Source organism: Pseudomonas luteola NBRC 103146, assembly GCF_002091675.1.
GTDB lineage: Bacteria > Pseudomonadota > Gammaproteobacteria > Pseudomonadales > Pseudomonadaceae > Chryseomonas > Chryseomonas luteola.
This window is the reverse complement of sequence record NZ_BDAE01000015.1, coordinates 57,672-111,638: the sequence shown is the minus strand read 5'-3', so window position 1 is coordinate 111,638 and position 53,967 is coordinate 57,672. Positions and strand designations below refer to the sequence as shown.

The window sequence follows — 53,967 nt, the reverse complement described above, 5'->3', positions numbered from 1 at the left end:
CGATAACGGCCTGAATATCCGCCGCCTCGCGCTTGGCTCGGGCTGTGGCCGCCGGCGCGATGTCCCGCATGAAACTTAGCGCAGCCTCTGGCTTCTTGGCCATCTGATCCTGTAGCTTCCAGGTCGCATAATCCGGGAACCCCAGCAGCCTGGCCTGCTCGGCTCTCACCTTGGCCAGACGCGCGATAAGCGAGCGGGTATCGTTGGCATCGCCCTTCTCGGCCCGATTCCACGAGGCATCGAACAAGGCCTTACGCGTATCGCGGTTGGCAAGAGACGCTAGCCAAGGCTGTTGCGTGGTGTTCTGAAGAGTGAGCAGCCATTGCTGGTCCAGATGACGGTCCTGGGCTGCCTGTTCGGCTGCCTTGAGCTCAGGCTCAGAAAGTCCCTCAAGCTGATCCTTGTTGCTGACAGCCAGGGCCCCGTTCTTGGCTGCAGCCAGCAGCCGATTCACAAACTGGGTATTAAGCGTTGCCGCCTCCTGGTTGAGCGATTTGAGCTGGGCCTTATCAGTCTCAGACAGCCGAGCACCTGCCAATACGAAATGCTGATGGGTAATTTCGATAAGCCGCTTGTCCTCGGGTGTCAGACCAAGCATTTCGCGCTGGTCATAAACGGTCTGTAGACGGTCGAACAATGTGCTGTTGAGCGTGATCGCATCACCCAGTGCAGCCAGCTTGGGCGACTGCTCTTCATTGATCCGCTGAAGCGTGTCGGACGTATTGGCGCCAGTGAGCGCGCTAAAAACTGTCATGACCCTGTCCAACAGGGCTCCGGCTTTTTCCAGCGCAACGTAGGTATTCTCGAAAGTAGGCGGCTCGGGGTTGTTCGCAATGTGCTCGATTTCAGCCAACTTTTGCCGGATGCCTTCTGTAATGGCGGGCTCGAAGTCCGACTCCTTGATCAGGTCGAACCGAGGTGCCTGAAAGGGCAATGCACTCTCCTGGAAAAAGGGATTCGCCTGAAGGGCCGAGCCGTTCTTATCTGCCATGTTGACCTCCTGTGCAGTCGTTCCGGCTTCAGTAACAGACTGGGTTTCGTTAGCAAAGGCATAGCTGCCAAGGGATGTACTGATAGCCAGAAACAGCAAAGATAGACGCATTAATGCTTACTCTCCCTATTTTTCTTATTCCATGCAGCCACGACGCGCTCATACAAAATAGCGCGTCACATTGGGCACAGCGTAGTTTCAAATTGGCAGGCGAGTCTTGGCGATTGAACTCGAACAAAACGGTGTGAACCGCAGACCGCAATTTGTTATAAGCAAAGAAACCCGTCTGGGCCGGGCCTTGGGATAGTATCGCCTGCCCGAGGGATGCACTAGTCTTAAGAACTGCCCCTATCGTTTCAGCCTAATGGAAAGCCGCCATGCCTGTACGAGCAGCCACGTCTGAAGATGCCTCCGCAATCGCCATGATCCATATCGAATCCTGGCGCGCCGCCTATCAAGGCATCATGCCTCAGGCAGTGCTGGATAACCTCCAATACGAGTCCAGATATGCCCATTGGAAATCAAGACTGGAAGCGGAAAATGCTCCGATATGGGTTGCTGAGCGCAGCGGGTCAGTAGCCGGCTGGATGGCGTGCGGCCCTGACCGTGATTGGCCGGGAGAGGCCTCCAGGCGAGAAATTCATGCGATCTACATAGCCCCACGGCACTACCGTACCGGCCTTGGGACAGCGCTGTTACGGCATTATTTCTCTTCGCTGGAGTTGCCCGCTGTTAGTTGTGTATCCCTTTGGGTATTACAGGACAACCTTGCAGCAATGGCTTTTTATCGACAGCACGGCTTCGACCATACAGAAGCCCGTAAAACCCTATTAAGAGGTGGGGTCGACCTGACCGAAGTGAAACTGACCAAGCGGCTTATCTGACGTGACCCTTGAAATATCTGCTTTCATTTAAATCCTGCCGGTATTCCTGAGCCGCGGTAGCGTACGCGTTTCGCTGAACCTCACGCTTTAAGGAAACGGCTCATGTTCAAGACGCTTTTTACGGCGTTGGTCACGGCTGGCTGCGTGTTCAACGTTTTATCTGCCCAGGCTGCAAGCAACCTGGTCTACTGTTCGGAAGGCAGTCCAGCAGGATTTGACCCCGGCCTGTACACAGCGGGAACCGATCATGATGCTGCGGCCAGTACGTTGTTCAACCGACTGGCCGATTTCGAGCGAGGCGGCACCAAGGCCATTCCTTCCCTTGCAGAGCGTTGGGACATCAGCGAAGACGGCAAGACCTATACCTTCTTTCTACGGCAGGGCGTGAACTTCCATACGACGGACTATTTCAAACCGACCCGCGCCTTCAATGCCGATGACGTCCTGTTCACCTTTCAGCGCATGCTGGATAAAGAGCATCCGTTCCGCAAGGCCTATCCCAGCGAGTTCCCCTACTTTACCGGCATGAGTCTGGACAAGAATATCGCCCGGGTTGAAAAGGTGGACGAGCATACAGTTCGCTTCATGCTAAATGAGCGCGACGCTGCTTTTGTGCAGAATTTGGCGATGCGGTTTGCCGGTATCCATTCAGCCGAATATGCCGACCAGCTGCTCAAACAGGGCAAGGCTGAACAGATCAACCAGAAGCCTATCGGTACCGGCCCCTTCGTCTTCAGTCGCTACCAGAAAGACGCCATGATCCGTTTCAAGGGCAACAAGGATTACTGGCAACCGGGACAGGTCAAGCTCGACAACCTTATCTTCTCGATTAATACCGATTCTGCCGTGCGGGCTCAAAAGCTGCGCACAGGCGAATGCCACGTCAGCGTTTACCCTAATCCGGCGGATATTGCCTCGCTGGAGAAAGACCCCAACCTGAAGGTCATGAGTAGCCCTGGCTATAACATTGGCTACCTAGGCTATAACGTTCAGCATCCGCCACTGGACAAGCTGGAAGTCCGCCAGGCGCTCGACATGGCGATCAACAAGCAGAACATCATTGAAGCCGTTTTCCAGGGCGCAGGACAGCTTGCCGTTAACGGGATGCCGCCCAGCCAGTGGTCCTACAACGAAACGATAAAGGATCTGCCGCGCGACCCGGTCAAGGCCAAGGAGCTTCTCAAGCAAGCTGGCGTCAAAGAAGGCACAAAGATCACCCTATGGGCTATGCCGGTCCAGCGGCCGTATAACCCGAACGCGCGCCTGATGGCCCAGATGATCCAGAACGACTGGGCCAAGATTGGCATTAACGCCGAGATTGTGACGTACGAATGGGGCGAATACCTCAAGCGCGCCAAGAGCGGCCAGCAGGACACCATCCTGGTGGGCTGGACAGGCGACAATGGTGATCCAGACAACTGGCTGGGTACGCTGTATGGCTGCGATGCGATTGGCAGCAACAACTACTCCATGTGGTGCGACAAAACCTACGATGACCTCGTGAAGAACGGCAAGCGTGTCTCCGATCAGGCCGAGCGGACCGAGTTTTACCGTCAGGCTCAGGTGCGCATGAAGGAACAGATCCCCAATACCCCTATCGCCCACTCCACGGCGTTCATGCCCATGCGCAAGAATGTGCAAGGCTATGTAATGAGCCCGCTGGGCCATAACGCTTTCGTTGGGGTCAGCGTTGACTGATGTCGATACGGCGAGCCGCTAATCGCTCGCCGTGTCGCTCGCGGTAGATAAATACGTCGGTTCGGTTTTATCATGACGGGTTGCTGCAAGAGATCATCATGAGCCGAGCCGATTTTCATCAAGCACATGCCACACAAGCCGTTGCCGAGGCACAGCGCCTGCTCTCCAGACGAGACGAAATGGGCGCACGCTGGCTACCCTGGGTCGCTACTGAGCTCTATAGCCTCAGCCCTACTGAGTACGCCTCGATGGTGAGGCGTGCCTTGGAGCAGCTGGCCGGTAATACGCCCAATACCTGAATGCTATTTGTCCTCAAAGAGCTATGAGCGAACTGCAGTACGGCCTCCTCTCACCTGAACTCCGCCCGCTTATCGACAAGTTTTATCGCGCCCATGGCAGCACCATGCGAACCGCCAGAGGCGATAGCGTGCGCTATTGGATAGCCCGGCGACAAGGCATTCTCGGTGTCCTGAACCTTAGTCCCATCGAACAGGGCTTTTGGCTGACGGGCCTCTTCGTTTCACATGAGGAGCGCGGCCAGGGTATTGGTGGCAGATTGCTGGAGCATGCCGTAAACCATGCGGCATCGCCTGTCTGGCTGTTCTGCCACCCCGAACTCGTCCCTTTTTACCAATCCAATGGATTTCAGACACTAGCATCCTTGCCTGAGTCGCTTAGCGATAAACTCCGGCGCTATCAGCAAAGCAAACCCTTGATAGCCCTGGAATACAGCCCGTCGTGATTGCCTTCTGATTCATGTTTCGGTCACATGATGAAGCTATGTTGAAGAAGTATATTACGGCTGCGGCAGCCTCTTGCCCGCACAGTCGCCCTGCTATCCGTTTCGCGCAGATGGAAATTTCTTTGCCAGCCTTGAAGCAAAACGGTTGGCTTCGGGTCTTAAGACCATATAGTCCAGACGCGCGCCAGGAGGCCCCATGACTTCGCACCCCCAGCTCCACGGTACCGGTTTTCTCCTTTTGCTAAAGCGTCTGGTCTCCAAGCGCACCTTCGAGGATATTGATCGCCAGCTTGAGCAACTAGGTACCGAATTCCCCCTGTTCGACCACCCGCCACTGAACATCGACCAGGAAGGCGCAGAAAGCCTTGAAGGGCTTGGTATCCGGGCGTATCAGTTCCAGGTCATGAGTTGTCACCAAGGTAAAATGGGTTTGGGTGCCGCCTTGATGAAGCTGGGCTTTACTCCCGTTTCGAGCACTCCTGAACAGACGCTGTATCGCAACGAGGCGGGTGAAAAACTGATGCTGCGCATGCAGTCCGAATTTGGCGGTGTGCTGCTCAATCTGGTTACGGACTCCCCCGCCCTACTGGCCTCTATTCATGCACAAAAAATTGCACCGCCAGCTCCCTGGCAGGCATTTCCTACGGTCGATGTGGGTTGCATGGATACGCTACAAGGCGAGTTGGCGTTCTGGTGGAGCCAGCACTGGACGCCTTATTGGAGCCGCCTGGATGAAAACGAGCGTCTTCAGTACCTGCAACTCAACAACGTGCCCGCTGTCTGGAAAGATTTCCTTTCGCTACACGCCTAAGCCACCCTGCTTTGCTGCTTGACGAGAACCTTTTCGCTCAAGCAGCGCTTGCTCTGTTGGCAAAAACAACACGCCAATTGACGCCCTCTCGTGAAACGTCTACAACACATCATGTTGTACGACGACTTATGACCGCTGTGCCTCTTCCATACTCGAACGAGATCCACAGCCATCACGTACAACGATCCATTCCGCATCGCTTACAACAACAAGGAAATGCTCATGCGAAATATCAAGCTGATCGTTGGCTTTCTGTGCCTTTTCAGCGGCTATGCTATGGCCGCCACGTCTTCGGATGAAACGGCGGTAGCTGAGGCCGTGGACAAGCTTACCCAGGCCATGTGGCACAAGGATATTGCCAGTCTGAATGCCCTGACGGCCGAAAATCTTACCTATGGCCATTCCAGCGGCAACATCCAAGATAAGAAAGCATTCATTGCGGATATCGAAACAGGCAAAAGCGCATTCAAAGAGCTGAAAATGCTCAACCAGAAAATCACAATGTCGGGTGATGTGGCCCTGGTTCGCAATCATTTCTCTGCACAAGCCATCAATAGCGGCAAGTTGACGCCTACTGAAATTGAAAACTTTCAGATCTGGCAAAAACAGAACGGAGAATGGCTGTTGATTGGCCGTCAGGCTTTCCGCTTCTAACCAGGCACCTGCCGCTTCCCCGCTACGAAGCGGCAGGATCAATCACCTGATCCGTTAGTCAAACACAGATCAGACACGACTGGCTTAAAACTGATCTTGAATACACTTCCCTACATTGGATGTGCCGGCTGGAGCCTGCCGCGTTCACAGTGGCCCGACTTTCCGGCAGAGGGCACCCACTTGCAGCGCTACGCTGCCCGCTTCAATACCGTTGAAATCAACTCTTCGTTTTACCGCCCTCACCAACCGGCGACCTACGCCAAATGGGCTGACTCGACGCCAGAGGGTTTTCGGTTCGCAGTAAAGGTCCCCAAGCAAATCACTCACATTCAGCGCCTCGCTCACGGCGGAGCACTGTTGAACGGCTTTCTGTCGGAGTGCAGTCACTTGGGAGAGAAACTGGGCTGCCTGCTGATCCAGCTTCCTCCTTCACTGGCATTCAAGGCAGAACTTACCCGTGACTTTCTGGAGGATCTCAGGGCTCGCTACAACGGACACGCCGTTCTTGAACCCCGCCATGCCAGCTGGCAACGTGATGATGCCCAGTCCATGCTGATGGCTTATCGAATTGGCCAAGTAGCTGCCGATCCCTCTCCATTGGCGAACGGCAACATGCCCGGTGCATCGCCGGAGGTGGTCTACTACCGCCTTCACGGCTCGCCCCGGATCTATCACTCCTCCTATACCCATGATGCCCTTGCATCTCTGGCCCAGACCTTGGCACATCATCATGAACGGAGCGTTCCCACATGGTGCATTTTTGATAACACCGCCAGCGGCGCAGCCGTACCCAACGCACTGGACATGCAACGCCTGCTTGCAGGCTGATGGCGTATGCCGACCGCCGGACCTTTTGAAGGCGAACCCTTGGTTATCCACTTCCCTCTAAATCAGAAAGGTAGCGAGCCGCCCTGAGAATCGTAATGCCTTTGCAGGCCAACCATGAAAATTCGATTTATTTCCAGCAACACGCGAAAGATTGAAGAAGTCTCTCACCTGCTCGCCAAAACGCGAATCGAGATTGTCCCCTACCAGATCAAAATCGATGAACTGCAAACCGAGGATGTGTGCCAATTGATCAGCGACAAGCTGCTCAAAGCGTTCCGCCTCGTTGGGAAGCCTGTATTCGTTGAACACACTGGGCTTTACATCAAGAGCCTGAATGATTTCCCTGCCGGCCTTACACAGCTCTTCTGGGACAAGCTACTGGCAGAACGCTTCTCCTCCGTCATAGGCGGCCTTGAAGATCCCTCAGCCGTGGCCAAGACGCTGATCGGCTACTGTGACGGTCGCAAGAAATACTTCTTTGAGGGCGCCGTTCCTGGGCGAATCACAGAGCAGCCGGCCGGTGATAGCAGCTTTGAATGGGACTGTGTGTTTATGCCTGATGGCCTTGATCAAACCTTTGCCCAACTGGGGCCACGCAAGCATGAGTACTCCATGCGACGGCAGGCGCTGGAAAAATTCGTCAGCTTTATCGAGGAGTCCTGAAAATGGAAGGCCTTAAGGACGCTTACCGTAGCAATCGGCTGATCCTGTTCGTAGGGGCTGGAGTATCAGCCAACCTTGGCTTGCCGCCCTGGAAACAACTGATCGAAGAAGTTGCCGTCCAGCTGGATTATGACCCTGACGTCTTCAATACCTACGGCAATTTTCTTGCGCTAGCCGAGTATTACCGTATCAAGAAAGGCAACATCGGTGCGCTCAGAAGCTGGATGGACCGGGAGTGGCATAAAGATATCGATATCACGGCATCAGAAATACATCGGCTGATCGTACAAGGGCGGTTCTCAGCGATCTACACCACCAACTACGACCGCTGGCTGGAATATGCCCACGATGCCTATCAGCGAGAGTACATCAAGATCGCCAATGCCAGCGATTTGGCCAAGGCGCAGGACAACATCAGACAGATCATCAAATTCCATGGTGATTTCGATGATGACTCATCGATTGTCCTAGCCGAAACAAGCTATTACGAACGGCTTCAATTCGAGACGCCGCTCGACATCAAGCTGAGAGCCGACACACTGAGCAAGGCCGTTCTGTTCATTGGTTACAGCCTTTCGGATACCAATATCCGGCTGCTCTTCCATAAGCTCTCAAAGATGTGGAGCAAGTATGAGCCTTCCGGTGTCAGGCCCATCTCTTATGTCTTCTCCCATATGCCTAATCCTGTACAGGAAGAGATCCTGAGCCAGTGGGGCATCCGCATGATTTCATCAGACCATGACGATCCCGGCCATGCCCTGACGTGCTTTCTCAAGGAGCTGGTCGATTCCTGATGAAGCAGGCATCCATGCCCCTGCCCTTACAACGAGCGAGCGTACTGACCGCGGCCGAACATGCGGTCATAGTCATCCGGTGTGGCTTCTGAACGCGAGGCCACGCCTTCCGCCTGAATCTCCTTGGTCATCTCGACCAGTCGAATGGCAGCAGGTCGCTTTGAAATCGCGCCCAACCAGCGTGTCAGATGGGTATAACGCTCATGGGGTAAGCCAAGGAACTCGAGAATGGCCATCCAGGGATACGTCGCGATATCGGCAATCGAATAGGTATCGCCGCCCAGATAAGAGTGGGTAGCCAGACGCTGGTCGATAAGCTCAACCAGGCGCAGCGCCTCAGTGGTATAGCGCGAGCGCGCGTAGTTGGAGACTTCAGGCTCGAAGCGCGTAAAGTGAACATACTGGCCGAACATAGGGCCGACTCCAGTCAACTGGATCATCAACCACTGCATGACGTCATAACGTGCCGTACCGCTTGCAGGCAGAAACTTCCCCGTCTTCTCAGCAAGGTACTGCAGGATTGCACCCGACTCGAACACACGATATGGCTCCCCGCTCGGTCCGTCAGGATCGATCAACACAGGAACCTTGCTGTTCGGATTGAGTGCCTTGAAGGTATCGGTGAACTGTTCCCCCTTCCAGACATGTACATGCTTGAACCGGTAAGCCAGTTGCAGCTCCTCCAGCATCAGCACCACTTTCAGGACATTGGGACTACCCATGCCATAGAGTTCAATCATTATGTTTGCTCCTTATCAGGTCCGTTCGCTACAGCCTTGGACAATGCTGTACATCAGTCAGAAAAAGGGGGTATCGGACAGTTCTGCTCGCTCATCAGGAGAGTTGAAAAATGCCTCCTGTCGCTCACTCAGAACGTTAGCCATTCGGCAAACCTCTGAATAGATAGCGGATGACTACCTACAGAACCCTTTGTCCTATTTGCCGGAGAAACCTACATGGTTGATGTCGATAAAATCCCTGTTCAAGCGGACGTACTAGGCTCCGATGGTCAACACGTCGGCAAGGTCTATGACATTGTGGATCGCAATAAACTCAAGCTTGAGCGAAGTGATCCAGATGCTCAGGGGCAATATCACCTGATTCCTCTGGAATGGGTGGCCCGCGTAGACGGCGCTACCGTCCACTTGGCACGAACATGCGAAGAGGCACAGCGGGATTGGCAGACGGGATAAGCAGGAATCTGAAAAGCAAAACGGTGGGCCGAAACCCACCGTTTTATTACCTTCCAGGCCTACCATTCAGGTCGCTTGAAACGGCTTATTCTCGTGCAGCAATACGTTGAGTTCATCAACGATCGGCTCCCACTCGGCATCGTTCATGATTTCTTCTTTCAAAAACGCCGCCTGGCTGGGCGTCCAAAAAGGTGCTTCGGAAATCTTGACGTCATCGGGAAGCGGATAGTGCTTGGCGACAAACGCGTCAATACTGGCCTTATCTGAGTCCAGACCCAATTGATCGAATAAGGTCGTGAGATCTTTTACAGGAAGTTCCATAGTCATCTCTCCAGGCTTTCAAATCAGTTCGTAGCAAACTGGGACGTAATGCAGTGTCGTCACTTAATCGCTTACGAAGCATTTACCAATAGAGAGGCAGCTGAGCGCATCGGTTCAATCACAAGCCATCAGCAGATGCATTTGATCTGGAAGCAGCCGAGCGAGTGAGAAAGATCACAAAAACGTAGTCATACCGTCATAAGAGCTTAAAAAGGCGGCCTGCATATGCGCTATCAAAAACAAGCGGTTGCGCTCGTAGTGGCTTGGTTCATGGTAGGTGGTTTCGCCCACCTGTTCATGGCCGGCTTTTTCGTCAAACTTGTCCCCATCGACGTACCCTACCGGTTTGCCATCGTTTGCTTTGGCGGCATTCTGGAAATGGTGGTAGCGGTTGCGGTGCTCTTCAAAGAGCTTCGTCGTTACGCGGGCAGCGTTCTCTTTGTCTGTACGCTCCTTATGCTGCCTGTACACTTCTACACCTGGCAACATGCGGGCCTGTTTCCAGCGCTTCCTGAGTGGGTCCTGGCAGTACGTCTTGTACTGCATGCGCTTTTTCCAATCGTCATCTGGTATGGCTGTATTCATTACACCCCACCTGCCGAATTGGTAGAAAGCAAAAAAGGGGCTGATGAAGGTGTCCACGGCCAGCTCCAGACTGGCGTTGGCCAGCCTGTTATGCGCACCGTAGGCGTAACGCCGGCTTCCAATGCTACTCAGTGGAGCGAACAGAAGCGTTCTCCGACTCCCTGAACATGGACGAAAGATTCTTCTCGATGTTCGCGCAGAGATCGGTCATCTGTATCTGGTGCTGGCTTTCGGAAAACGGGCTTTGTAAATCAGTTCCGATTTTTTCGAGTGCGAGCAACATAAAGCCCACTACCGTAGAGGCCAGAGGTGTAAACCAGCCTAACGACTCTACCAACCCTACCGGGACGATCAAACAGAACAGCGAGATGAACAAGCGTGGAAAGTACACATAAGGATACGGCAACGGAGTATTAGCGATGCGCTCCATACCTCCCTGCCAGTTAGAAATATCCACCATCGTCGATTCAAGACGTGCCAAGCGTATGCTGTCCAGACGCCCTGCCTTGTACTCCTGGGCAATCAAAGCTGCCGAGCCGCTTAGGATGTCGTTGGGAAAATTATTGGTATCACCGCTTCGAGCCACTTCCTCAGCAGGCAATAACTCTGCAAGTCGCTCTGGAATCGGCGCCTTCTTGAGATGCGCGGCTAAAGCATTGACATAGGCCACATGGCGGCGAAACAGCACCTCCTTGATAGGGTTTAAAGCATCGCCCGGATCATCAACCAGAATCAGAACCTGACGGGCAAAATTGCGCGAGCTGTTAACCATCCCTCCCCATAACGTACGAGCTTCCCACCAGCGGTTGTAAGCGCTGGTGTTCCGAATACTCACCAGCATGGCCAGGGCCGAGCCCAGGAGCGTCAATGGCATCGAAGGAAGGCTCATTCGATCATCGACGAACAGCATGAAGTCAACGGTGACAACAATGTCCCAGATAAGCAGCCAAAACAGCGACCAACCTGTATAGGAAAGGGTTTTATGCAGGAATCGGTACTTACGGCGAATAAGGGTTGGCAATGCAGCGCTACTCCAAAATAAAAACTTACTAGCGCTATGACCAATGTGTTTGAAACCTAGCTCACGGAAACCATCTCAGGAAGTTGATTCAAGATCCTTCCGGGTCAGCCTAAGCCGAGACATGTCTCCTGATCGCAGCGGCAATGGAGACAGACCAACATGACTTATTGCGATCGTTTTTTGACGATTCACGGCCGAATTTCAAATATACGTAATAATTCAAACCATCTCTCACTTTCGCCTTTGCACAAATCCACAAAACACCTTTGCCTAACTTGAATATGCGCAGAGGGTGACAGACGGTATAAGATTGCTGTTATAAGAATTCCAACATCCTTCACCGTGCAACTCCCGGATGGCCCTTGTGGTCCAGTCCGGTGAATCCTATTTTAAGAATTTGGTATTGCCTTCATGAACGAAACGACTGGACCGTTTGCAAAAACGCGTCTTTTTTCTACGTTAGTCGGCATCGTCCTTGTGTTGATTGGTCTCGCCATGCTTGTAGGTGGCGTCAAACTGATCACTGTAGGAGGATCCTTCTATTACGCCCTCGCGGGTGCCGGTATTTTCATCACTGGTATCCTTCTCGTGCTTGCCCATCGTGCAGCACTCCCATTGTTTGCGCTCGTTCTGTTTGCCTCAACGCTGTGGGCGCTGTACGAAGTCGGTCTGGACTGGTGGCAACTGGTTCCACGTCTGGCACTGTGGTTTGTAGTAGGCATCGTTCTGCTTTTGCCATGGATACGTCGCCCCATGGCACGTAAGGCGGGTGTCAGCTCAGTAGGCGCCATGCCACTGACCGGCGCGGTCGTTCTGGCCGGTGCTGCTGCAGTCGCCAGTCAATTCACCAATCCACATAACATTGAGGGCAGTCTGGATCGTGCCAGTGCAGGTACAGTGAACGCTGCCCCCACCATGCCCGATGGCGATTGGCAGTCGTATGGGCGTACGTCATTTGGCGACAAATATTCCCCGCTGAATCAGATCACCCCGGAAAACGTGAATCAGCTGGAAGTCGCCTGGACCTATCGTACCGGCGACATTCCCGGGCCGAACGATCCGCAGGAAACCACGGCTGAAAATACGCCCCTCAAGGTCAATGGAAAGCTGTACGTCTGTACGCCGCACAGCCAGGTCATTGCCCTGGACCCCGACTCCGGCAAGGAGCTATGGCGCTTTGATCCCAAGCTGAGCACTCAGAGTGCCGACAGCTTCAAGGGCTGGGCACACATGACCTGCCGTGGCGTGGCCTACCATGATGATGCCCCCTATGCACAGGCGGATGCTCAGGACAATGCGCAGGCAGCGTCTGCCCCAGCAGAGGCTACACCGGTCAGCAACTCCTGCCCTCGCCGTCTGTTCCTGCCCACCGCCGATACTCGCCTGATCGCCATAAATGCCGACACTGGCAAAATGTGCGAAGACTTTGGCGGCAAAGGCTCCATCAACCTGGGCGCCAACATCGGCGGCTTCACTGCTGGTGGCTACTACTCCACCTCGCCGCCGTCAGTTACCCGTGACCTGGTCATCATTGGTGGCCATGTAACGGATAACGCCTCTACTGACGAGCCTTCCGGCGTTATTCGTGCCTATGACGTGCACGACGGCCACCTCGTCTGGAATTGGGACAGTGGCAACCCTGAAGCTACCGAGCCGATTCAGCCAGGCCAGACCTACACCCGCAACTCTGCGAACGTATGGTCCGTCATGTCAGTGGACGAAAAGCTGGGCCTGATCTACCTGCCAATGGGTAACCAAACGCCGGATCAGTACGGTGGCATGCGTACGCCAGAAGCCGAGAAATACAGCGCCGGCGTTGTCGCTCTGGATGTCAATACGGGTAAGGTACGCTGGAATTACCAGTTCACTCACCATGACCTATGGGACATGGACGTAGGTGGGCAGCCCACGCTGATGGATATCAAGACGGCTGACGGCATCAAGCCAGGCCTGATTGCATCCACCAAGCAAGGCAGCCTCTATGTGCTGGATCGCACCAATGGTCAGCCCATCGTTCCCATACACGAGACACCCGTTCCGCAGGGCGCAGTGGAAGGCGATCATACCTCCCCCACGCAGCCAATGTCCGAACTCAACATGATGCCGCAGACACTCAAGGAAGCGGACATGTGGGGTGTGACACCTCTGGATCAGATGCTGTGCCGTATCACGTTCAAATCGCATCGCTATGAAGGCATCTACACGCCGCCTTCCCTGCAGGGTTCGATCGTTTATCCGGGCAACTTCGGTGTATTCGACTGGGGTGGCGTCGCCGTGGATCCTATCCGTCAGGTGATGTTCCTTTCGCCTAGCTACATGGCCTTTACATCCAAGCTTGTCGCACGCGAGGATGTCGAGGGTGGTCCGGCTCGCAAAAGCGAGACAGAGGGCGTTCAGCCAAACAAAGGCGCACCGTATGGTGTGATCATGGGTGCACTGCTGTCTCCGATGGGCCTGCCTTGCCAGTCACCGCCATGGGGTTATGTGGCTGCTGTCGACATGACCACTAATCAAGTCATCTGGAAGCACAAGAACGGCACTGTTCGTGACAGTGCGCCTGTTCCAATGCCGCTCCCCATGGGTGTTCCAGCATTGGGTGGGGCTTTCATGACATCCAGCGGCTTGGCCTTCCTGAGCGGTACGCTAGACCAATACCTGCGTGCCTACGATGTTCGTAACGGTAAGCAGCTGTGGGAAGGTCGCCTGCCAGCAGGTGGCCAGACAACTCCCATGACCTACACCGGCAAGGATGGACGTCAGTACATCCTGGTTTATGCGGGTGGGCATGGCTCTTTGGGCACTCGTCAGGGCGACTATGTAATCGCCTTTGCACTGCCTCAGAAGTAAAAAGCTGATAGCAGGCGGGGCTTATCTGAGCCCCGCCTGCCTTCACCCTTCAAGCTGACATCTCTTCAAATTGCCCCGCCTTACGCCCTTCTCTCCCAACTGTCGTTTCGCTGTACCAGACGTCACATTTTCAAAAAAAATAGATCAATGTACTTTTCTTTGAATTTTTAGCCATTTCAAGGAAATAAATACGTTTTTTAGTGGTCTATATCGCTGACCGGACAGCCTGCAATCATGGGTTTGATCATTAGATGAACTTTTGGTCTTTTCAAATGCTCATATATGATCGTAATATGATCCTGCTGTGCCCGTGCATTACTGTGAATCGCAACATGGTGTTTAGATACAGATCCAACATCGTTACGACTCCGTTACACTCAGTGCTCAGTCTCGGTCAAGACTTCCCTTTACCGAAACTTAATTTTTGAAAAGGTAAAAAACACCATGGCTAATCGCGAAACCGGTACTGTTAAGTGGTTCAACGATGAGAAAGGTTTTGGCTTCATCACCCCGTCCTCCGGCGGTGCTGATCTGTTCGTTCACTTCCGCCAGATCAAGGCTGCCGGCTTCAAGAGCCTGAAAGAAGGTCAGGCTGTATCTTTCGTGGCTGCCAAAGGCCAGAAAGGTATGGAAGCACAAGAGGTTGAAGTGGTTTAATCCACTTCCCTTGAAAAAGCCCCGTCCATGACGGGGCTTTTTTTATGCCTGAATCAAATGCAAAGGCTTAGTCAAACAGGGGTTGGCTATCTGCGCTAATACCTGTCATTTTCTGCAGAATCTCATCCGCCGCACGCTCGGCCTCCATAAGGTCCGTAAAGGTACGGTCTGTCGCTACTCGGTGCAGAGCTTCCTCTTCCTTTCCATGCCCTTGTATGGCAATAAAGGCTTCGATGCCTGTTTCGCTTTCTACCGCACTTGCCCAGGCGCGGTGATCGCCAAAGATTCGCAATCCCATTAATCTCTCCTCTCGTCTAATCCGTGTTCATAAGATAGACACAGGCCAAAGCCATCCTATCCACAACGAGAGTAGATTGATCGATTCAGAGTAGACTCAGGCAGACCAACCTGATCAGAGGCATCAGTGTTGACCCGCCCTCGGATGTATCAGCCACAACGAGCCGTCTTGATCACAAGCGCCTCATCAGTGGTAACCGTCAGGCGCTCAGAGTTGAAATCCATCGTCATGGCATCATCCGGACGCACAAGACGTGTAATCCTTGCACCAGAACGCTCTTGAAGCTGCTTGAAGAGTTCAGGAGTAGCCGTCTTACCTACCGCATATTGTGCAGCATCGGAATTACAACCACTTCCAAGTGAGGATGATGATGCAGTTGCATCACTGCTTCGGGTACGTTCGTTACTGCCAGACTCTGGAGAGCTGCTACAGGCACTTACAAGAACCAAGGAAGAAATTAACGCTGCCAGGGAACTCAACTTCCAAGTCATTACACTGCCTTATCGTTTACATAAAGCTCTACCATACGGACTCGAAGCACCCGGCAACAAGGCCTACTTTGTAAATATGGCTTACCGTCTTCAAGAGGGAGCGTGCGTGCTCCACCGTACCAGAAAGAAACCGACCAGTAGCAAGAAGCCAACAACCAAGGTATTAAGCTCGAAAAAACTTTGAATACCTAGACGGGAAGCAATGCGGCGAGCTATGAAATAGCGCCACGTCATTTGAGGGCCAAAGATGGCCATCAGAAGACAGACAAAGAGAATCCCTTGAACTACCCATCGGCATGTATACATGCAGCATTAAACCCTCTCCTAAATTAGGGCGAGATTTTCAGTGCGCCTATCAATGCTCACAATTCACATCAGTCGAAAGTGTGACGTATTTACCTTAGCAAAATGCAAAACCCATGCGTTTACGCCTGGAAGCCATTCAGGCTGCCTTTGTAAGGAATGAATTCATTATTAGCCCGTCAAAAGAGATGGCTTCATCGAATTACACCATTAAGGGAGTACGATCATGAGCAATGCAGGCAACCTGGTTATTACCTATGAAGAGGCAGGAGAACCAAGAGAACTGGCAATAGCCGACGCGCCGGCTGATGTCGATGAAGGCACTGTCCTTTTGTACGTACTGAAACAGCATGGAGGCGAGAGTCTGGAACTGGATTTCCCCCCCTATAGTGACGAACTCAACAAGCGTCGTCTGCGTGCACAAAAGCTCAACCTGCTTAACATCGACTGGTCTTATCGCTAGGCATCCGCCTGCCCTGCTAGATGGGCCTTGCTACGCTTGACAGCCTGTCCTGCTTTTTCGAATCATGCACGACTCATTTATAAATCAGTTCGTTATAAATGAGTCGGCAACGTCTGGTTATTTGTTCTCTGCGTCCTCATCAGACTCCAGAGGAACAGGAGCCTCTTTAGGGTTAGGCTGAATCTCAGGGTCAACGTCGATCTGGTCAGGATTTATATGATCAGTTTCAGGCATGTTGGCATCTCCAAGAAGTAAGCAGCAATATTTTGGGCATTCATACCGGGTATTGGTTCTTACCTTTCTCTGCCCTTAAGCGCGTTATAATGAGAATAGAGGCAAGCCAATACGCATCGAGTCATGTCTTTCGTATCGCCTACTGCCTGATCAGCATTCATTCGCTTTACCTAGAGAGTCCATATGTTACGCACAGTATTGTTTTTGGCGTTGACTGCATTCATCGCCTGCGCCTTTGGGATGTTACTTCTGGGTAATGCCTACTGGTTTACAACAGGCGGCTGTCCTTCGCATGGCGGTGTTGCTGAAATATGTGATCAAACCAAAGCCAGAATTCAGCTGGGCTTCGGTATTGCAACGATGATTGTGGCTACTATCGCCATGATTGTCTGCATCGTTAGAGACACCCGAAAATAGAGATTCTTAACGTCTTCAACCTGCAAAATAGATATCTTTAACAATTAAAGGCTCAAACAGTGCTCCCTATCGAACTACTGTATAAACTTAATGTCAGTGTGCCATCCTAAATAGTCGTTCTAAGCATACTGACATGCAACCCTCTCGCTACGATGCTGCCCGCTCCAGAATACAAGCTGCCCTGGCACCCTTGGAATGCCATTTCACCAACCGTGATTCTCGCGGTACCTTTGCCTTTAAAGCGATAGATCCTCAGGGAGTTATCCACTTTGAATCCGGACGTATCCGTACCGCGATCTACTGCAATCCTACTTCCCTACACCACCTTCTGGTCGCCGCCCGTAAAAAACTGCTGGCTCAAAACATTGAGCTAGAATCCTGGGACGAGCGCCTTACTCTTGAGATGATTGGGCAGTGGGAAAAGGCAGCTAAGCGTACACGGCGCTAATCCTGTCGCTAGCGGGTTACATGACAGTAAGTCGCTAGCAATTACCTCTCCGCCAAACAGCTGTTTATCCATACAGTGAACCATTTCTCATTTTAGTCCTACTGCCTTCCTCAAACCCAACGCTGCCCGTTACCATCCGCGCCGATTTACTTATCGAGCACGGTCATGTTTCGTATTTTTTCTCTGATTTCTTTCTTCTTTTTTATCATTCCGGCTCATGCAGAAGCGCCTCGCACGTTTCGTGAAGCCAAAGTGATAGGCGCTAAAGTCTACAAGCAGCAACCTGTAGATTTTTATTGCGGCTGCCACTACTCCGGCAAGACGGTGGACCTGAAAAGCTGTGGCTATGTGCCCCGCAAAAATGCGACCAGAGCCTCTCGCATCGAATGGGAGCACATCGTGCCTGCCTGGGTTATCGGCCATCAGCGCCAGTGCTGGCAAAAAGGAGGAAGAAAAAACTGCACCTCAAGCGATCCGGTTTATCAGAAAGCCGAAGCTGATTTGTTCAACTTGGTACCGGTCATCGGTGAAGTGAATGGCGACCGCAGCAATTTTTCGTTCGGCTGGCTGCCACAGAAACCGACCCAGTATGGAGCCTGCCAAATGGTGGTCGACTTCAAGGCCAAAAAAGCCATGCCCCGCCCAGAAATCCGCGGCATGATTGCGCGCACCTACCTGTACATGAGCGAACGGTATGACTTGCGCTTATCCAAGCAGGACCAACAGCTGTATTCAGCCTGGAACAAGCAGTACCCGGCTGAGCGGTGGGAGCGCCAACGAAACCAGCGCTTGGCGTGCATTATGGGTCACGGCAATAAATACGTTGGAAATGTCGATCTCAAGGCCTGTCGTACCTAAGATCGCTAGTCATCCTGTAGCGCTGACTGCTAACCAACGCTACAGGACAGGCGACTTGAAAGAGTTCAGGCAGGTGGGGAAGAGGAAAGAATCTGAATAGTCATTGCTACCAGAAGTGTTACAAGACCAAACAGAAGCAGTACGACCCGCCCCCACCATGTATGGTTATTTTTGACACCCACGATCAGCGCTATTCCCAGAATAGCCAGCGTAGCCGGCAGGTAACGAACCGCCCAGAGCATTACCCAAAAAATCCTTTCCCACACGTGGATCAACACGTCCTGCATTCCTACTTCCCGCGAAGAGTTATTGTCAGGCTTTCATTTTACAGACCGGACACTCATGCACCCGGCCTGAACGCCTACCGATGCCGCGACCATTCATCTGCCATTGCAGCCGCCCTTACCTGCCCACTTCAAGTTTCGCCTGTTACGCCGATATGTCATGTAGCTCAGGCATCTTTCCGGCCTTAATGCCCCACTCATCACATAGCGAATTCATACAGGTAGTCACTCGCGATGATCAGTAAAAAGCCCTTCACGCCCACCGAAAAATTTCTCTACGTTTCCGTCCCGGTCGTTTGGGTCATTTTATTCGGCGCACTTTTCTCATACCTCTAGATGACTGAGAGCGTGCTCTCGAAACAACCTAAAGGGCACGCTGCTTAACCCGTTAGTCAATGCAATACTTAACCGCCTCGCGAACATCGCTGGGCCGAAGAGGATTGTTAGCCATGCGTTCGTGCAGTGTGATGTGACTGCCACGAGAGCTGTCGTCTACATGGATAACCGCAGCAGGAATAGAAGAAACCTTGGATGGCACAATAATTCTTTGCTCGCTAGCTGTTCCTGCCAGCGTTACAGGCGCTCGACTTTTAGCCAGTCGATCAACCAGGCATTGGGTATAGGCCTGAACGTCCTTACCTGATCTGACATCCATTGAAGGCGGACTTTGCTCCAGATCTTTTACGCTTGCACACCCGGCGAGTAGAAGCACGGCTCCTACACAAAACCATTTCATTACCCACTCCTGGCACCGTGACTCGTCAGTCAGAAGACCTGACGTTATACGTCAATTTGAGAACATTATTGAGCTGTGTTTGAGACGAAATGTTTTAACGACCCAAACAAAAAAGCCGATCCTTTCGGATCGGCTTCTTGCCCCGCCAGCAGTGCGGGAATATTTGGTAGGCACGATTGGACTCGAACCAACGACCCCCACCATGTCAAGGTGGTGCTCTAACCAGCTGAGCTACGTGCCTGCTGTGGGTGCGCATTTTACGGAATCAGACTGGGTCGTCAAGCCTTTTTTCTTCTAAATCACTGAAAAGACGAAAATTTATTTGCATAGCCTGAAATCCGGTAATTCCCTAGTGAGAGAACTGAACCTTAAATGGCTTGGCAACCGGATAAGCTAGATCTTCTCCCTTGCATACCGACAACCTCCGCTCAAACAGCCCCCCTCAGCCAACTTGATGACTACAGTAACTTTCGCCTACGGAGAAACCTGTTGCCTCGGCCAGAGGCCGCGCAAGTCTGCCATTCCACCATACCCCTGGGACGATGGCTTATCACCTCGCGCCCTGCCTTGCGCCCTTTTTCAGCGACTCGCTCAATCGACAGCGGACTTGTATCTTTCAAAGCCACTACCGGCTCATCTATGCACCTGACCAACGCATACAAAGCACCTGTGCCGTATCGGTCAAGAAGATGCTCGGCAGTGATACGGATATGGATCAGCGTCATGGTTATCACGAAGCGTGCTGAAATCAGGCCCACTAAAGCAGGCGACTGCCGGTCGATAGAGGCAGTTGTCCACATTGCAGGCTGAGCGACACAAAAAAGGCCGGAATTTTCCGGCCTTTCAATTTAGACGAGACGTCGGGCTGGCCTACGCCGCGGCATGATAAGTACAGCCAATGCCAAGGCGATGGCCTCGATGATCCAGGACAGTAAAAAGGCACAGGCCAGCCCCCAACCGATACATTCAGGCGTCAGGACAACCTGATAACGGTAGCCTTGCCACGTCTCTTCAAGTATTGCTGGGTTAGCCTTGGTAAAGACATGCCAGGCGCGCTCATACCAGCGGCCCTGCAATGTCTGCCATTGCGAATCGAGCATTTGCTCACGGCGCATCAGCATGCCAAGGCTATCGGCATCGCTCTGGAAGACCGGATCATCACTGGCACGATAATGGGCTACCAGACGATCCATATCACCGCCAAAAAACTCGCCTGCCGTTTTGCGATACCCTTCCAATGCCTGATGGGCTTCAAGGCGATGGGCCTCGATACGCTGGCTGTAATCAGTGATAAACCCTGGTATCTGCACACCAACCAGAAGGCCTAGCGCAAACAGGATTAGCCGGATGTAACTACGCAGCATTGTAACTCCTTGCGTATTGAATGGCAGGCTTCGCTACAACCGCTTAGACCCGCCCCTGGGTGACGATTTCGCCATCCCACCATAATTTCCACTCACCAGGCTGATGAAGCGCCCAGGTTTCGTTGGCCGTCAAAGGCTCTGTCGCAATCACTGTAACCACATCATCAGGCGTTGTTTCAGCCTTGAAATCTACCGTCAGGTCGGCGTCCTTCAAGTGCGCCGGACCAAACGGGGCCCGTCGCGTAATGTGGGCCAACTTGGTCGAACAAAACGTGAACAGCCAGTCACCGTCACTCAGTAGACAGTTGAACACACCAAAGCGGCGAAAGTGATCGCAAGTTCCGACCAGAACAGGCAGGAGCATTTCGACAGGCACCGGATCGGGAAAACGCCGCCTGACCTCATTAAGCAGATGACAGAATGCCGCCTCACTGTCCGTGTCCCCTACTGGCTGGAACAGACCGGGATCTGGTGCGAACTCGTTGAGTTGGCCATTATGGGCAAAACACCAGTAGCGCCCTCCCAGCTCCCGAACGAAAGGGTGTGTATTGGCAAGGTTTACCGAGCCGACATTAGCGTGGCGAATATGCGCGATAACCGTGCGACTCTTGAGCGGATAGCCCTGGATCATGCGAGCCACTTCAGAATCCGCTCCCGGCATGGAATCCTTGAACATGTGCAGTCCGCGTCCTTCGTACAGCGCCACGCCCCAGCCGTCCCGGTGGGGACCGGTACGTCCTCCTCGCTGCATCAGCCCCGTCAGGCTGAAGGTGATATCGGTAGGAACATTGGCACTCATGCCCAACAATTCACACATATCCAGACCTCATTCGATACGGCACGAGAGATGCTCTAATAGCAGGCCCTCTGCCAGACAATGAGTATGTCCAAGAAACAGTTTTGAATCAGCTGTTTGACGACGATACGGCAATAAAACGGCTACCTGACGGTACTCCCGGCGGCTTCCTATCATTCACTTGTCATATGAACATACATAGAGATGGACCCAGCCAGACGGAGAACATTCGCCCCAGCCTGCAAACAGACAAGGGCGGCGTGATAGCTACAGGCGCGGCTCGATGCGCGTACGACGCTCTGGGACTCGTGATGGTGGGGATGATGGCGAGGGGTTGTTCGCTGCCGTGGGAGCAGGCTGGTCGGCAGGCGGTGGTGTCTGGTTGGCAGCCTCATCATTGCGTCGGGAGCGTTGAAACAGCCAGCGGATCAGCGCGAAGATGAAGTATGCCGCGAATGCGATACACCCATACAACGCCATTTCCGCCACAGCCCGCCAGGCGCTGTTTCCTACATGGAAGCCGAGATCCATGACGACAATGGCGCTGGAGGGTGCGTAAAAGCTGTGCTCAGGGTCTGCTATCGTCGGAGAGAACAGTATCAGGGCAACAATCAAACGGATGGGCTCTCGCAGCCAACGCCACATCCAGCCGGTCGCTTTGAAACACACCCATAGACAGCCTAGTGCGGCAACACCATAGACAGCCCAGGCAATCAGGTAATCGTGCTCAGTCATTTCAATACATGGCGGGTCTATAAAAAGGATGCCTATGATAGCGACTTTTGCACGGTTGGGCGCCCCTACTCGAGCCCTGCCCATGCACAGGCACCTCAAAACCGGTCCACCGACACCTAAGGAGTCACCCATGACACAACCTCCTCTCGCTCAACGTACGCACGGCGCAGATCCCTACGTTTGGCTGGAGAAACGCGATGATCCTGAAGTGCTGGCCTATCTGAAAGCTGAAAATGCTTATCTGGACGAGGTATTGCAGCCGGAAGCCGCGCTGCGTGAGACACTTTTCCAGGAGATCAAGGGACGCATCCGGGAGACGGACCTGTCACTGCCGGTACCGTACAAAGATTATCTCTACTACCACCGAACCCGCGCCGGTGATGAATATGCGCGCCATTACCGCTGCCCTCGCCCCCAGGACGGCTCGCTGACCATTGATAAGTCCCAGGAGGAATTGCTACTCGACGCCAATGAACTGGCCGGTGGCGGATTTCTGTCAATTGGCCGTTTCACGCTCAGCCCTGATCAGACCAAGCTGGGTTACAGCCTGGACCAGACCGGTGACGAAACCTATCGTCTGTTTATAAAAGACTTGGCATCAGGAGATTTGACCGAACTTCCTTTCAATGACTGCGATGGCAGCATGACCTGGGCTGGCGATAGCCAAACCCTGTTTTTCGGAGAGCGTGACGAGGCTCATCGCCCTCACAAGCTCTATCGCTATCGCCTGGGTGACCAAGAGGCGCAAATGGTCTTCCACGAGACGGATGGCCGCTTCTTTATTGGATGCTACCGCTCAAGCTCCGAGCGCAAGCTGATTCTCCTTTCCCACAGCAAGACCACCAGTGAAGCCTGGGTCATGGACGCGGACCGGCCAAGCGAGGCTTTCGTCTGTGTAGCCCCTCGTCAGGAAGGTCATGAGTACTTCCCTGATCATGGAGCTGATGGCTGGATGATTCGAAGCAATCAGGCAGGTATCAACTATGCCCTGTATCAAGCGCCAGATGACATGCCCAGCCGTGAGCACTGGGAGCTGCTGGTTCCACATGATCCCGAGCGCATGCTTGAAGAGGTAAACCTCAATGCCAACGGCTATATCCTGAATCTGCGCGAGTCAGGCCTGCCGGTGCTCGAGGTACGCCCCAAAAACGCACCTGCCTATCGGGTACAGTTACCTGACGAGATTTACAACCTTGGGATGATCGACGTGCTGGAGTTTGACAGCCCGGTCATGCGTTTGCGTTATGAGTCACTCAATCGCCCTGCACAGGTACGCCAACTGGACCTTGCCACCGGCGAACAACAGGTCTTGAAGGAAGTCCCGGTAGAGGGGCCGTTCAATGCCGACGACTATGTCAGTCGACGTTTGTGGGCTACGGCGCCAGATGGCACGCAGATCCCGGTCAGCCTGGTCATGCGCAAGGATCGGATGGGCCAGCCTACCCCGCTGTACCTGTACGGTTATGGCGCCTATGGTCACAGCCTCGACCCTTGGTTCTCCCATGCACGCTTGAGTCTGCTGGACCGTGGCTTCACCTTTGCCATCGCACATGTGCGAGGCGGTGGCGAATTGGGTGAAGCCTGGTATCAGGCGGGCAAGCTGGAAAACAAGCAGAACACGTTTGATGACTTTATTGCCTGCGCCGAACACTTGATCGATCAAGGGCACACCACCGCCTCGCAGTTATGCATCAGTGGCGGCAGTGCTGGCGGCCTATTGATTGGTGCTGTGCTCAATCAGCGGCCTGATCTGTTTGCAGCGGCCATTGCAGAAGTCCCGTTCGTGGATGTGCTCAATACGATGCTCAAGCCCGACCTTCCCCTGACCGTCACCGAGTACGATGAATGGGGCAATCCAGGTGAGGCCGATGTATACGCCCGCATCGCTGCGTATGCGCCTTACGAAAATGTAAAGGCCCAGGCTTATCCGGCCTTGCTGGCCGTAGCAGGCTATCACGACACTCGCGTGCAGTACTGGGAAGCGGCCAAATGGGTAGCCAAACTCAGAGCCACGCGCACGAATGATGCCTTGCTGCTACTCAAGACCGAGTTTGGCGCAGGTCACGGCGGCATGAGCGGCCGTTATCAGGCGCTACGTGACGTAGCACTTGAGTACGCTTTCCTGCTCAAGGTTCTTGGACTGAGTCACTGATACGCTTCCGGCAGGCAGAGCATCAGACCCTGCCTGCCGGAAACGCTCCGATCTGTTAACCAGCTATCGATCCCACCGGAACAGCTTTGCCTTGGCGCGGTCTTTTTGTAATTGCCTGTCATCAAGGAGCTTGCCATGTTGGGCCGCCGTGCTACCCGGAACAGCCATCTTTCAGACCGCGTGCAAAATGTGGGGGGACTTGAGCGTGTTGCCTCCCTGACAGGGGGTGGCCTGCTATTGATCAAGGGACTACGACAGGGCGGCCTGCTCGGGGTTGCCAGGATGGCGGTCGGGGCGTTGGCGCTTTACCGAGGTTATTCAGGGCATTGTGCTGCCAAACAAGCGTTGAGCCATAGTGAGTTTGAACGCCAGCTGATGCGCGACTATCACTGGAAAAATGCCAAGACCGAGTCTTGCTGCGTGGTTATCAATCGACCCAAGGACGAGCTCTATCGGTTTTGGCGCGACTTCAAGAACCTGCCTGCATTCATGGAGCTGATCCAGCGCATCGACATCCTGGACGACAAACGCTCTCACTGGGTGATTCAAGGCCCAACCGGCCCGCTGGAGTGGGATTCAGTCATCACGGAGGACGAGCCTGGCAACTTGATTGGATGGCGCTCCATCGCCGGCGGCGATCTCAATACGATGGGCTGGGTAGCCTTCAATGAGCGTCCTGATGGTAGTACCGAAGTCGAAACCCTGATTGCCTATGATCCGCCAGGCGGCGTACTGGGGCACAGCCTCGCCAAGATCATGAAACGCGATCCGGCGTCACAGGCTTCCCGAGACCTGACTCATTTGAAACGCTTGATGGAAAGTGCGGCCAGCGCCACGCAGACGGTAACCGTTACCGGAAACGCATCGCTGACCGATCCGTCCCCAGTGGGCTGACTCAGCCCGCCCGAAAGATCATATAGTCTTCCCAGTCCTCTTCCGCTACCTGGGTTTCACTCAGCATGCGGCCCGACTGGGAGATTCCGGCATCATGTACGGCGCTTTCGTCTCCCGAGACCAAGGGATGCCAGAGCGGCAGGTCCTTGCCTTCTGACACCAGGCGATAGCCACAGGTGGGCGGCAGCCACTTGAATTCATCAGCCTGTCCTGGGGTGAGCTGAATACAATCAGCCACAAACTGCTTCCGTTCGGCGTAGCGGGTGCACTTGCAGGTTTTCAGATCCAGTAATTTGCAGGCGATACGCGTGTAATACACGCTGCCATCGTCCTCATCCTCCAGCTTTTGCAGACAGCACAAGCCACAGCCGTCGCATAAGGACTCCCACTCCCCCTGGTCGAGCTGGTCTAGGGTCTTGCGTTTCCAGAAAGGTCGAGTGATATCAGCCATGAACGTAGTCGGTTGCGAAAAGCGCGCAGTCTAGTCCTCATGCACGAATCGGCCAAGCACCGCTCGTGCAGCTTGTCGCCGCAGCCTTCTGGAGGTTAACGTTACAGGGCTTCTCCAGATGCGCAGCTCATGGGCCTGCCTGAGCGTAAAATGTGACGAACCCATGCGCAGGCGAAACAGCATCCGCGGCCAGAATGGCTGAAGTCAGGATGATGGCTTCTGCATGGCGTGCTTCATATCATTTCCTTCAGGCCGAACCAGGGCGACGCGTAACACTTTACCTGCATAGGACGTCACATGACCGCTAGCACTCGTGTTCCGCAGTATGAAGTCGACCCGCAATTCGTCCAACGGTGGTCTCCCCGCGCCTTCAGTGATGCCGCTATAGAAGAAAACCAGTTGATGAGTATCTTCGAGGCCGCTCGCTGGGCGCCCTCGGCCTACAATGCTCAGCCCTGGCGCTTCCTGTATGCTCGCCGTGGCTCTGCGCACTGGGATACCTTTCTCAAGCTGATCAGTGAATATAACCGTAGCTGGGCACAACATGCTGCGGCGTTGGTCATCGTCTTGTCCAAGACCACCTTCGTACCGCCCGGCGGTAGCGATGAGGTTCCGCTGGGTAGCCATAGTTTTGATACCGGCGCAGCCTGGGGCTTCATGTCGCTACAGGCTGGCAAGCTGGGCTTTCATACCCACGGGATGGCAGGTATCGAGTACGACCTAATTCGTCAGGAGCTGAAAGTACCCACCGATTTCAAGATCGAAATGGCAATTGCCATTGGCAAGCTGGGCGACAAGTCGTCTTTGTCTGAGAAATTACAGGCCCGTGAGCTGCCTAGCCCACGTCGGCCAGTCGAAGAGTTGGCTGCCGAAGGCCCTTACACTCTCGGTTAATGCCGACACAGAGCCGGCTTACGAATAGGCCGGCTCTGCACGCAATCAATACCCTTGCTTGAAATCCACCTGCCCTTTCAATGCCTCTCCGTTGCGGTAGCGGCTCAGGTTTTCAAGAAAGAGTCGGGCAATATAAGGGGGCGAAGACACTGCCGCGGTATGGCTGGTAATGATCAGTCCAGGCGCCGACCAGAACGCATGAGTCTTAGGCAGCGGCTCCTCTCGAAAAACATCGAGCACGGCGCCGGCCAGGTATTTCTGCTCCAATGCTGTTACCAGATCGGCATCCACAACGGCAGTGCCACGTCCTGCATTTACGAACAGTGCCGAAGGCTTCAGTTGTTTGAACAGGTCAAGCGTATAGAGATCACGCGTATGCGACGTGTCAGGTAAAAGGTTGATGAGGTAGTCAGCTTTCGAGGCCTCACGACTCAAGTCCTCAAGACCATGCACGTCAAGAAAGCCGGGCAGTGCGCGCGGGCTTCTGGCAATACCGTAGAGCTCAACTCCAAAAGGCGCTAGAAAGCGTGCTACATCCTGGCCAATGTCACCGGCCCCGACAATAAGAACACGTCGCCCTGCCAGCGAGCCGGGGGTACAGGCTTCCCAGAGTCGATCCGCCTGTTTTCGAGCGCGCTCCAAGAGACATCGCTCATGGGCAAGCAGATAGCCGAGCACATACTCGCTCATCAGCTGCCCGAACACGCCCACTGCGCGCGTGAGCACATAGTCCTGCGTTAACCCGGAGGCCAGTAGCGGCCGGATGCCCGCCCAGGTGGACTGAACCCATGAGGGCTTGAACCCCTGATCCAGAAGCTTTGCGACGAGATCTGGCTGCCCTAGCCAGATCTGGCACTCGGCAGCTACGCCTGCCACCTTTTCCGGATCATTACCTCCGACTATTTCCAGCGAAGCGTCCAACCCATGCAACGCGGTGAGATAGTCCTGATAACTGTCTTCCAACAACAAGAAACGCATGATCTGGTCTTTCCTTGACAAGCAGTGGTGATGACTGTCGCGTTACACGGGGTCGTTCATACGCAGCAAATGCTCAGGCAGATGCTCAATGTACTCCTCCTGAGGTGGTGGCATCTGCAGGTGATAACCCTGCTTCTCCAAATTTTCCAAAACCTTTGCAGTGTCTTCGCGCTCCAGCTGTCGTTCCGGCGTAAGAACGAATTCAAACGTAAGCTGAGGGGTACCAAAGGCTGCAATCAACCCTTCTGGTACGCGGGCAAGCCCGTCACGCTTGTCGACGTAGAGGTACATTTCGCTTTTGCGCGGGCTTTTGTAAATGGAACAGATTCGTTTCATGAGTACTCCGGATAACATCAGGTTCGCAAGGCAGCCAGGCGATCCAGCAAGGCCTGCCCCATCAACTCGCGGCGCCATCCGCGCAGCGTGTCGGGTAAAACATATTGACCATCCGGCCAGCCACTCTTGATCAAGGCTTCCAGTACTTTCTTTCGCAGCATGAGTTCAGGCGCCATGGTCAGGCGCTCAGCTTCACTCTGGCCAATGAGACGAAGGTCCTTCAGAATCGGCGAGATTTCCGGAGGCAGCGGCTCGGATAACGGCTCAGGCCATTGATCCGGAGGCGTCTTGGCGGCCTCACTGATCAGCTCGATCAGGTGATCGCCGTATTGACGTACAGTACGAGGATGCATGTCATCGATACGGGCCAGCGCGACCTTGTCCTTGGGCTGAAGTCGCGCCAGAGGCCACAGGGAGCGCTCGCGCACAATACGATTGCGAGGCTGGTTACATAACCTTGCCTCCTGCTCGCGCCACGCACAGATGGCCCTTAGCACAGCCAGCTGCTGACGTGACAGACGCCAGCCCAACTTGACATCTTTATACGCCTGATAGGGGTCCGACTCCTGCTTGAGGTTGGCTACCAGCTCACGGCCATCTTCCAGGAGCCATCCCCGCTTCGTCTGATCCAGGCGCTCAGACAACGCCAGATACAATTCCGCCAGATGCTCCACGTCAGCCGCGGCATAGCGCTCCTGTAGCTCCGTCAGTGGTCGCTGAAGCCAGTCCGAGCGTGTCTCGTCCTTGGGCAAGGCGATACCTAACAGTTCATGTACCAGACGCGAATATCCCATCGAATGGCCCAGCCCCAGATAGGCAGCCGCCAGCTGCGTATCGAATAGCGGCTCGGGGAGGCTTCCGGTCAGCTTGAGCAGAACCTCAAGGTCCTCACTGCAGGCATGAAGGACTTTTACGACCTGTTTGTCTTCCAACAGCTCAGACAGCGGCGCCCAGTCACTGATCGTCAATGGGTCGATCAGAAAAGCGCCCTGCCCGTCGCTGACCTGAAGGAGGCCCGCAATGGGATAGAAGGTATCGACCCGCATGAACTCGGTGTCGAGCACGATGAAGGGCAAGGTGCGCCAGAACGCGCATTGTCGAGCAAGGCTGGCATCGTCTTTGAGCCATTGGATAGCAAGAGCCACGTAAATCCTCCAGTACTGTTACCGGAAGTATATCCATCCTGAAGCGTTCAGGCAGATCAAAGGCCCAGATTAAGCCGCTCAATGCTTATCAAGCGTCCCGATTTGCCACATTTGAGGCGCTTCGTTGTCTTAGAACATAGGGCAGGCTGCACGGCATGACCAGACAGGTACCAGCCTGCCGAGGCGACCGCCATTCGAACCTGGCGGCATGAGTCTAACGTAACCAAGCGGAATATGGGCAGGGATGAAAACTTCAAAATCGTCTAAGGGCTTAGGTTTACGTGCGAAACTTAAAGCTAAACTTGAAGTTCAAGGCCTAACGTCAAGAGAAGTCGGGGCTACACGAAAACAACATCAACCGACCAGCATTCGACTCGAGCGGGTCATTGTCTTAGTGATGAGGTAGCCATGGGAATCGCTGCATGCGAATTGAGTCAGTATGTTATTCGTCCCACCCTGGTCTATCTAGACCGCTATTCCCTGTCAGCAGAGGCCATGCTGCTGGCCACCGCCGCCACGCAGTCTGCGCTAGGCGCCACGCTTGAAACACAGCAATACCACGGTATTTACCGAATTTCCGCCGAACGGCATGCCGGCCTCTGGGATTACTATCTGGCCCGCGACCCTGAGCTGGCCAGCCTTGTCCGAGGCCTCGCCAGTCAACATGCCTTTTTCGGGGCGCCTCATCTGGAGCTGACCGTCAACCTTCGTTATGCCACAGCAATCGCCTGGCTCATGATCGAAGAATCACGCCTGCCCTTACCGGAGCCTGACGACCATCAGGGGCAGGCCCGGTTATGGCGTAAGGTTTTCAATCCTAGAGGCCGTCTTCACGACTTTCACATGGCCTGGCAGCGCTGCAGCGAGACGTGGAACCAGGTAGCCTGAGTATGACCCGGTAGTCTTTTTTGAATAACGGCCAATAGACTGTTAAAACCTTTTTTGAGCGATACGCTCGTCGTGGCTGTTGGTAAAAGGTCACCGTTCTGATAGTTTCCGCCCGCGTCATCTTCTGGAGTTGCGCTAACAATGAAAACAACAGGGTTGAAAACAGCAATTGCGCTGGCTGTCGCCAGTTTTTCTAGCCTTAGCCTTGCCAACGGCATTGCCATCAACGAGCAAAGCGCCAGTGGCATGGGGACTTCCTTTGCTGGTCGTTCGTCCTCTGCATTGGATGCTTCGACCGTTTTTGGTAACCCGGCTGGCATGTCCAAGCTCAAGCGTACTGAAATCAGCGGCGGAGCGGCCGTAATTGATGCCAGTAGCGATTTTAGTAATGTGCGTTCGAATGCGCGTGGCACCAACGAAGGGGATATGGTGCCAACATCCGCCGTTCCGTTCGGCTACGTTGTAACACCACTTAATGATGATTGGCACTTTGGTCTGGGTATCTATGTACCCTACGCGCTGATCAGTGACTATGAAAATAGTTTCCAGGGTCGTTATCACGGATCGTACAGCAAGGTTGAGGTCATTACAGTCCAACCAACGCTGAGCTACAAGATCAATGACCGCGTATCCGTTGGCTTTGGCCCTACGATCAACCGAATAGCAGGCAAGCTGGAAAGCAACTTGTCCCTTGCGCCCTTGGGTGGCGGTGATGCGGAAGTCAAAATCAAGGGCGATGATGTTGCGCTGGGCTACAACATTGGCGTGCTGGCCGATGTAACGGATCAGTTAGCGGTCGGGGTCACCTACCACTCCAAAGTGAAATACAAGTTGGAGGGCCATACCAAGGCCAGTGGCGTGTCCAGTCTGTCTCCCGTTGTCAATCGCCTGATCAGCCCGCTGAATGGCAAGTACGATGCCGAGCTGGATATCACTACCCCTGAATCGCTGGATACATCCTTTACTTACAAGCTTGACGATCGCTGGACACTATACGGTGGCGCAACCTGGACCCGCTGGAGCCGTCTGGACAAGCTGGAAGTACAAAACAGTGGAACGCCTACAGTACCTACTCTGGGCAATGTCCTCGGCACAGTGGATGAAGAACTCAAATGGCACGACACTTGGTCCTATGCCATCGGCGCTTCCTATCAGCTGAACCCCCAATGGGTACTGCGCACTGGTTTCGCAATCGATCCGTCGCCGACCGACAACGAATACCGCAACGTGCGTATTCCGGTGGGTAATCGCAAGACCGTATCGATTGGTGCAGGCTGGTCTCCTTCGCCTGATCTGACCGTTGATGTTGCCTATGCCTACCTATGGGAAGACAAGGCCTCGATCAATCGTGAAGCGACTGCTTTGCAGCCGGCCTACAGTGCCAAGGTTGAAAACAGCGCCCATGGCTTGGCCGCTCAGGTCAGCTATCGCTTCTGATAGACACGTATGAAAAACGCCGCCCTTGAGGCGGCGTTTTTATTCAGGTACTCGTCAGGGCTAGCGCAACCAGAACACCGCACTCAAGCAACTCGACCAGCGCACCCGCCGTATCGCCAGTAGTCCCGCCCAGGCGTGTCATGAATGCTCGACGAAGCCACAGAAAGAGCAGCACTGCCATCAGCAAAGCGATCAGGCTTTCGCGTATCACGAGCAACATGGCGATGACATGGGCGGCCAGTACAAGGCGCAGCAATCGCTTCGGCATGTGATCGACTAGCACCTGACCCAAGCCTCCCGGCCTTGCGTAAGGGGTCACGAGTAGCAGCCCAGGCAGAGCAACTCGCGCAAGCCAGGGAACTAGGAGGACGGCATCCAACTGGTGGTGCTCAAGCAGTACGTAAAGCGCCGCGAACTTGAGCAAGAGCACAATGATCACCGCAACGACCGCCATCGGGCCGGAGCGAGGGTCCTTCATGATTGTCAGGGTGCGTTCACGGTCACCAAAGCCACCGACCCAGGCATCTGCCGTGTCCGCCAGGCCATCCAGATGCAGCGCACCGGTCAGCGCGACCCATACAGCCAGAACAATAGCGGCCTGCAATACCGGAGCCGCTTGCCCGAGCAGGCTGCCAAGCAGCCATAAAATGGTACCCACCAGCACGCCTACCATGGGGTACCACAATAAAGACTCACCGGTTTTCTCGGGTGGAGGCATGCCGGGCAGGCGTACCGGCAGACGAGTCAAGAACTGCAGGGCAATCAGGAAGGGCAGCATGGTGGGTACGTGTCGCTCAAGGCAGACGCCTCAAAAGCATGAAGACTGGCATAAGGAACTTCTACTTGAAGCAGATCCTTGCGAGGTAGCCCCTGCTGCCGAGCCAGCAACAACCGGATAACGCCGCCATGGGTTACCACTAGTGCGCGCGTATCCGCTGTACGCCTGACTATACGCTCCATGGCGCCTAGGACACGCTGTTCGAACGTGGCCACCGGCTCTCCATTGGGCGGCGTAAAACTGTAGGGATCAGCCCAGAACTGGCCTAGGGCATCAGCCTGACCCTCCATCAGTTCGGCAGCGGTACGCCCCTCCCAATCGCCAAAGTCCAACTCGCGCAGGTCAGGCTCAAGTTTGCATTCCACGTCCTGCATACTCGCCAGCCACTCGGCAAAGGCTCGGCACCGCTCAAGGGGCGAGCTGATAATCAACTCCCATGGCGGTAATGCCAAGGCCGCGGCCCGCATACTGGACCACCCCTGCTCCGACAGTGGATGATCCAGACGCCCGCGAAAACCGCCCGGCCCTTGTGTTTCCCCATGTCTCAACAGAAACAGGCTCATGCCGGGCGATCCGATACGCTGGCCTCGGCAAAGGTCGCCATTTCGCCATGCAGGCGACACGCCAACTGAAGCAAGGGCACCGCCAATGCTGCACCGCTTCCCTCCCCCAGACGCAGCCCCAGCTCAATCAGCGGCTGAGCGTTGAGTGCTTCAAGCACAAGTGCATGGCCCGGCTCGGCTCCGCTGTGAGCAAACAGCAGCCACTCACGCCCGGTGGGGCTCATTCGTACGGCGCACAAGGCGGCAACAGAGCTGATGAACCCATCGACCAACGCCGGAACTCCCTCCTGCATGCAGGCAAGGTAAGCACCGGTCAACGCGGCAATCTCGAAGCCACCCAGACGGCGCAACACCTTTAGCGGGTTACTCAATGACTCCGCATGGCGTAGCAGACCACGCTGGATAACCGCGACCTTCAAGGCAATGCCATCTGCATCGAGTCCGGTTCCCGGCCCCGTCATCGCGAGGGGTGAAGCTTCCAGCAATGCACAAGCCATAGCGCTGGCCGCCGTGGTGTTGCCAATCCCCATCTCACCACCGATAAACAGCTGAGCGCCGCTTGCCTTGGCTTTCTGGACGCTGTCTCGTCCTGCCTGCAGAGCTACCTCGCATTGAGCAACAGTCATGGCCGGCTCGCGAGTAAAGTTGGCCGTACCTGGACCAAGAGGACGATCAATAACGCCTGGCAACGCCTCCGTTGGCTCAGCGGTTCCCAGATTAATGACCTCCAGCGGAGCCTTGAGCGAACGCGCCAGAACGCTGATGGCAGCGCCACCGCCAACAAAGTTGCGCAGCATTTCGCCTGTCACCGCCTGAGGATAGGCCGACACCCCTTCCTCCACGACACCGTGATCCCCTGCGAAGACACTGATTGTCACGTGCTCGATAACAGGCCGTTCACGTCCCTGCATCGCCGCCAGATCAATCGCAACCTGCTCCAGCAGCCCGAGTGCGCCACGCGGCTTGGTAAGCTGCGCCTGGCGGGCCGTCGCCAACTGGCGGGCCCGCTCATCCAATGGCTGACAGGGTGCCTGCCACCAGTACTGCGTCATAAAGAAGCTCCTTTGAGCGTCATTGGCAAACCTGCCACGGTCAACACAACACGATCACATTGCTCGGCCAGCGCCTGGTGCAGCCAGCCCGCCTCATCGACATAGCGCCGGGTTAGCTCACCCAGCGGCACTACTCCCATGCCAGTCTCGTTGCTGACCAGAATGATATGGCCTGGTAGTTCGGATAGGGCTTCCAGCAAGGCTGCTCGCTCCCGGGCAAGCATAGTGGCATCCTCTGCTATTAGAAGATTGGTCAGCCAGAGGGTCAGGCAATCCACCAGAAGACAGCGCTCAGCCGAAGCATGAGCTCGCAGCACCGCAGCTAGATAAAGAGGCTCTTCCACCAGTCTCCACTCAACGGGGCGGCGGTCGGCATGCTGGGCAATTCGGGTACGCATTTCGCCGTCCCAGGCCTGGGCCGTCGCAATGTAGATGACATCCAGACCTGAGTCAGTGGCCAATTTTTCTGCAAGGCGACTCTTGCCCGAACGCGCGCCCCCCAGAATCAATTCCTTCATTGGTTTATTCCACATAAAGCACGCAATTTCGCGGTGTCCAGATGCTGGTCGACCAAGTCCGCCAGCCGTTCGAGATCGCGCTCGCGCAAGGCATGGTAGTCGACACGTTCAGGAGTAGTCAGCCCCGCCCAGCGCAACAAGGCGGTGCACGCATCAGGCGACTCGAACAACCCATGCAGGTAGGTTCCCATGATCAGCCCGTCTTCGCTCAGTGCGCCATCGCAGCGACCATCATCCAGGATAATGGCAGGTCGCTCCAAGGCGGCCCCTTCGGTGACTCCCGCATGAATCTCGTACCCTGTTACGGCAGACCGGGTAGCCGCCAGGCACCCCGCGACATTACGGAGTTGTTTTTCAGCGGCCAGCTCGGTGTTCATGTCGAGCACGCCCAAACCTGTGCTGTCACCTGGATCACCTTCCAACCCGAGCGGGTCACTTACGGTACGGCCCAGCATCTGATAGCCGCCACAAATACCCAGCACGCGTCCTCCATAACGGAGATGCCGTTGAATATCACTATTCCACCCCTGTTTGCGCATGAAGGCCAGATCGCCTCGCACGCTTTTTGACCCAGGAAGAATGATCAGGTCGCAAGGCGGTAGCGCCTGACCTTGTCTTACAAAACTGATTTCGACTTGGGGATGCAGCCTTAACGGATCGAAGTCAGTGTGGTTGCTGATGCGTGGAAACACCGGCACCACTACTCGGATAACCTCGTCCCGCTTGGCGATCTGTCGCGTATCGACCGCATCTTCGGCTTCGAGATGCAGGTCGTGCAAGTAAGGCAGAACACCCAGCACCGGCTTGCCCGTCCGCGCTTCCAGCCAGTCCAGGCCCGGCTTGAGCAATGCGATATCGCCGCGGAAACGGTTGATGACGAAACCTGCCACACGCTGCTGCTCCGACTCGCTGAGAAGCTCTAGCGTGCCCACGAGATGGGCGAAGACACCGCCCCGATCGATATCGGCGATCAGGATAACCGGGCAGTCCACGCGCTCGGCAAACCCCATGTTGGCAATATCGCCTTCACGCAGGTTGATTTCTGCGGGCGAGCCTGCTCCTTCCACCATGATCACCTCGTATCGGCCGGCCAGACGCGCATGGGATTCCAGCACCGCCTCGCGAGCGATACGCTTGTAGCCGTGATAGGTCTTGGCATCCATCGTAGCCACTGCACGACCATGGATAATGACCTGTGCGCCGATGTCCGTATTGGGTTTGAGCAACACGGGATTCATATCTGTATGCGGCGCGATTCCACAGGCTTGGGCCTGTACAGCCTGGGCGCGCCCTATCTCACCATGGTCTGCCGTGACGGCACTGTTGAGAGCCATGTTTTGTGGTTTGAACGGTACGACAGCAACTCCCTGGCGTTTGAGCCAGCGGCATAAACCGGCGACCAAGGTGCTCTTGCCGGCATCGGAGGTGGTGCCTTGCACCATCACGGTTGTCATAAGGAATCCTTGTATGCCTGCAAAGCCAGGGTGAGTCGCGTCCACCCGGCTTCGTCACCGGGAAGACCAAAGCGGATGCCCGCTATTGAGGGGAAAAAACGCGTGAGAATGGCTCGTCTGGCCAGGAACTCATGAAGCGCCTCAGCATCGGGTCGAGACAACCATTGAAACAGACCGCATCCGCCATCAGGGACCAACTCGTGAGCGGTCAATACATCAGCCAGGCGCTGCCCTGCCGTTGCAAGCCTCTTGCGCTGCCGGTCATGACCACCCTCATCGAGCAGAATTTCACGTGCCACGGCCCGTGCTGGACCACTGACTGTCCAAGGGCCCAAAACATCGTCCAGTCGTTCCAGCAAGTTCGCTTCAGCCAGCACAAAGCCCAGGCGGATACCGGCAAGACCGAAGAATTTCCCGAAAGACCGCAGTACGATCAATCCCTGCCGATCCGTCCATGAAGCCAGACTGTAAGCGGGAGAGAGATCCATGAACGCCTCATCCACGACTAGCCAACCACCCCGGTGAATCAGATTGGCATGCCAGCGGAGCAGCCGCTCAGGCTCGATAAGCTGTCCGGTAGGATTGTTCGGGTTGACCAGCACCAAGACGTCAAGCGTGCTCAGCGTTGCGTCTACATCGCCCAGTGACAGGGGTACAACACAATGCCCTGCTCGCTCCCAGGCCTGCTCGTGTTCAGCGTAGCAGGGTGCCAGTACGCCTACTCGCCCCTCAGGGCGAAGTGTGGGAAGGGCTTGGATGGCCGCCTGCGAGCCGGCAGCAGGCAGCACTCGTGGAGCACCGTAGTAACAAGCAGCAGCCTGCTCCAGGCCGTCGTTTGTCTCGGGCAGACGCGCCCAGGCTGATAACGGTATGTGGGGTATTGGCCAGGGCATAGGCGCAAGCCCTGTCGACAGGTCCAGCCAATCCTCCAACGCGATACCATAACGCTGCGCAGCCTTGCGCAGACGTCCGCCATGCTCAAGCACTGATCACGCCTCCCAGCACGATAACTGCCACCCAGAGCATGACGCCCCGACGGACGAGCAGCAGTGCCATATCGATACTGTGCGCTGTGGGTGCAGGCCCCAATCCCAGAATAGGCCGATCATGTAGCTCGCCGTGATAGCGCGCTGGACCACCCAGTGTCACGCCCAGCGCACCGGCGCCCGCCGCCATGACTGGACCGGCATTGGGACTGTCCCAACGAGGCGCCTGTGTTCGCCAGCAATGCAGAGCGGAGCCAAAGTTACCCAACAGTGCATACGTCAATGCCACCAGACGCGCCGGCACGTAATTAAGCCCATCATCTATGCGTGCAGCCGCCCAGCCAAAGCGTTCGAAGCGGGTATTGCGATAGCCCCACATGGCATCCAGCGTATTGGCCAAGCGGTATAGAACAACACCCGGGGCGCCTAACAGGACAAACCAGAAGAGAGCCGCAAAAACAGCGTCGCTTCCGTTTTCCAGTACGGATTCTGTACCTGCCCGCGCGACAGCCTCTTCATCCAGCTCACGGGTTTCCCGGCTGACCACATAGCCAACACGCCGCCGCGCCTCCTCCAGGTTATTACGCCGTAGCGCCAGCGCGATGGGCTTGGCATGCTCGCCCAAGCTTTTAAGGCCAAGCGCGAAGTACAGCGCCAGCGCCTCAACCAGCCAGCCTACGTAGGGAATCTGATCGAGTAGCGCTACCAAGACGACCCACGGTAGTACAGCCATGCACCAGGCCGTCAGCCCGTGACTGCGCCAGCCGCCACCGCCTGGATTGAAACGGCGCTCCAGCGCGTTTGCCCACCGGCCAAATCCCACCAGAGGATGCCAACGTCGAGGCTCGCCCAGTATCGTATCCAGCAGTACACCTAAAAAGGTGGTCAGGGCCAGAATCATGTCTTCTCAGTCTCCTTGACAGAACCCCAGCGGTTTTCAAACACGAGCTCATCCAACGGGCGAGCCGTTCGCCAACCCTCCTCGACCAGCATGGGCTGATTGTAAAAGGCCTCGACAGGGCCAAGACACAGGATGGCCAGCGGCTTGCTGCCTTCCGGCATCTCCAGCAGTTCAGCCACCGCAGCCGGGTCGAACAGCGAAACCCATCCCATCCCGAGCCCCTCCGCCCGGGCGGACAACCATAGATTCTGGATCGCACAAGACAGCGATGCCACGTCCATTTCAGGCAGCGTACGGCGTCCGAAGATATGGGCTTCTCGCCCCTCCATGAGGGCAGCCACCAGCAGCTCGGCACACTCCTTTATGCCTTCCACCTTGAGCCGCATGAACTCATCGCTACGCTCACCCAGCGCCTCTGCCGTGCAGACACGCTCGGACTCGACCAGCCGGTAAAGCTCGGCACGCAGCCCCTGGTCAGTAATGCGCATGAAGCGCCATGGCTGCATGAGGCCTACGCTTGGCGCTTGATGAGCAGCGCTCAACAGCCGCCGCAGCTGATCCTCCGGTACATGGCCGCCACTGAAATGACGCATGTCACGTCGTTCGGCGATAGCACGATAGACGCCGGCCTGTTCGGCGGAAGTAAAGGCGTGAGGATTCATGGTGCTAGCAGGGCAGCCGCCGTTTCGGGGGCGGATGGCATGTAGAAGTGAATGTAGCTGGCAGTCAGGCGGCCCTGTTGGAACACCGACTCCGCCGTGGCCTTGCCATTGGGACAGATACCACGCAACGTTGGAGCCAGTGGCGATTCCAAGGATGAGTGATGATACGTATGGCCACGCAAGGTGCCGCTATCGAAGGCAACGCTTTGCAGCGCCAGTGCAGTAAGACGTGGCTGCAAGGTAGCTTCCCCTTCGAGAAGTCCAACCATCTCGCCCTGCTCGCCTGTCTTGTCAGCCAGGCGCTCCAGCAGATAGAGCATCCCCCCGCATTCGGCCAGAATGGGCTTGCCTGCGGCATGATGCGCCCGAATAGCAGACTGCATGGCGGTATTTCCAGACAGCTGTTGAATATGTAATTCAGGATAACCGCCCGGCAAGTAGAGACTGTCTACTTCCGGTAACTGCTGGTCCTGCAACACTGAAAAATGCCGAATCTCAGCGCCCATGGCGCGTAGAAGATCAAGGTTCGCCTGATACAGAAACGACAGTGCCGCGTCGCGTGCAACCCCGATGCGCACATCAGCCAGCAGCGGTTCGACGCTCTTCTTCATAGGGGCCTGAAACAGCACAGGCTCCGGTAGTGAGGTATCGGCACTGGCAGCAATGGCATCGGCCGCAGCGTCCAGACGTGCATCCAGATCCGACAACTCGTCAGCCTGGATCAGCCCAAGATGCCGGCTCGGCAACTCGATACCCGAGTTGCGCGGCAAGGCACCAAACCAGCGCATACCGCTTGGCAAACTGGCCTTGAGCAGCTCGGTCTGCCGGGCGCTGGAGCCACGATTGGCCAGCACGCCAGCAAAGGGCAGATCCGCCTGATAATGTGCAAGACCGTAGGCTAATGCCCCAAAGGTCTGCGCCATGCCGGTCGCCTCAATAATACCCAGTACCGGCACATTGAAGCGACGTGCCAGGTCCGCACTAGACGGCGTGCCGTCAAACAGCCCCATGACGCCTTCGATAAGGATCAGATCAGCTTCGCCTGCTGCTTCCCATAGCAGCAGGCGACTTTCTTCTTCCCCTACCATCCACAAGTCAAGCTGGTACACCGGCGCACCGCTCGCACGGGCCAGGATCATGGGATCGAGAAAGTCCGGGCCGCACTTGAATACACGGACCTTGCGGCCCTGCCTTGTATGCAGACGTGCCAGGGCTGCCGTTACACTGGTCTTGCCTTGGCCGGAGGCCGGCGCGGCAACCAGGAGCGCCGGACACCGACGATGATCATGCAGGTTCAAAATTCGATTCCTTTCTGGGCGCGAATGCCGCTCTGGAAGGCATGCTTGACCAAGCCCATTTCACTGACGGTATCAGCCGCGTCGATCAGCGCCTGCGGTGCACCGCGCCCCGTTACGACAACGTGTTGGGAGACCGGACGCGCCTCGATATCCGCCAGCACGTCTTCAACCTTCAGGTAGCCATGCTTGAATGCGATATTCAGTTCATCAAGCACTACGAGTGCTATTTCAGGATCACTCAATAATGCCTTGGCCACAGCCCAGGCACTGGCAGCGTTTTCGATGTCCCGTTGACGATCCTGGGTCTCCCACGTGAATCCCTGGCCCATCACATGGTAACGGACCTCCTCGGGGAACCGCTGGAAGAACATCTGCTCACCGGTGCTGACGCGTCCCTTGATGAACTGTACGACGCCCACTTTCAGTCCATGCCCCAAGGCTCGGGCCACCATGCCAAAGGCAGAGCTGCTCTTGCCCTTGCCGATACCGGTGTGTACCAGCAGCAAGCCTCGCTCATTCTGTGCATTGGCGATCCGCTCGTCCATGACAGCTTTCTTACGGACCATTCGCTCACGGTGGCGCTCATTGCGCGCATCATCGACGGGTAACGAGGTGGGGGTTTCTGGGGTATCGCTCATGACGCTCTCCTTCAGGCAAGGGCTGAGGCGAACGGAAAGATCTGCTCCGCAAGGATACAGATGAGGCAACGACGCACAACGCCATTAGCCCTGTGCGACGATCAATGCCCTCCGCATTGCCGTGTAATGCCTGAGGCCGGTCTCCGGGCTCGTGAGCGGAAAACTCCTCCGCCGCGCCTTCCCAGACAGCTGTCCAGTGGCCTGTGCGACGTTCAACTCACCTACCGTTGCGGGGGCAGCGCCGGCTTGCTACCGGCTTCCCTGTTTCACCTCGTCGACCCATGTCACGAGGCACCTCAAGCAGACGCGCAGGTTACGGGCAAGCCCTGGGAGCGTCAACGAAAGTCATGGCAAATGGGGATAAATCTTTGCGCAGAAAATCTACCGGCGCGACAGATTCATTTCGCTTTATCGTCACCGCGCTATCATATTTGATAGCCATGCTGGCTGAAGCTGGTGATAATGCGCCGCTTTCCATCCAGTCAAACCCTTTGGCTGGCCATGAAGTTATCGAGCTACAGGTCTCCCTATGTCCGAATCTACTGCCAACGATCCCCGTCTTAGCCGCATGAAGCGCCGTATCCGCAAGAAGCTCTACCTGGGCGAATTCCAGGAACTGGCATTCGAGCTCAAGGCTGATTTCAAGGAATCGCTTGAAGATGAAGCGCTAGAAACGCTGCTGAGCGATTTCGTCGATTTCGTCGAGTCCCGTAACCTGGACTACATGGGTGGCTTCGGCGAAACCTGGATCGAAGGCACTATCATGGCAAACAAGCGCTACGGCTCGCCCACCGAGGAAGACCGTCAGGCCCTGACCGATTGGCTCAAGGCACGCAAGGAAGTAGCAAGCGCTTCTGCCAGCGAACTCTACGATGCCTGGCACTTTGAAGAGTAACAGGCCATCGTGAAAAGCCCCGGTCAGTGCCGGGGTTTTTTATTTCTGCTGCGTTCAGGAGGCTGGCCAGTAGATCCGCGTCAAGGGAATCAGAGATTTCAGCTCCAGATCCAGAGACTCGTAATGCACCAGAAGCATGTCGACTAACTGATCCATGTCCATCAGAGCCACCAATTGACCGGCGCGCTCGGCCTCATAGATAGCCTCCTGGCTGAAGCCGCATGTACTGACAAAAATACCCTTGTCATCAGCCTTCAGACAGTTCAGAAGCTCTCGCAAAGTCTCACCGCCTACAACACCTTGACGATGCTGAACCTGGACCTTTACATGAGGGGGATGCAGACCCAAGCCATCCAGAGAGGCCTCAATAGCCAGGCTGCCGCTGGACGCAGGAGGCTGTTTGGTGATAAATCCCATGGCGCGTACCAGACCGGACACCAGTTGGATGATCTGCGCCTCGGAAAGACGATCGAGCCGATCAGCAATCAGTTCGCGAGCCTGTGCTTCCATATCCTGTCGAGCACTGAGGATAGCGTCGGCCTCCTGCTCGCTTGGCTGAAAATCACCACGGCTGAGTGAGTCGAGCTGCTGCCAGATTTCCTGGCGCAACTGACAGCCCTGCACCGCACTTAATGCATTGCGCGCCTTGACGCTGAGCTGCGCACGGGGAATCTGTGCATACCACCTGACCTGTCTCAGGTTGGGCCACTCCTCGCATTCACGCGGATCATAGCTGTACCCACCTGTAACATGTCCCAGCCAGTACTGACGCGTCCTGTGGTCATACACGACTAAGGCATCGCCTACCCTGATGTCGTGGGTTAGCGTCTTGAGCGCCGACGCCCACGTATCCAACATTGACTCACTATGCTGGGTCGTATACTCGGAAAGCTTGATCTTGATTGCTTTTTCATCAGGATAAGCCCGCAGATCGCCCAGCTTGGGCCAACCCAGCGCAATTATCCCACGGCGCAACGCCTCGTTAAGCGCGCGCCCTTCTACCTCAATCTTCCACGCTTGATTCATAGCGATGCGCTTCCATTAACCTGCAGACGCCTCCTGTTTGAAGGTACCCGCACATTCTGGTGAGAAATCAGTAATCAGGTTTGTAACCAGACCAAAATCCGGGAAGCGATGACGTCTAAAACGCCCGTGATGTGTTACAAATCGTGAGCCATGAAGTACTGCTAATCGTTGATAGGGACAAGCAGCGGCAGCAGATTACTGCTCAATGATGAGAAACTGTCTGCAAGTTTTTGGATAAAAACATCACATATTTTTCCTTGCCCCATGCGAAGGGACATTGGTGTCGTTTTTCATCGATAATGCCGTTTGAACGTTTAAACGAATAACGGCTAACTCAAGACGCCCATGCAAGTGGAATTGCCTAACCATTTACAGCCTCTTAACCGTTAAATCAGGCCAGACAATCGAATTCTCGCCGCCCATTAGCGTCGTAACTTCACACTGACAGCATGCATTTCCCATGACAACGATTCTGCAAATCTCCGATACTCACTTCGGTACCGAACAACAACCCGTACTTGATGCGCTGGAAGATCACGTACGTGAACATGGCGCCGACTTGCTGATTCTTTCAGGAGATATCACACAGCGAGCCCGTGACAAACAGTTCGAAGCCGGGCTGGCTTACGTGCAGCGTCTTGAGAAATATGGCATTCCAGCTACCCTGGTAATACCAGGCAACCACGACATTCCGCTTTATAACCTCTTTGCCCGCTTCATGACGCCCTATGCCAACTACCAGCGTCATTTTGGAAGCGACCTTGAGCCTACCTATGAAGATGAACATCTTCTGGTCATTGGGTTGAACACTACGCACCCCAAGCGGCGCAAGGACGGAGCGGTTACATCCGAGCAGATTCAACGCGTCGTCGACCGCTTGAACAAGACCTCAAAGGAAAAGCTGCGCATCGTTGTAGCACATCAACCCTTTGGCGCCATGGTTCTGAGTGACTTGAGCAATCTGCAGAGCGGCGCAGGAGATGCGCTTACCGCCTGGGCCGACGCCGGCCTAGACTTGGTAATGGGTGGCCATATCCACCTCCCTTATGTTCTTCCCCTAAGCGGCCAGTACCCTGAGCTTTCCCGAGAGATATGGATCGTGCAGGCAGGCACGACGCTCTCCTCTCGCGTACGTGGCAGTGCACCCAACTCCTTCAATCGACTGATCGTAGGCAACGGTGAAACCAAATGCGTCGAGGTAGAGCGCTGGGACTTCATCGACAAGCGCTTTACAGTTGCCGAGCGCTTCAACCTGACCTGGAAGGCAGAAGAGCAGGCACTGGAGACGGATCGCCATGAGGTCCTGGTGCCCGGCGGTCAGCAGTAAGAAGGCTTATGCGTGCATGGCATTGGTCAGGCGCGCTCTTGTCAGAGGTACCTGCCGCAGCCGTAACCCTGTCGCATCGAATACCGCGTTGGCAATAGCGGCAGGCACTGCAGCAGACGTTGCTTCACCTGCCCCAACAGAAGGCTGGTCCGGCTGATCGAGCAAGACGATGTCAATCTCTGGTACTTCATGAAAGGCCAGCACGGGATAGGCTCCCCACTCAAGACTGGTCACACCGGTAGGGTTGAACGTCACTTCCTGCTTGAGTGTACGGGCGATCGCCTGAATCACATTCCCCTCAATCTGATTCCTAACACCGTCCGGGTTGATGATGAGCCCGCAATCATGGGCAACCGTCACGCGTCTGACCCTTACTCCGGCTGAGCTGACATCCACATCGGCGACTACGGCCACATAGGCATTTTCATTCTCGTATTGAACGTAACTGATCCCGCGGCCCTGGACGGATTGGCCTTTCCATCGATCAGGACCCTGCTGTCGAGGCGTCCAGCGAGCCTGCCGGGTGGCCGCTTCAAGCACGGCACGGCCGCGAGGGTCCTGCAGATAGCGCAGTCGAAACGCCAAGGGATCAACCGACACGGTCCAGGCCAGCTCATCCATGAAGGACTCATTGGCAAAGGTGTTTGCCACCGCCCCTAGACCACGCAATGCAGAGGGCCGTAGCGGCGAACTCAAGGGGTCGATCCAGTGCGTTTCAACCCGACAGTTCACGAGGGTATAACTGGTAGGCGCGTTACGGTCTCCCCCCGCGTTGGGCCCCTGGACGGCCAGTCCCCGGGAGAGCTGTCCGGCCAACAGAGAGGCAGCTCCCGCCTTGGCGCTGGGCCGGGTGACATGGGTAGGCGTCCAGTTCTGGAAGTGCCACGCCACAAGGTCACCAGATGCGTTCATCCCTCCCTGCAGCTGCATCAGCATAGCCGGACCCTTGGGGTTCCAACCGTGCTCGTCAGCCCTGGACCACTGTACACGTACCGGACGACCACAGTGCCTGGACAGCAGCGCAGCATCACCCGTGACATCGTCCGCCCCATTATGTCCATAGCATCCTGAAGCTTGGCTATAAATGACATGCACGACGTGTTCGTCCATGCCTAGCAAATTGGCCAAAGCCGACCGTAACGGATAAATGCCTTGAGTACCCGACCAAATGGTTGCCGCGTCAGCTCGTACATCGGCAATGGCGCACGAAGGACCAATCGAGTCGTGGTTTTGAAAAGGCCAGCGGTACTCAGCCGAGATAACCTGGACGGCTTGTCCCATATGCTCGATGACATCGCCCTGCTCGACCAGTACCTCAGGCTCGCCGGCCACATGGCGCAAACGGCCGTACAAATCGCCAGGGTTCGGCAACGTGGAGGTATAGCTCCACGTCACTTTGAGAGCACGGGCAGCCTGCATGGCCACCCATTCCTGCTCTGCAACCACACCCACGAAGTTGCCTTCATAGACCAATTGCGCGCCTGCCGGTAGTTCGCTGGCATCGAGGTGCTCGATCTTTAACCCATCCAGGCGGCTGGCACCCGTTATCGGAGGACGAATCACCCGCCCATGCACCATACCCGGGACAGTTAGGTCATGAACGTAACGAAACTGGCCGAAGACTTTGGCAGGAATATCTACCCGCGGTATGGATTGACCAACGACTCGATAGCTTTCGACTGCTCGAACACTAGCAGTCTTATCTACAGAACGTTCAAAGATACCCTGCGTCAGCAGGTCGGAATAACGAACATAACGACCTGCTGGATCGCCTCGGTAGACCACACACCCATCCACCGTATCGAGCACCGACGTATCGAGCCCCAGGCGACGTGCACCCTCATTAAAAAGATAATGCCGGGCTGAAGCGGCAGCCTGACGCAATTGGGCACCACCCACCTGAATTGTCTTGCTCCCTGCCGTGATGCCCTGGTTGGGCGTCAACTGTGTATCACCCTGAATCAAGCGGGTGGACTCGAACGAGACGCACAATTCATCCGCCACGATCTGGCGCAATGCGGTCTCAACCCCGGTTCCCAGCTCCACCTTGCCGCTATAGATAATGACGCGGCCATCCTGGCGAATAGCCAACCAGGCGTCGAGCTGTCTGGCATCCAGGGTTTTCTTCACCTGCTCGGCCGAAAGGTCAGGCATCAATAACTCGGCAGCCCGAACACCGTCAAAGCTGAACCCTACCACCAGAGCGGATAGCCCTTGGAGAAAACAACGGCGCGACACCAGAAAAGTCATAAGCGCTCCTCGCCCTGACGCATGAGGCCTGCGGCACGCTGGATTGCCTTGACGATGCGCGTATGTGTTCCGCATCCACACAGATTACCGACAAGCGCCCGTTTGACTTGCTCGTCGGTTGGCGAGGTGTTTTGAGAGAGCAATGCCTGTGCACTCATCAACATGCCTGGAATGCAATACCCACATTGTGCGGCCTGTTCATCGATGAACGCCTGCTGCAGAGGATGTGGTCGGTCTGGCGTGCCCAGGCCTTCAACGGTCACGATAGCCTGGCTTGCCAGTGAGCCGACCGGCACGCAGCAGGAGCGTACAGGGCGACCGTCTGCCAGAACCGTGCAAGCCCCACACTCACTAAGACCGCATCCGAATTTAGGGCTCATGATGCCCAGCTCGTTGCGCAGCACATACAACAGTGGCACCTGCGGATCGACATCGACCTCGTAAGCCGCGCCGTTGACATTCAATTGATGGATTGTCATTGCCCGGCTCCTGCTTCTCGTTGACGGGCTACATCCTGAACCGAAAACACATGGGTATGGCCACCGAACCGGTGGCCGATATAAGTGGCCAGACTTGCAATCTGATCATCATTCAAGAGTGCGCGGTAGGCAGGCATAAAAGCCTCATCCTGCATCCCCTTCCGCTCAATCCCTTCAAGCATGACACGAATGAGGTTTGTTCCATCCGGGTCGCGCACAGCCGAGTAGTTTGGAAAAGAGCGCGGATAAGGCCCTCCCAGCCCTTGTCCATCGGGATGATGACAGCTCTCGCATAGCGACACGAATAACGCTTCGGCGTCCGTATTGCCCTGCGTTTCCGGCTTTACGCTTATTTCAGCATGTGCCGGTACGGTGCCCGGCTTTGCAGGCACGCTACGCAAATACGCCACCATGGCCCGCAGGTCTTCGTCTGTCAAAAACCGCAGGCTACCGCTGACAACCTGTGCCATGGGTCCGCCCGCTACCGCCTCCCCACGCTGATGACCATTTCGCAAGTAATTCATCAGCTTTTCGTCACTCCAGCCACCGATACCACGAGGGTCAGACGTGATATTCCAGGCCGTCCATCCCTGCTGGCGCGCACCGGCATAGTGTAGAGAGCGATCCAACCCCTGACTCCAAGTACGAGGCGTATGGCATTCCCCACAGTGCCCTAGCGCCTCGCTCAGATAAGCGCCACGGTTGATCTGTTCGCTCGAAGAAACCTCGTTGAAACGGCCTTCACGGAAATTGAGTAGCTTCCAGCCCTTGATGATCCAACGCTGATCGAAAGGAAAACGCAGCTCATTGGCAGGCGGCGTATAGACAACGCTTGGCCGGGACCTTAGATACGCAAGGATAGACAGAACGTCGTTACGGGATAATTGGGTGTAAGCCGTATAGGGAAACGCCGGGTACAGATGTGCACCATCAGGCCGTATGCCTTTATGCATGGCATTGAGAAACTGGTCGTCGTTCCAGGCACCGATACCAGTCGTATTTTCAGGCGTGATGTTAGTAGAGTAAAGCGTACCGAAGGGAGTGATAAAGGCTACGCCACCGGCGAAGGGCAAGCCGTCCTTACGGGTATGGCAACTCTGACAGTTTCCCAACTGCGTCAGGTATTCGCCCCGTTTCGTATCAATGCTTGCGCCCTCTCCCGCCCAGACAGGGCCATTGAACGCGGCGAGCAATAAAAAAGGCGGGGCTTTACACAAAGCCCGCCCCAAAGGTGGGCTTGACCCCATCGGCTATCGTCCTATTTTTCTATTTTTCACCTGCCCCGATGCAATGGGACGACAGCTGCGATTCGACTCGCCAAGATAAAGGCCGCAAGCGGTCTCTGCAAGCCAAATGGATCAAAACGGATTCGGCAAGCCTAGCGGTCATTATCAAAACCTCAGACTTGTCACCTGCCCAAAATTTACGTACTGCTTACACAAGTCAAACACTTCTTGCAGTTCAACTTGGTAGGGTGCCTTTCCATGATTGCGCATACAACATGGGAGCACATATGCATCTTTTTTCTCTCAGCAAAACAGTTGTTGGCCTCGCAGCTATAGGCATAGCCTGTCTTGCTACGGCAGAGCCGCTTCACAGGCCTGGTCCCGGGTCAGACTGGCGTGCTCCACACAATGCCGGTCCGGCCTTCAACCCAGGCCCCCGGCATGGGCACGGGCTACCAGACTTTGCGCGAGAGGTCTGGATAGGCAGTGCACTCTACTTTTTGGCTGCAGGTACTTACTATGCATGGAATGCCGATCAACAGCGCTATATCGTTGTAACACCACCTGTTCCTACAACAGTCAGTACACAAAGTTATGACGTCATCGCCTACCCGGCTCGCGGCCAGACGCCCGATCAGCAGGCTCGGGATCGATATGAATGCCATAGCTGGGCAGTCACTCAAAGTGGCTTTGATCCAGCCACCGCAACGGCAGCACCGCCAAGCGCAACTACGGATTATTATCGTCGCGCATTGACAGCCTGTCTGGCTGGACGTGGTTATAGCGTCAATTAAAAGAAGGGAAACAAACTATTCTAGCTAACCCGCCCAAGCGTTACCGTTTGGGTACAAAGCCGTCCGGCTTTCGTGACAGCCACTCCACGAATGTTCGTATCCGCTCATCCTCCATGAGGCGCTCACGGCTGTTGTAGGTGAGTGCTAACGCTTTCTCGTCAAACGTGGCATGAATGTGGTTATGGCACGGACGACATACCCACAGCGTTGCCGTAATACGCTCTATACGATCAAAGCGCTTTTGCACGTAGGGCTTGTCATGCAGAGACTTGGGAATCAGATGATGCCGAGTGAGCGGAGCCTTTCGTCCGCAAAGTTCGCAGGCGTCAGGCTGAGGCGGCAGTCGAATCGCGTCTGGCATGAACGGGAAGGAAAATGTGTGTTTCCATCAGATTCAACCGATCCACCTGGAGTTCAAAGCGCCTCTGGTATCAGAGGCGCCCGCCAGCGGCACTGCTGGCCAGGTTAGGTGTAACCAGTACACGTTTGGCATCCAGATAGGACTTCTGCCAGTAACGGGTACTAAGGCTGTCTAGCCTTACCGTTCCGCCAGTACTGGGCGCGTGTACAAAGCGCCCTTCACCCACATAGATTCCCGCATGACTGACCTGCTTGCCTCCAGCCGTCGCAAAGAAGACCAGGTCACCGGGCTGCAAGGCCGATTGAGAGATAGAAGGCGCGTTGAGAGTGATCATTTCCCGCGTGGAGCGCGGCAAGCGAATCCCCATGACGTCGCGGTATACGAAATTGATCAGGCCACTGCAATCAAAACCGCTGTCGGGCGTGTTCCCCCCGTAACGGTAAGGCGTCCCAACCAGCCCTATTGCGCGAAACAGAACGTCATCGGCGGCCTGTGAATGGGTATCAAGCTGAACCCTGGAAACAGGCGTTGGCGCAGGAGGCGGAGAAGGCGGCGGAGTGCCGGCACAGGCGGCCAGCAGAATGGTAAGAGCAGTCAGTGCAACACGAGCCAAAGCAGGCATAGGACAATCCATTCACTCTTGCATTCCACCTCGATCGCGCAGCGTTGAACGCGCTACGCGATCAAAGCCTTGTTAGCGCAATATGCGCTTTCCTTCGAGGAAGCTGACCTTCCAGTAATGGTCTTCGAGACTGTCTACACGAACACCGCCACTGCGATGGCTCGAGGAATGAATGAACTTCCCCTCGCCCATGTAAATGGCTGCATGACTGACACGACCGCGGCCGTTGTGATTGAACAGCAGAATGTCGCCTGGCTGCAGGTCGTTCTTGCTGACAACAGGTACATCAAGATTGATGATCTGGCGGGTCGAGCGTGGCAACTGGATACCGGCTTCCTCACGGAAGACATAATTGACGAAGCCACTGCAGTCAAAACCCTTGAGCGAGCTTCCGCCAGTGCGATAAGGCGTACCGACAAGCTCTTCGGCGCGGGTCAGGATGCTATCGGCCAGAGTCGGCATCGGCTGCGTGGAGCCAACCTCGTGCTCCCAGCTCAATGGCTGACGGGAGGCATAGCCACCCCCACGGGTAGTTTTGCTGGAAAGCCAATGAACTGGCTGAGCCGATTGCTTGCCTTCAACAGCGGCCGATTGTTCCCGGGCCGGCTTTGAAAGCTGTGCCTGTTCTGGCTTTTGTTGTTGTGGAGCGTTGGCGCAGGCCGCCAACAAAGCAATAAAACTTAGGGGCACGAGGGGTGCTAAGCGAGTCCGTAGCATGGGCACGACTGTGTCGAAATTCAAAAGTTGCGACACTTTGCCGTTTACCCAACGAACAGGCAAGAATTTTTAATCGGACATGTGACTTAAAATAATCGATAAAACGTCTACGGCCCTTTTTTGGAGCCTGACTGTCACCGATGCACTCAAATCAGTCATGGTTGGATTGATCTCGGCAACAAAACCCCCGTTGGTGAGGGTCTGCAAGGCTGGCTCAATGACATACGGGAAACTGGCGGTAGTGCCTATGAGGAGCACAACGTCATAACCGGTAGCATTCTGCTGCATCAGAGTAGATACCGCTCTGGCAGGTAAAGCCTCCTCAAACAGCACGACGGGCGGTCGTAAAACACCCCCGCAACGGTCACACCGTGGCGGCAGGGAATGACCAATTTTATCAGCAACAGGGATATTGCCTGCCTCGCAGGCCGAGCAAAACAGTGGCCCCATCTCACCATGGATCTCTATGACTCTGTCCATGGGCGACCCGGCTCGCCGGTGAAAACCATCGATATTCTGGGTCAGCACCCAACACTCAGACTTGCGCCGCTGTAACTCGGCTATGGCCTCGTGACCTGCATTGGGTTGAGCGCTAAGACAAGCCCTGCCCAACTCCGCCAGATACTTCCAGCAGACATCCGGACGGTGTCGAAACATTGTACCGGAGAGCGCAGCCTCGATAGGAATGCCCTCTTCGGTTTTTCCGTTATACAACCCATTGAGACCGCGATAGGTAGGTAGTCCAGAGTCTGCCGAAAGCCCAGCACCTGTTATCACAAGAATCCGCTGAGCGCTTTCAAGCGCCTGGGCCACCTGCCGTATCGTGTCCATCAATGATTTACCGTATGCGCGAGCATGACCGAAAGCTGACACAACGGCCGCTTGCTTTCCGCCTGCCATTGATTGAAGGCGGCCTGCATGGCAGCCCGATCACGCTGACTGGTCGGCTCCTTGTCGATAACGTTTTGAGCCTTGAGCGCAGCCACAACGTCCTGCGTGGCAACGAAAGTGTCCTTGCCCGCCATTCTCAAAAAACGCGGTGCCGAAAGCCCTCCCATCTGGCTACCTCGCCTGGATAAAAGCTGCCAGAGTCCCACGATATTCTCTGAGGGCCAATCCGCCAGAAATTGGCCAAAGCCACCCTGTTCCCGCTGGATATCCAGGATGAACTGCGCATTACGGGGAACGCTTTTCAGCTTCCCCAGATGCCGGATCAGACGCGTGTCCTGCATGAGCCGCTCCAGCCATTCGCCGCCCATCAGGACGACCTTTTCTGGATCAAAGCCAAAGAAAACCTCTTCGAACGCAGGCCACTTGGCGTCTACCAAGCTGTGCTTGAGACCCGCACGAAACATTCGCCGCGTCATCAAGGACAAATAGCGGTCAGCAGTCACTTGGGCGAGCGCTTCGGCTGATGCGGGCTGGGGTAATACCGCTTCAAGGGCTTTGGAAGAGCCGAAGCGGTTCAGGCAAAACTCATGGAGCCAGGCATAGTCACGCATTGGAGAACACAATACCTCAGAGATTCATGACATCCAGAAAACGCGGTGTAGCGTCCTCATCGATGCGCAGGTTCACAAAATCGAACAAATTACGGTCGGCCAGCTGCGAAGGAACTACATTTTGCAGAGCCCTGAACATAATTTCGGTGCGCCCCGGGGTCTTGCGATCCCACTCCTGAAGCATCTCCTTGACTACCTTGCGCTGCAGGTTTTCTTGGGAGCCGCACAGGTTGCATGGAATGATCGGGAACTGCTTGAGCTCTGCGTAGGCTTCAATGTCCTTTTCGCTGCAATACGCGAGCGGACGGATTACGACATTGCGTCCATCGTCTGCCAAAAGTTTAGGCGGCATTGCCTTGAGGGTTCCGCCATGGAACAAATTAAGGAAAAAAGTCTCTACTATGTCGTCCCTGTGATGGCCAAGCGCCATCTTGGTCGCTCCAATTTCGTCGGCATAGGTATAAAGCGTTCCGCGGCGCAGACGCGAGCAAAGCGAGCATGTCGTTTTGCCTTCGGGAATCTTTTCCTTGACGATGGAATAGGTGTCCTTTTCGATGATGTGGTAAGCCACACCGATGGATTCGAGATAGGCCGGCAGTACGTGTTCGGGGAAGCCTGGTTGCTTCTGGTCCATATTGACCGCAACGATCTCGAATTTGATAGGCGCGACCTTTTGCAGGTACAGCAACACATCAAGCATGGTATAGCTGTCTTTACCACCAGACAGGCAGACCATGACCTTGTCGCCATCTTCGATCATGTTGAAATCGGCGATGGCTTCGCCAGCCAGACGTCGCAAACGTTTCTGGAGCTTGTTCTGATTGACAGAAAGGGTGCTCATGGATGAATCCAAATCAGGAAATGCACGAAAAGGACTATTTTACGCGTAAAGCACGGTTTCCCCTACCCTGCTCTGTACAACCCGCTTATCGGTATGGGCTATGACTGCTTTTCAACCAGCCCCGAATGAAACTCTCATTCATCAATTGCATGCATTGCTCAAGGCGGCCCCTGCAGGGTTATCGGAATACGATGTGATTCAGCGCCTGAGAGCGGACCAGTCACCCTTTGTGCCTCAAGAGCCGCTGCTGGATAAACTGGTACTGTTTCGCACGCACTTCGTCTTGTTCAATGCCTTGTATACCCTGCGCGATCGACTATGGGCCAATGCCAGCGCCCATCTTGAAATCCATGCGCTACGTATTCAGCTACAGGATTATCGCCGTGCAAAACCCGGCCTGATCGTAGCGGATCCTTTGCGCAGCTATTATCTGGATCTCGAACAGCTCGACACGACCACGCTGGAAGACGTAGAGGCGCTACTGGAGAGCTTCTGGACTCGCCAGAATGATGAAGGTGGCATCATCAAGTCTGCCTTTGCGTTGCTGGATCTGGACGAGTCTGCTTCATACTCAGCCATCCGCCATCGGTACCGACAGCTGGTTAGCCGTAACCATCCAGATCGTGGAGGCTGTACCGCAACTCTGCAGTCACTCAATGGGGCAATGGAAGCGCTCAGGCGACATCATTTGCGTAACGAGAGCATCAATCAGTAATTAGCTGTCTGGGCTGCTTGCCGGTAAGCGGCCCACTTAGGCAGCCGATGCGCTTTGACGCATAATAGGTTCGATACGGAGAAAGCGAATGTCTCAAGCCTTACTCGCTCGTGTCGAAGACTGCTATCAGCTGGCCGAGCAATTTTTCAAAAAATCGTTTATTCGCCCCGACGTGAGCCTTCGCCTACGAGGACAGAAAGCCGGGGTTGCCCATCTGCAGGAAAACCGCCTGCGCTTTAACGAGGTGCTCTACAGGCAGAATCATGAGCATTTTTTAAAGCATACCGTTGCCCACGAAGTGGCCCATCTGGTAGCTCACCAACTATTTGGCAGTTGGATAAGTCCGCACGGCAAAGAGTGGCAACTCATCATGCAGGGGGTATACGGTCTGCCACCAAGCAGATGCCATACCTATGCAATTGAGCGTCCGGCACGGAAGGTCTACCTCTATCGGTGCGGCTGTTCGGAAAGCCCTTTTTCCTTTACCGCGCGCCGACATGGACTGGTCAAGAAAGGGTATCGCTACTCCTGCCGTCGCTGTCAGAGTCCGCTGACTTACACAGGGCAAACACGGCTCGACAATGAATAACGAACAGGCAATAAAAAGCCCCGTCTAGGCAGGGCTTTTTATTGGGAGAGATCAAGCCACCTTGTGGGCTTCTTCTTCCTCTATACGCGTCGGGCCATTGGCCAGCTCACGGTGCAGTTGGCCCTCATCCAGCTGGTTACACCATTTAGCAACCACAATGGAGGCGACACCATTACCTACCAGGTTGGTCAGTGCGCGAGCTTCGGACATGAAGCGATCGATACCTAGAATCAGGGCCAAGCCCGCAACAGGCAAGTGACCTACCGCGGACAAGGTTGCAGCCAGGACGATGAAACCACTACCCGTTACACCTGCCGCACCCTTGGAGGAGATCAGCAGCACGAGCAACAGCGTGATCTGATGCGTGATATCCATATGGGTGTTAGTTGCCTGAGCAATAAACACAGCCGCCATGGTCAGGTAGATGGATGTGCCGTCCAGGTTGAACGAGTAACCGGTGGGAATTACCAGGCCAACCACTG

Annotated in this window: 63 protein-coding genes, 1 tRNA gene and 1 riboswitch (2 of these 65 running past the window's edge); of the genes, 27 read left to right on the top strand and 37 right to left on the bottom strand. The window is 55.3% G+C overall.

The features are described 5' to 3' along the window. Positions 1–1,102, bottom strand: the 5' portion of a protein-coding gene (gene dcp / locus PLU01S_RS16500; RefSeq protein ID WP_074824268.1) for a peptidyl-dipeptidase Dcp. It extends 1,088 nt beyond the left edge of the window; only the first 1,102 of its 2,190 coding nucleotides appear in the window; it begins with the start codon at positions 1,100–1,102; its stop codon lies beyond the left edge, outside the window. Between the two features lie 266 nt (positions 1,103–1,368). On the opposite strand from dcp, the gene PLU01S_RS16495 reads away from it, so the two are divergent. The 9 genes from PLU01S_RS16495 (at position 1,369) to PLU01S_RS16455 (ending at position 8,065) form a co-directional block, all read left to right on the top strand. Beyond that, positions 1,369–1,875 carry a GNAT family N-acetyltransferase gene (locus PLU01S_RS16495; protein WP_074824265.1) on the top strand — a complete coding sequence of 169 codons (507 nt, stop codon included), beginning with the start codon at positions 1,369–1,371 and terminating at the stop codon, positions 1,873–1,875. Positions 1,876–1,977: 102 nt separating this feature from the next. Beyond that, positions 1,978–3,573: an ABC transporter substrate-binding protein gene (locus PLU01S_RS16490; protein ID WP_074824262.1), complete on the top strand. Its 1,596-nt coding sequence runs from the start codon at positions 1,978–1,980 to the stop codon at positions 3,571–3,573. Positions 3,574–3,671: 98 nt separating this feature from the next. Further along, complete coding sequence (locus PLU01S_RS16485; RefSeq protein ID WP_074824259.1) at positions 3,672–3,872, top strand: hypothetical protein; 201 nt, start codon at positions 3,672–3,674, stop codon at positions 3,870–3,872. Between the two features lie 23 nt (positions 3,873–3,895). Beyond that, the gene (locus PLU01S_RS16480; RefSeq protein ID WP_074824256.1) at positions 3,896–4,315 is read left to right on the top strand and encodes a GNAT family N-acetyltransferase; all 420 of its coding nucleotides are present in this window, start codon (positions 3,896–3,898) and stop codon (positions 4,313–4,315) included. A 196-nt stretch (positions 4,316–4,511) separates the two neighbouring features. Further along, the gene (locus tag PLU01S_RS16475; RefSeq protein WP_074824253.1) at positions 4,512–5,126 is read left to right on the top strand and encodes a hypothetical protein; all 615 of its coding nucleotides are present in this window, start codon (positions 4,512–4,514) and stop codon (positions 5,124–5,126) included. A 222-nt stretch (positions 5,127–5,348) separates the two neighbouring features. Beyond that, positions 5,349–5,780, top strand: coding sequence for a nuclear transport factor 2 family protein (locus PLU01S_RS16470; RefSeq protein ID WP_074824250.1), 432 nt, complete (start codon positions 5,349–5,351; stop codon positions 5,778–5,780). Positions 5,781–5,870: 90 nt separating this feature from the next. After that, positions 5,871–6,608 (top strand): DUF72 domain-containing protein, encoded by a 738-nt coding sequence (locus PLU01S_RS16465; RefSeq protein ID WP_074824246.1) that lies wholly within the window; start codon positions 5,871–5,873, stop codon positions 6,606–6,608. A 114-nt stretch (positions 6,609–6,722) separates the two neighbouring features. Then, the gene (locus tag PLU01S_RS16460; RefSeq protein ID WP_074824241.1) at positions 6,723–7,271 is read left to right on the top strand and encodes a non-canonical purine NTP pyrophosphatase; all 549 of its coding nucleotides are present in this window, start codon (positions 6,723–6,725) and stop codon (positions 7,269–7,271) included. Positions 7,272–7,273: 2 nt separating this feature from the next. Beyond that, positions 7,274–8,065 carry an SIR2 family protein gene (locus PLU01S_RS16455; RefSeq protein ID WP_074824238.1) on the top strand — a complete coding sequence of 264 codons (792 nt, stop codon included), beginning with the start codon at positions 7,274–7,276 and terminating at the stop codon, positions 8,063–8,065. Positions 8,066–8,091: 26 nt separating this feature from the next. Here PLU01S_RS16455 and PLU01S_RS16450 read toward each other — a convergent pair whose 3' ends face one another. Further along, entirely contained in the window at positions 8,092–8,805 is a 714-nt protein-coding gene (locus tag PLU01S_RS16450) for a glutathione S-transferase N-terminal domain-containing protein (RefSeq protein WP_074824235.1), read from the bottom strand. Positions 8,806–9,021: 216 nt separating this feature from the next. Between PLU01S_RS16450 and PLU01S_RS16445 the strand changes: the two genes are divergently transcribed. Continuing rightward, positions 9,022–9,258 (top strand): DUF2171 domain-containing protein, encoded by a 237-nt coding sequence (locus PLU01S_RS16445; protein WP_074824233.1) that lies wholly within the window; start codon positions 9,022–9,024, stop codon positions 9,256–9,258. Between the two features lie 66 nt (positions 9,259–9,324). On the opposite strand, the gene PLU01S_RS16440 is transcribed toward PLU01S_RS16445, so the two are convergent. Continuing rightward, on the bottom strand, positions 9,325–9,579 hold the full coding sequence (locus PLU01S_RS16440) for a DUF2789 domain-containing protein (protein ID WP_074824231.1): 255 nt from the start codon (positions 9,577–9,579) through the stop codon (positions 9,325–9,327). A 225-nt stretch (positions 9,580–9,804) separates the two neighbouring features. Here PLU01S_RS16440 and PLU01S_RS16435 point away from each other — a divergent pair, with 225 nt between their 5' ends. Next, a complete protein-coding gene (locus PLU01S_RS16435; RefSeq protein WP_074824229.1) occupies positions 9,805–10,329 on the top strand; it encodes a hypothetical protein in 525 nt (174 codons plus the stop codon). On the opposite strand, the gene PLU01S_RS16430 is transcribed toward PLU01S_RS16435, so the two are convergent. Continuing rightward, on the bottom strand, positions 10,289–11,185 hold the full coding sequence (locus PLU01S_RS16430; protein WP_010794704.1) for a bestrophin family protein: 897 nt from the start codon (positions 11,183–11,185) through the stop codon (positions 10,289–10,291). The genes PLU01S_RS16435 and PLU01S_RS16430 overlap by 41 nt on opposite strands. A 411-nt stretch (positions 11,186–11,596) precedes the next feature. On the opposite strand from PLU01S_RS16430, the gene PLU01S_RS16425 reads away from it, so the two are divergent. Continuing rightward, complete coding sequence (locus PLU01S_RS16425; protein WP_074824226.1) at positions 11,597–14,032, top strand: membrane-bound PQQ-dependent dehydrogenase, glucose/quinate/shikimate family; 2,436 nt, start codon at positions 11,597–11,599, stop codon at positions 14,030–14,032. A gap of 444 nt (positions 14,033–14,476) precedes the next feature. Continuing rightward, the gene (locus tag PLU01S_RS16420; RefSeq protein WP_010794706.1) at positions 14,477–14,689 is read left to right on the top strand and encodes a cold-shock protein; all 213 of its coding nucleotides are present in this window, start codon (positions 14,477–14,479) and stop codon (positions 14,687–14,689) included. A gap of 67 nt (positions 14,690–14,756) precedes the next feature. Here PLU01S_RS16420 and PLU01S_RS16415 read toward each other — a convergent pair whose 3' ends face one another. Both PLU01S_RS16415 and PLU01S_RS16410 read right to left on the bottom strand, forming a co-directional pair. Further along, entirely contained in the window at positions 14,757–14,987 is a 231-nt protein-coding gene (locus PLU01S_RS16415; protein ID WP_010794707.1) for a hypothetical protein, read from the bottom strand. 149 nt (positions 14,988–15,136) lie between these two features. After that, positions 15,137–15,478: an I78 family peptidase inhibitor gene (locus tag PLU01S_RS16410; protein ID WP_074824223.1), complete on the bottom strand. Its 342-nt coding sequence runs from the start codon at positions 15,476–15,478 to the stop codon at positions 15,137–15,139. A 529-nt stretch (positions 15,479–16,007) separates the two neighbouring features. On the opposite strand from PLU01S_RS16410, the gene PLU01S_RS16400 reads away from it, so the two are divergent. The 4 genes from PLU01S_RS16400 (at position 16,008) to PLU01S_RS16385 (ending at position 18,201) form a co-directional block, all read left to right on the top strand. Further along, positions 16,008–16,244, top strand: coding sequence for a hypothetical protein (locus PLU01S_RS16400; RefSeq protein WP_074824214.1), 237 nt, complete (start codon positions 16,008–16,010; stop codon positions 16,242–16,244). A gap of 417 nt (positions 16,245–16,661) precedes the next feature. Next, entirely contained in the window at positions 16,662–16,895 is a 234-nt protein-coding gene (locus tag PLU01S_RS16395) for a hypothetical protein (RefSeq protein ID WP_010794712.1), read from the top strand. A 133-nt stretch (positions 16,896–17,028) separates the two neighbouring features. Further along, the gene (locus PLU01S_RS16390) at positions 17,029–17,343 is read left to right on the top strand and encodes a hypothetical protein (protein ID WP_010794713.1); all 315 of its coding nucleotides are present in this window, start codon (positions 17,029–17,031) and stop codon (positions 17,341–17,343) included. 165 nt (positions 17,344–17,508) lie between these two features. After that, positions 17,509–18,201, top strand: a complete 693-nt coding sequence (locus PLU01S_RS16385) for an endonuclease (RefSeq protein ID WP_010794714.1) — start codon at positions 17,509–17,511, stop codon at positions 18,199–18,201. Between the two features lie 65 nt (positions 18,202–18,266). Here the strand turns inward: PLU01S_RS16385 and PLU01S_RS25420 are convergent, their stop codons facing one another. From PLU01S_RS25420 to PLU01S_RS16355, 6 genes are all read right to left on the bottom strand, one after another. Further along, complete coding sequence (locus tag PLU01S_RS25420; RefSeq protein ID WP_073450168.1) at positions 18,267–18,488, bottom strand: hypothetical protein; 222 nt, start codon at positions 18,486–18,488, stop codon at positions 18,267–18,269. 385 nt (positions 18,489–18,873) lie between these two features. Beyond that, on the bottom strand, positions 18,874–19,221 hold the full coding sequence (locus tag PLU01S_RS16380; RefSeq protein WP_074824211.1) for a hypothetical protein: 348 nt from the start codon (positions 19,219–19,221) through the stop codon (positions 18,874–18,876). Between the two features lie 164 nt (positions 19,222–19,385). Then, positions 19,386–19,462, bottom strand: a tRNA-Val gene (locus PLU01S_RS16375). 607 nt (positions 19,463–20,069) lie between these two features. Beyond that, a complete protein-coding gene (locus PLU01S_RS16365) occupies positions 20,070–20,585 on the bottom strand; it encodes a DUF2937 family protein (protein ID WP_074824206.1) in 516 nt (171 codons plus the stop codon). Positions 20,586–20,628: 43 nt separating this feature from the next. Continuing rightward, positions 20,629–21,402 (bottom strand): class II glutamine amidotransferase, encoded by a 774-nt coding sequence (locus PLU01S_RS16360; protein ID WP_074824203.1) that lies wholly within the window; start codon positions 21,400–21,402, stop codon positions 20,629–20,631. 246 nt (positions 21,403–21,648) lie between these two features. Continuing rightward, positions 21,649–22,116: a hypothetical protein gene (locus tag PLU01S_RS16355; protein WP_026004109.1), complete on the bottom strand. Its 468-nt coding sequence runs from the start codon at positions 22,114–22,116 to the stop codon at positions 21,649–21,651. Between the two features lie 130 nt (positions 22,117–22,246). Between PLU01S_RS16355 and PLU01S_RS16350 the strand changes: the two genes are divergently transcribed. Both PLU01S_RS16350 and PLU01S_RS16345 read left to right on the top strand, forming a co-directional pair. Continuing rightward, entirely contained in the window at positions 22,247–24,268 is a 2,022-nt protein-coding gene (locus tag PLU01S_RS16350; protein ID WP_074824201.1) for a S9 family peptidase, read from the top strand. Between the two features lie 135 nt (positions 24,269–24,403). Then, complete coding sequence (locus PLU01S_RS16345) at positions 24,404–25,162, top strand: SRPBCC family protein (RefSeq protein ID WP_074824199.1); 759 nt, start codon at positions 24,404–24,406, stop codon at positions 25,160–25,162. A 1-nt stretch (position 25,163) separates the two neighbouring features. Here the strand turns inward: PLU01S_RS16345 and PLU01S_RS16340 are convergent, their stop codons facing one another. Further along, the gene (locus PLU01S_RS16340; RefSeq protein ID WP_010794722.1) at positions 25,164–25,613 is read right to left on the bottom strand and encodes a YcgN family cysteine cluster protein; all 450 of its coding nucleotides are present in this window, start codon (positions 25,611–25,613) and stop codon (positions 25,164–25,166) included. A 297-nt stretch (positions 25,614–25,910) separates the two neighbouring features. On the opposite strand from PLU01S_RS16340, the gene PLU01S_RS16335 reads away from it, so the two are divergent. Continuing rightward, the gene (locus PLU01S_RS16335; protein WP_019366983.1) at positions 25,911–26,507 is read left to right on the top strand and encodes a nitroreductase family protein; all 597 of its coding nucleotides are present in this window, start codon (positions 25,911–25,913) and stop codon (positions 26,505–26,507) included. 45 nt (positions 26,508–26,552) lie between these two features. Here the strand turns inward: PLU01S_RS16335 and PLU01S_RS16330 are convergent, their stop codons facing one another. The 3 genes from PLU01S_RS16330 to rnd are packed head-to-tail and all read right to left on the bottom strand — an operon-like array spanning position 26,553 to position 28,966. Then, on the bottom strand, positions 26,553–27,485 hold the full coding sequence (locus PLU01S_RS16330; protein WP_074824197.1) for a D-2-hydroxyacid dehydrogenase: 933 nt from the start codon (positions 27,483–27,485) through the stop codon (positions 26,553–26,555). A 42-nt stretch (positions 27,486–27,527) separates the two neighbouring features. Next, on the bottom strand, positions 27,528–27,821 hold the full coding sequence (locus PLU01S_RS16325) for a YcgL domain-containing protein (RefSeq protein WP_019366981.1): 294 nt from the start codon (positions 27,819–27,821) through the stop codon (positions 27,528–27,530). Positions 27,822–27,838: 17 nt separating this feature from the next. Beyond that, a complete protein-coding gene (gene rnd, locus PLU01S_RS16320) occupies positions 27,839–28,966 on the bottom strand; it encodes a ribonuclease D (protein WP_074824192.1) in 1,128 nt (375 codons plus the stop codon). A 408-nt stretch (positions 28,967–29,374) separates the two neighbouring features. Between rnd and PLU01S_RS16315 the strand changes: the two genes are divergently transcribed. Together PLU01S_RS16315 and PLU01S_RS16310 are read left to right on the top strand one after the other, a co-directional pair. Beyond that, positions 29,375–29,854, top strand: coding sequence for a hypothetical protein (locus PLU01S_RS16315; protein ID WP_074824189.1), 480 nt, complete (start codon positions 29,375–29,377; stop codon positions 29,852–29,854). Between the two features lie 141 nt (positions 29,855–29,995). Continuing rightward, positions 29,996–31,291 (top strand): outer membrane protein transport protein, encoded by a 1,296-nt coding sequence (locus PLU01S_RS16310; protein ID WP_010794728.1) that lies wholly within the window; start codon positions 29,996–29,998, stop codon positions 31,289–31,291. Between the two features lie 43 nt (positions 31,292–31,334). On the opposite strand, the gene PLU01S_RS16305 is transcribed toward PLU01S_RS16310, so the two are convergent. The 10 genes from PLU01S_RS16305 to cobO are packed head-to-tail and all read right to left on the bottom strand — an operon-like array spanning position 31,335 to position 40,141. Beyond that, entirely contained in the window at positions 31,335–32,069 is a 735-nt protein-coding gene (locus tag PLU01S_RS16305; RefSeq protein WP_074824186.1) for an adenosylcobinamide-GDP ribazoletransferase, read from the bottom strand. Then, positions 32,054–32,632, bottom strand: coding sequence for an alpha-ribazole phosphatase (gene cobC, locus PLU01S_RS16300; RefSeq protein ID WP_074824183.1), 579 nt, complete (start codon positions 32,630–32,632; stop codon positions 32,054–32,056). The genes PLU01S_RS16305 and cobC overlap by 16 nt, the downstream gene beginning before the upstream one ends. After that, positions 32,629–33,684 (bottom strand): nicotinate-nucleotide--dimethylbenzimidazole phosphoribosyltransferase, encoded by a 1,056-nt coding sequence (gene cobT, locus PLU01S_RS16295; protein ID WP_074824181.1) that lies wholly within the window; start codon positions 33,682–33,684, stop codon positions 32,629–32,631. Before cobT ends, cobC begins: the two co-directional genes overlap by 4 nt. Then, positions 33,681–34,202 (bottom strand): bifunctional adenosylcobinamide kinase/adenosylcobinamide-phosphate guanylyltransferase, encoded by a 522-nt coding sequence (gene cobU, locus PLU01S_RS16290; RefSeq protein WP_074824178.1) that lies wholly within the window; start codon positions 34,200–34,202, stop codon positions 33,681–33,683. Before cobU ends, cobT begins: the two co-directional genes overlap by 4 nt. Beyond that, the gene (locus PLU01S_RS16285) at positions 34,199–35,656 is read right to left on the bottom strand and encodes a cobyric acid synthase (protein WP_074824176.1); all 1,458 of its coding nucleotides are present in this window, start codon (positions 35,654–35,656) and stop codon (positions 34,199–34,201) included. The genes cobU and PLU01S_RS16285 overlap by 4 nt, the downstream gene beginning before the upstream one ends. Continuing rightward, positions 35,653–36,642, bottom strand: a complete 990-nt coding sequence (gene cobD, locus PLU01S_RS16280) for a threonine-phosphate decarboxylase CobD (protein WP_074824174.1) — start codon at positions 36,640–36,642, stop codon at positions 35,653–35,655. The genes PLU01S_RS16285 and cobD overlap by 4 nt, the downstream gene beginning before the upstream one ends. Next, the gene (cbiB, locus tag PLU01S_RS16275; RefSeq protein WP_074824172.1) at positions 36,635–37,543 is read right to left on the bottom strand and encodes an adenosylcobinamide-phosphate synthase CbiB; all 909 of its coding nucleotides are present in this window, start codon (positions 37,541–37,543) and stop codon (positions 36,635–36,637) included. Before cbiB ends, cobD begins: the two co-directional genes overlap by 8 nt. Further along, on the bottom strand, positions 37,540–38,205 hold the full coding sequence (gene bluB / locus PLU01S_RS16270; protein ID WP_074824168.1) for a 5,6-dimethylbenzimidazole synthase: 666 nt from the start codon (positions 38,203–38,205) through the stop codon (positions 37,540–37,542). The genes cbiB and bluB overlap by 4 nt, the downstream gene beginning before the upstream one ends. Beyond that, positions 38,202–39,503, bottom strand: coding sequence for a cobyrinic acid a,c-diamide synthase CobB (locus PLU01S_RS16265; RefSeq protein ID WP_083397855.1), 1,302 nt, complete (start codon positions 39,501–39,503; stop codon positions 38,202–38,204). The genes bluB and PLU01S_RS16265 overlap by 4 nt, the downstream gene beginning before the upstream one ends. Then, positions 39,500–40,141: a cob(I)yrinic acid a,c-diamide adenosyltransferase gene (gene cobO, locus PLU01S_RS16260; RefSeq protein ID WP_010794738.1), complete on the bottom strand. Its 642-nt coding sequence runs from the start codon at positions 40,139–40,141 to the stop codon at positions 39,500–39,502. Before cobO ends, PLU01S_RS16265 begins: the two co-directional genes overlap by 4 nt. Before the next feature lie 117 nt (positions 40,142–40,258). Then, a riboswitch (cobalamin riboswitch) is annotated at positions 40,259–40,455 on the bottom strand. A 215-nt stretch (positions 40,456–40,670) separates the two neighbouring features. Here cobO and PLU01S_RS16255 point away from each other — a divergent pair. Further along, positions 40,671–41,036, top strand: a complete 366-nt coding sequence (locus PLU01S_RS16255) for a YggL 50S ribosome-binding family protein (protein WP_074824165.1) — start codon at positions 40,671–40,673, stop codon at positions 41,034–41,036. A 54-nt stretch (positions 41,037–41,090) separates the two neighbouring features. Here PLU01S_RS16255 and PLU01S_RS16250 read toward each other — a convergent pair whose 3' ends face one another. Beyond that, positions 41,091–42,062: a restriction endonuclease gene (locus tag PLU01S_RS16250; protein WP_074824163.1), complete on the bottom strand. Its 972-nt coding sequence runs from the start codon at positions 42,060–42,062 to the stop codon at positions 41,091–41,093. A 460-nt stretch (positions 42,063–42,522) separates the two neighbouring features. Between PLU01S_RS16250 and PLU01S_RS16245 the strand changes: the two genes are divergently transcribed. Beyond that, positions 42,523–43,389, top strand: coding sequence for a metallophosphoesterase family protein (locus PLU01S_RS16245; RefSeq protein WP_074824160.1), 867 nt, complete (start codon positions 42,523–42,525; stop codon positions 43,387–43,389). Positions 43,390–43,395: 6 nt separating this feature from the next. Here PLU01S_RS16245 and PLU01S_RS16240 read toward each other — a convergent pair whose 3' ends face one another. The 3 genes from PLU01S_RS16240 to PLU01S_RS16230 are packed head-to-tail and all read right to left on the bottom strand — an operon-like array spanning position 43,396 to position 47,365. After that, complete coding sequence (locus tag PLU01S_RS16240; protein ID WP_074824157.1) at positions 43,396–45,639, bottom strand: xanthine dehydrogenase family protein molybdopterin-binding subunit; 2,244 nt, start codon at positions 45,637–45,639, stop codon at positions 43,396–43,398. Next, positions 45,636–46,118, bottom strand: a complete 483-nt coding sequence (locus tag PLU01S_RS16235) for a (2Fe-2S)-binding protein (protein ID WP_074824154.1) — start codon at positions 46,116–46,118, stop codon at positions 45,636–45,638. The genes PLU01S_RS16240 and PLU01S_RS16235 overlap by 4 nt, the downstream gene beginning before the upstream one ends. After that, positions 46,115–47,365: a c-type cytochrome gene (locus PLU01S_RS16230; RefSeq protein WP_233432129.1), complete on the bottom strand. Its 1,251-nt coding sequence runs from the start codon at positions 47,363–47,365 to the stop codon at positions 46,115–46,117. The genes PLU01S_RS16235 and PLU01S_RS16230 overlap by 4 nt, the downstream gene beginning before the upstream one ends. Before the next feature lie 266 nt (positions 47,366–47,631). On the opposite strand from PLU01S_RS16230, the gene PLU01S_RS16225 reads away from it, so the two are divergent. Further along, on the top strand, positions 47,632–48,138 hold the full coding sequence (locus PLU01S_RS16225) for a hypothetical protein (RefSeq protein WP_122042299.1): 507 nt from the start codon (positions 47,632–47,634) through the stop codon (positions 48,136–48,138). Positions 48,139–48,178: 40 nt separating this feature from the next. Here the strand turns inward: PLU01S_RS16225 and PLU01S_RS16220 are convergent, their stop codons facing one another. From PLU01S_RS16220 to ttcA, 6 genes are all read right to left on the bottom strand, one after another. Continuing rightward, positions 48,179–48,499, bottom strand: a complete 321-nt coding sequence (locus tag PLU01S_RS16220) for a hypothetical protein (RefSeq protein ID WP_010794746.1) — start codon at positions 48,497–48,499, stop codon at positions 48,179–48,181. A 70-nt stretch (positions 48,500–48,569) separates the two neighbouring features. Further along, on the bottom strand, positions 48,570–49,121 hold the full coding sequence (locus PLU01S_RS16215; RefSeq protein ID WP_074824148.1) for a C40 family peptidase: 552 nt from the start codon (positions 49,119–49,121) through the stop codon (positions 48,570–48,572). 72 nt (positions 49,122–49,193) lie between these two features. Beyond that, entirely contained in the window at positions 49,194–49,811 is a 618-nt protein-coding gene (locus PLU01S_RS16210) for a C40 family peptidase (protein WP_376748354.1), read from the bottom strand. A 96-nt stretch (positions 49,812–49,907) separates the two neighbouring features. After that, the gene (locus PLU01S_RS16205; RefSeq protein WP_074824142.1) at positions 49,908–50,669 is read right to left on the bottom strand and encodes an NAD-dependent protein deacylase; all 762 of its coding nucleotides are present in this window, start codon (positions 50,667–50,669) and stop codon (positions 49,908–49,910) included. Next, a complete protein-coding gene (locus PLU01S_RS16200) occupies positions 50,669–51,340 on the bottom strand; it encodes a DNA-3-methyladenine glycosylase I (protein ID WP_074824137.1) in 672 nt (223 codons plus the stop codon). Before PLU01S_RS16200 ends, PLU01S_RS16205 begins: the two co-directional genes overlap by 1 nt. 16 nt (positions 51,341–51,356) lie before the next feature. After that, positions 51,357–52,181 (bottom strand): tRNA 2-thiocytidine(32) synthetase TtcA, encoded by an 825-nt coding sequence (ttcA, locus tag PLU01S_RS16195; protein WP_010794751.1) that lies wholly within the window; start codon positions 52,179–52,181, stop codon positions 51,357–51,359. Positions 52,182–52,281: 100 nt separating this feature from the next. Between ttcA and PLU01S_RS16190 the strand changes: the two genes are divergently transcribed. Together PLU01S_RS16190 and PLU01S_RS16185 are read left to right on the top strand one after the other, a co-directional pair. Further along, positions 52,282–52,896 (top strand): DNA-J related domain-containing protein, encoded by a 615-nt coding sequence (locus tag PLU01S_RS16190; RefSeq protein ID WP_074824135.1) that lies wholly within the window; start codon positions 52,282–52,284, stop codon positions 52,894–52,896. An 88-nt stretch (positions 52,897–52,984) separates the two neighbouring features. Next, a complete protein-coding gene (locus PLU01S_RS16185; RefSeq protein ID WP_074824133.1) occupies positions 52,985–53,485 on the top strand; it encodes a SprT family zinc-dependent metalloprotease in 501 nt (166 codons plus the stop codon). 51 nt (positions 53,486–53,536) lie between these two features. On the opposite strand, the gene PLU01S_RS16180 is transcribed toward PLU01S_RS16185, so the two are convergent. After that, positions 53,537–53,967 carry the final stretch of a dicarboxylate/amino acid:cation symporter gene (locus tag PLU01S_RS16180; RefSeq protein ID WP_010794754.1) on the bottom strand. It continues 901 nt past the right edge of the window, so 431 of the gene's 1,332 nt are visible here — the last part of the coding sequence; its start codon lies beyond the right edge, outside the window — the gene reads right to left on this strand; its stop codon occupies positions 53,537–53,539.

Excerpts from the sequence above, each read along its gene's own strand:
- PLU01S_RS16415 (WP_010794707.1), bottom strand. The coding sequence starts at position 14,987 with ATGGGATTGCGAATCTTTGGCGATCACCGCGCCTGGGCAAGTGCGGTA.
- PLU01S_RS16420 (WP_010794706.1), top strand. The coding sequence starts at position 14,477 with ATGGCTAATCGCGAAACCGGTACTGTTAAGTGGTTCAACGATGAGAAA.
- PLU01S_RS16250 (WP_074824163.1), bottom strand. The coding sequence starts at position 42,062 with ATGAATCAAGCGTGGAAGATTGAGGTAGAAGGGCGCGCGCTTAACGAG.
- PLU01S_RS16225 (WP_122042299.1), top strand. The coding sequence starts at position 47,632 with ATGCATCTTTTTTCTCTCAGCAAAACAGTTGTTGGCCTCGCAGCTATA.
- cobC (WP_074824183.1), bottom strand. The coding sequence starts at position 32,632 with ATGAGCCTGTTTCTGTTGAGACATGGGGAAACACAAGGGCCGGGCGGT.
- PLU01S_RS16190 (WP_074824135.1), top strand. The coding sequence starts at position 52,282 with ATGACTGCTTTTCAACCAGCCCCGAATGAAACTCTCATTCATCAATTG.
- PLU01S_RS16305 (WP_074824186.1), bottom strand. The coding sequence starts at position 32,069 with ATGCTGCCCTTCCTGATTGCCCTGCAGTTCTTGACTCGTCTGCCGGTA.
- PLU01S_RS16440 (WP_074824231.1), bottom strand. The coding sequence starts at position 9,579 with ATGGAACTTCCTGTAAAAGATCTCACGACCTTATTCGATCAATTGGGT.
- cobO (WP_010794738.1), bottom strand. The coding sequence starts at position 40,141 with ATGAGCGATACCCCAGAAACCCCCACCTCGTTACCCGTCGATGATGCG.
- PLU01S_RS16315 (WP_074824189.1), top strand. The coding sequence starts at position 29,375 with ATGGGAATCGCTGCATGCGAATTGAGTCAGTATGTTATTCGTCCCACC.
- PLU01S_RS16450 (WP_074824235.1), bottom strand. The coding sequence starts at position 8,805 with ATGATTGAACTCTATGGCATGGGTAGTCCCAATGTCCTGAAAGTGGTG.
- PLU01S_RS16390 (WP_010794713.1), top strand. The coding sequence starts at position 17,029 with ATGCAACCCTCTCGCTACGATGCTGCCCGCTCCAGAATACAAGCTGCC.
- PLU01S_RS16340 (WP_010794722.1), bottom strand. The coding sequence starts at position 25,613 with ATGGCTGATATCACTCGACCTTTCTGGAAACGCAAGACCCTAGACCAG.
- PLU01S_RS16365 (WP_074824206.1), bottom strand. The coding sequence starts at position 20,585 with ATGCTGCGTAGTTACATCCGGCTAATCCTGTTTGCGCTAGGCCTTCTG.
- PLU01S_RS16255 (WP_074824165.1), top strand. The coding sequence starts at position 40,671 with ATGTCCGAATCTACTGCCAACGATCCCCGTCTTAGCCGCATGAAGCGC.
- PLU01S_RS16445 (WP_074824233.1), top strand. The coding sequence starts at position 9,022 with ATGGTTGATGTCGATAAAATCCCTGTTCAAGCGGACGTACTAGGCTCC.
- PLU01S_RS16285 (WP_074824176.1), bottom strand. The coding sequence starts at position 35,656 with ATGACAACCGTGATGGTGCAAGGCACCACCTCCGATGCCGGCAAGAGC.
- PLU01S_RS16345 (WP_074824199.1), top strand. The coding sequence starts at position 24,404 with ATGTTGGGCCGCCGTGCTACCCGGAACAGCCATCTTTCAGACCGCGTG.
- PLU01S_RS16455 (WP_074824238.1), top strand. The coding sequence starts at position 7,274 with ATGGAAGGCCTTAAGGACGCTTACCGTAGCAATCGGCTGATCCTGTTC.
- PLU01S_RS25420 (WP_073450168.1), bottom strand. The coding sequence starts at position 18,488 with ATGCAGGACGTGTTGATCCACGTGTGGGAAAGGATTTTTTGGGTAATG.
- PLU01S_RS16205 (WP_074824142.1), bottom strand. The coding sequence starts at position 50,669 with ATGGACACGATACGGCAGGTGGCCCAGGCGCTTGAAAGCGCTCAGCGG.
- cobT (WP_074824181.1), bottom strand. The coding sequence starts at position 33,684 with ATGACGCAGTACTGGTGGCAGGCACCCTGTCAGCCATTGGATGAGCGG.
- PLU01S_RS16350 (WP_074824201.1), top strand. The coding sequence starts at position 22,247 with ATGACACAACCTCCTCTCGCTCAACGTACGCACGGCGCAGATCCCTAC.
- PLU01S_RS16490 (WP_074824262.1), top strand. The coding sequence starts at position 1,978 with ATGTTCAAGACGCTTTTTACGGCGTTGGTCACGGCTGGCTGCGTGTTC.
- PLU01S_RS16480 (WP_074824256.1), top strand. The coding sequence starts at position 3,896 with ATGAGCGAACTGCAGTACGGCCTCCTCTCACCTGAACTCCGCCCGCTT.
- PLU01S_RS16245 (WP_074824160.1), top strand. The coding sequence starts at position 42,523 with ATGACAACGATTCTGCAAATCTCCGATACTCACTTCGGTACCGAACAA.
- PLU01S_RS16335 (WP_019366983.1), top strand. The coding sequence starts at position 25,911 with ATGACCGCTAGCACTCGTGTTCCGCAGTATGAAGTCGACCCGCAATTC.
- PLU01S_RS16435 (WP_074824229.1), top strand. The coding sequence starts at position 9,805 with ATGCGCTATCAAAAACAAGCGGTTGCGCTCGTAGTGGCTTGGTTCATG.
- PLU01S_RS16325 (WP_019366981.1), bottom strand. The coding sequence starts at position 27,821 with ATGAAACGAATCTGTTCCATTTACAAAAGCCCGCGCAAAAGCGAAATG.
- PLU01S_RS16395 (WP_010794712.1), top strand. The coding sequence starts at position 16,662 with ATGTTACGCACAGTATTGTTTTTGGCGTTGACTGCATTCATCGCCTGC.
- PLU01S_RS16385 (WP_010794714.1), top strand. The coding sequence starts at position 17,509 with ATGTTTCGTATTTTTTCTCTGATTTCTTTCTTCTTTTTTATCATTCCG.
- PLU01S_RS16330 (WP_074824197.1), bottom strand. The coding sequence starts at position 27,485 with ATGCGTTTCTTGTTGTTGGAAGACAGTTATCAGGACTATCTCACCGCG.
- PLU01S_RS16425 (WP_074824226.1), top strand. The coding sequence starts at position 11,597 with ATGAACGAAACGACTGGACCGTTTGCAAAAACGCGTCTTTTTTCTACG.
- PLU01S_RS16475 (WP_074824253.1), top strand. The coding sequence starts at position 4,512 with ATGACTTCGCACCCCCAGCTCCACGGTACCGGTTTTCTCCTTTTGCTA.
- PLU01S_RS16240 (WP_074824157.1), bottom strand. The coding sequence starts at position 45,639 with ATGACTTTTCTGGTGTCGCGCCGTTGTTTTCTCCAAGGGCTATCCGCT.
- PLU01S_RS16200 (WP_074824137.1), bottom strand. The coding sequence starts at position 51,340 with ATGCGTGACTATGCCTGGCTCCATGAGTTTTGCCTGAACCGCTTCGGC.
- PLU01S_RS16360 (WP_074824203.1), bottom strand. The coding sequence starts at position 21,402 with ATGTGTGAATTGTTGGGCATGAGTGCCAATGTTCCTACCGATATCACC.
- PLU01S_RS16380 (WP_074824211.1), bottom strand. The coding sequence starts at position 19,221 with ATGAAATGGTTTTGTGTAGGAGCCGTGCTTCTACTCGCCGGGTGTGCA.
- PLU01S_RS16495 (WP_074824265.1), top strand. The coding sequence starts at position 1,369 with ATGCCTGTACGAGCAGCCACGTCTGAAGATGCCTCCGCAATCGCCATG.
- PLU01S_RS16220 (WP_010794746.1), bottom strand. The coding sequence starts at position 48,499 with ATGCCAGACGCGATTCGACTGCCGCCTCAGCCTGACGCCTGCGAACTT.
- PLU01S_RS16215 (WP_074824148.1), bottom strand. The coding sequence starts at position 49,121 with ATGCCTGCTTTGGCTCGTGTTGCACTGACTGCTCTTACCATTCTGCTG.
- cobU (WP_074824178.1), bottom strand. The coding sequence starts at position 34,202 with ATGAAGGAATTGATTCTGGGGGGCGCGCGTTCGGGCAAGAGTCGCCTT.
- PLU01S_RS16230 (WP_233432129.1), bottom strand. The coding sequence starts at position 47,365 with ATGGGGTCAAGCCCACCTTTGGGGCGGGCTTTGTGTAAAGCCCCGCCT.
- PLU01S_RS16400 (WP_074824214.1), top strand. The coding sequence starts at position 16,008 with ATGAGCAATGCAGGCAACCTGGTTATTACCTATGAAGAGGCAGGAGAA.
- PLU01S_RS16310 (WP_010794728.1), top strand. The coding sequence starts at position 29,996 with ATGAAAACAACAGGGTTGAAAACAGCAATTGCGCTGGCTGTCGCCAGT.
- PLU01S_RS16355 (WP_026004109.1), bottom strand. The coding sequence starts at position 22,116 with ATGACTGAGCACGATTACCTGATTGCCTGGGCTGTCTATGGTGTTGCC.
- bluB (WP_074824168.1), bottom strand. The coding sequence starts at position 38,205 with ATGAATCCTCACGCCTTTACTTCCGCCGAACAGGCCGGCGTCTATCGT.
- PLU01S_RS16235 (WP_074824154.1), bottom strand. The coding sequence starts at position 46,118 with ATGACAATCCATCAATTGAATGTCAACGGCGCGGCTTACGAGGTCGAT.
- ttcA (WP_010794751.1), bottom strand. The coding sequence starts at position 52,181 with ATGAGCACCCTTTCTGTCAATCAGAACAAGCTCCAGAAACGTTTGCGA.
- PLU01S_RS16470 (WP_074824250.1), top strand. The coding sequence starts at position 5,349 with ATGCGAAATATCAAGCTGATCGTTGGCTTTCTGTGCCTTTTCAGCGGC.
- cbiB (WP_074824172.1), bottom strand. The coding sequence starts at position 37,543 with ATGATTCTGGCCCTGACCACCTTTTTAGGTGTACTGCTGGATACGATA.
- PLU01S_RS16485 (WP_074824259.1), top strand. The coding sequence starts at position 3,672 with ATGAGCCGAGCCGATTTTCATCAAGCACATGCCACACAAGCCGTTGCC.
- PLU01S_RS16410 (WP_074824223.1), bottom strand. The coding sequence starts at position 15,478 with ATGACTTGGAAGTTGAGTTCCCTGGCAGCGTTAATTTCTTCCTTGGTT.
- PLU01S_RS16460 (WP_074824241.1), top strand. The coding sequence starts at position 6,723 with ATGAAAATTCGATTTATTTCCAGCAACACGCGAAAGATTGAAGAAGTC.
- PLU01S_RS16185 (WP_074824133.1), top strand. The coding sequence starts at position 52,985 with ATGTCTCAAGCCTTACTCGCTCGTGTCGAAGACTGCTATCAGCTGGCC.